Consider the following 51,914-nt stretch of genomic DNA (forward strand, 5'->3'; position numbering starts at 1 on the left):
ATTTTTATGTTTTCTGGAATTAATTACCGAATTAGCAGTCTGCTGAATTGCAGAACCGGATGTTCCCTTACTTTTCCCTATCTAATTCTTCCCTCAAATTCTTTTTATTGTAAATATTTTGTCTTTTGTTGTCAATCTTGTTTTTTATTATTTTTCTCTCAGTTAGTGTTATACGTCCCTATGTACGTCAAGTGATTATATTATTATATGCAATCTACTAAAAGGATTACATCCATTTCAAAATTTATATTTTTCATTCTGTACTTTTTTACTTTAACATAACACGTTTTTCCTATAATACAAAAACAGCAACGCCTATTCTCCTTAGAACAGGTGCTGCTGTTTTCTAAATTTCTCGATATTGTCTCTGATATACACGCTTCTTGCTTTCCTGCCAATTGCCTCCATATACGAAAGTATACATCACAATTGCAGTTGCACATGCGGTAAGTACATCGAATACAGAATGTTGTTTCAAAAACATGGTAGATGCAATAATGGAACACATCAAAATAAAGGAGCCCCATTGAATCCACTTTTTATTTTTCAATTGCTCGCTGTGGCTGATTGCAATATGTACCCCAAGGGAATTATATACATGAATACTTGGGAATAAATTCGTCGGTGTATCTGTTGCATACAGCCATTGTACCATACTTACAAAAATATTATCTCTTTCAAATACTCTTGGTCTTAAATAATGTCCATTGGGATATATAGTAGATGCCACTAGGAATATTGTCATTCCCACAAATAAAAAGCAACATAACTTATAATAATCCGAAACATTCTTAAAGAAGAAATAAATAATTGCTACTGCTACATAACCAAACCATAATAAATACGGAATAATGAATACTTCTATAAAAGGAATGTAATCATCTACTGCCATATGTATTACATGAAAACGTCTGGTTACTGTATTTTCCAAATATGCAAACCATATCAGATATATTATCAAATAAGATAAAATCCATCCATGTCGGTACCGATATAGGAAGTCTTTTAACTTTTCTCTCATAAAATCACCCTTTAAACTATTTTATCAACAGAATTATAGCACAGCCCTTTTCCGGAAACAATGAATTTTTTATAAATTAAGAAAATATTATGAAATATATTGTTTCTTATTTTTTCTTATTTCTTTGTGCATTTTATACAAAACATGTTTTGTTTTTATTTGACTTTTATTTGTTTTGATGATAGGATTTTATTATAACTTAACGATTTTTCTTTAATAGGAGGGTTTTTTATGGCAAGATTTACATTACCACGAGATTTGTACCACGGAAAAGGTTGTTTGGAAGAACTGAAGAATTTAACCGGCAAAAAAGCCATTTTAGTCGTTGGAGGCGGTTCTATGCGTCGTTTTGGCTTTCTTGACCGAGCTGTTTCTTATTTAGAGGAAGCCGGAATGGAAGTCACTCTTTTTGAAAACGTAGAGCCTGACCCAAGTGTAGATACGGTTATGAAAGGTGCTGCAAAAATGCAGGAATTCCAACCGGACTGGATTGTCGCTATGGGTGGCGGTTCTCCAATTGATGCTGCAAAGGCTATGTGGGCATTTTATGAATACCCAGATACTACATTCGAAGATTTAATTACTCCTTTTAGTTTTCCGACTTTAAGAACAAAAGCTAAATTCTGTGCAATTCCTTCTACTTCCGGAACTGCTACCGAAGTAACTGCTTTTTCTGTTATCACCGATTATAAAAAAGGTATTAAGTATCCTTTGGCTGATTTTAACATCACACCGGATGTTGCTATTGTTGATCCGGAGCTTGCTGAAAAAATGCCAAAGAAGCTGACTGCTCATACCGGAATGGACGCTATGACACATGCCATCGAAGCATATGTTTCTACGCTTCATTGTGATTATACAGACCCATTAGCACTTCATGCTATTAAAATGATTCACAATGACTTAAAAGCATCTTTTGACGGAGATATGGATGCCCGTGACCGTATGCACAACGCACAATGTCTTGCAGGAATGGCATTTTCTAATGCTTTGCTTGGTATTGTTCACTCCATGGCACACAAAACCGGAGCTGCTTATAGTGGTGGTCACATTGTACATGGATGTGCAAATGCGATGTATCTGCCAAAAGTTATCAAATATAACGCAAAAAATCCGGAAGCACAGAAACGTTACGCTGAAATTGCACGATTTATCGACTTGAAAGGTTCTTCTGATGCTGAATTAGTAGATGCTTTGATTGCAGAGTTAAAATCCATGAATGTATCTTTGGAAATTCCTTCTTGTATCAAAGATTATGAAGGCGGTATTATTGACGAAAAAGAATTTATGGAAAAATTACCGGAAGTGGCAAAACTGGCTATCTCTGACGCATGTACCGGCTCTAATCCAAGAATTCCTACTCCGGAAGAAATGGAAAAATTATTAAAAGCCTGCTACTATGACGAAGAAATTGACTTTTAAATAATTATACCATATAGAACAAAGAGTCCACTTCCTATTGCATAAAAATAGTCCCTCATAAGTTATATACAAAACATGAACTTATGAAGGACTATTTTCTTTGATTTTCTACTATTTTGCCTTAAAAGGACTACTTTAAAATTCTCCTTAATACATCATCTTCATGCAACACCTGCTTTGCCAAAGCACGATACTTTTCTTCATGCAAATAGGTGTGACGATATGGTTTTATGGTCGGTGCCAAATCAATGGCTTTCTCATAATCTTCTCGTTTTAACTCCAATGTCTCTACATAATCCCAAAATCCTGTATCGGTAAAGATGGTATTTACACGTTTATAACGGTGGTCTTGTACCACACTCATCAAATAAGTGGCAATTCCTACCTGTATTCCATGAAGTTGCGGTGTTTCTAACATTTTATCTAATGCATGGGATATCAGATGTTCACTTCCACTGGTTGGTGCGCTACTGCCTGCAATTTCATTTGCAATTCCACTCATTGCCAGCGAATCCAGTAATTCCCGCAAAAATAAGTCATCCTTTATACTTTCAAAAGGAGTTCTAACAAAACTGTTTACCGCCTTTTTTGCAATCATTACCGCAAAATCATTTACTACTGCATATCCGTTTTCATCCTCATATACCCAGTCATATAATGCTGTAATTTTCGATACTAAATCGCCAATTCCAGAATACAAGAACTTTTCCGGTGCACTTTTAATAATATCTGTATCTGCGATAATTCCATATGCCATTCTTGCCGGTACGGAATTTCTCTTTCTGTCTACCAATAAAGATGCACTGGCACTGGAAAATCCATCACTGGATGCAGAAGTAGGCACGCTGACAAACGGAAGTTTTCGCAAATAAGCTGCGTATTTTGCGGCATCGATTACTTTTCCTCCACCAATTCCAACAATGACCTGTGTTTTTACATCAATGGAAAATGCCAGTTCAATAATATCCTCTATTCGTATGGAATCTAACTCCCGATACTCTACTACGGTAACTCCTTGTTCTTTCAAGGACTGCATTACCATGTTTCCAAACATCTCAATCAGACCGTTTCCAAAATAAATGACTGCATGTTTCATTTGGTTCGCCTGAAGATACATTCCTAAGTTTCCTAATGTTCCTTTTCCTACTTTCAGAATCGTAGGAATTGCAATATGACTTCCTGCCATTTTTACATCCCCTATTTTTTTCATTCATTTCAAAATCACTAAATCAACGGGAGCATATGCTCTACTAATGCTGCGGAGTGGGCTGCTGCCGCCTTTTCAAAGGTTGGATAATCCATTTCTGCACTATCATCTGCCTTATCTGAAATTGCACGAATAATTACAAATGGCACATGATTTAAATATGCTGCATGAGCAATGGAGGCTCCTTCCATCTCTACACAAAATCCTCCGAAGTTTGTGATAATATGCTCTTTTACCTTTTTATCACTGACAAACTGATCTCCACTTACGATTCTTCCGTTGTATACAGAAATATCCGGGTTTACTTCCTTACAACATTCCACTGCCAAAGCACTCAGCTTTTCATCTGCCGGAAATGCAAGACATCCCATCTGTGGTACTTCTCCTAACGGATATCCAAATACTCTTACATCCACATCATGGTGTAAGGCATCCGTAGATACTACAATATCACCAATATTGATTTCATTTTTTAAAGAACCTGCAACTCCTGTATTAATAATATGTGTTACCTCAAAAACATCACACAGAATCTGAGTACAAAGTGCTGCATTTACCTTACCAATTCCACTTCGTACAATTACCACATCTGTTCCATTTAACATTCCCTCTAGGAACTCCATAGAAGCTCTTTCTTCCTTACGAGTAATCTCCATCTTACTCTTCAGTTCTTCTACTTCCAGTTCCATGGCACCGATAATTCCGATTTTTTTCATTTTCTTTTCTCCTGCTTTTCTAAAATATCTTCTGTTCCTTATCATTATTGTGGATATACCAGATGCTTTTCATCAATTCCATACAATGTATTTTCCAGATAACGTTTTGCAAGATAATTTGCCATGCCAAGATTCATATCCAAATAGTTGCCGCAATCTTTTGCACTTGCTCCCGGCACCTCACCTTTGAAATCTCTCATAAATTCATACATTCTTGTTACTAACTCTACGATATCTTTCGATTCATAATCTCCTGCCAATAACAAATAAAATCCGGTACGGCATCCCATAGGTCCAAAATAAATAACTTTTTCCTTATACTCTTTATCATTTCGTAAGAATGTAGCTCCCAAATGCTCTAATGTATGCACTTCTGCTGTATTCATCACCGGTTCATCGTTAGGGCTTGTCATGCGAAGGTCAAAGGTGGTAATCACTTCTGCTCCCACATGATCCTTTCTTGACACATACACCCCCGGTTCTAACTTAATATGGTCTATTGTAAAACTTGCAATCTTTTCCATTTTATCCTCCTGCTTATCCTTATTCTGATTATCTTCGTTTTAATTGCCTTATTTCCAATTACTTTTTATTCTAATTATCTTGCTCTAATTATCTTGTTCTAACTACTCTGTTTATCATTATCCTATCTATCCAAAAATTCTTTTACCTTATCCGGCAATTCTGAAAGTTCCCGAATAAATGGCACTTCTACATTAATCGTTCCATATCCGGTTCTTGCATGGATAAATGGGAGTCCTGCCTGCATGGTTGCCTCATAATCTCCCTGCGTGTCTCCAAGGTAAACCGCTTTGTCCAAATGATTGCGTTCTACCACCAAACGGATATTATCTCCCTTCGGCTTTCCGGTTCCGCCATAGCTCTCAAAGTCATCAAAATAACTCCCCAGCTTATGATATTCTAAAAATGCTTCAATATATCCCACCTGACAATTGCTTACAATATAGAGATGATATCCTGCCTGTTTTAACTTTTGTAAGGTTTCCTCTAATCCTTTTAAAAGCTTTCCTCCATGCGTGCGAATATATTCATTTTCTATCTCACAGCAATATTTTAATAGCTCCATTCTCTTTTCCACATCATACTCAGCAAAAAGAATATTTGCGATATCCTCCATGGTTTTTCCCATTACACTCTGAATATCCTCCATGGTAATATCTTTTTCCACATCTTTGCGCTGTTCTAATGCCATTTTCCACGAATAGGCTACTTCTTCTGAAGAATCCCACAATGTTCCGTCTAAATCAAATAATATTCCCTTTTTCATTTTCTCTCCTTTGCCAAACTGCTGAACACTTCTCATTATTTTATCATTTTTTTCTAAAAAAGTCCATGTTGTGTAAACAACAAATCAGCCACAGTTTCTTATATACAAAGTCCCTGTGGCTAATCTCTTATTTTAAAGTTCGTGTTCTTTTAATATATCCTTCAAAATATCTGCCGATTCTTTTAATTTCTTAATTTCATCCTGATCTAAAGAAATCGGTACTCGATTCTCCATACCATGTTTTCCTACGATAGCAGGCATGGACAATACAATGTCTTCAATTCCATATTCTCCGTGCATCATACTGGAAATTGGCATGATTGACTTCTCATCCCTTAAAATTGCCTCACAAATTCTTCGTACTGCCATAGCAATTCCATAATAAGTTGCATGTTTCTTAGAAATAATCTCATAGGCACTGTTTTTTACATTTTCTGCAATTCGTTCTGTTGCTTCATCATGCTGATAGTGTCCACGCATTTCACAGAAATCATCCACTGCAATTCCCGATACATTTGCACTACTCCATGCTGCAATTTCACTATCTCCATGTTCTCCGATAATAAATGCATGTACACTTCGGCTGTCTACCTGCAAATGTTCTCCTAACATATATTTCAAACGTGCAGTATCCAAAACAGTACCGGAACCGATAACTCTGTTTTCTTCAAATCCGCTTAATTTTAATGCGGTATAGGTGAGAATATCTACCGGGTTCGATACAACCAGTAAAATTCCCTGACAATTACGTTTTGCAATCTCCGGAATAATAGATTTAAAAATACCGATGTTCTTGCGCACCAAATCCAATCTGGTCTCACCCGGCTTTTGATTAGCTCCTGCAGTAATTACAATAATAGCTGCATCTACAATATCATCATAGTCTCCCGCATAAATCTTCATCGGTCTTGCAAATGGTACACCGTGGCTGATATCCAATGCTTCTCCTTCTGCCTTTTCTTTGTCTGCATCAATCAGCACCATTTCAGAAAACATTCCACTCTGCATTAAACTAAATGCGGAAGCAGAACCTACAAAACCACAGCCAATCATTGCAACTTTTCTCAAATTTACACATCCACAATCTTTTTCTAATTGAATTTTTTCCATATGGACTCCTTTCTTTAATTGAAATTGTTATTTGGTATCGTATTTTATAGTGTTTCTAAAATCCTGCTGTTTCATTCTCGGATTTCTTGTATACAGTATACTATATACAGTATGCTTTGTGTGTTTTTTCTTTCATACATGAATTATTTTATCATATACCAAAAAGAAGCACTACGAAACGTAATGCTCCTAACTCTATGCGTAAATACTCGCCCTAATTTTCTTGTTGCCTGATATCCCCCTCACCGATATCAGGTAACCCCTCTTCACAAAGTTCTCTTGTATTATACACAATAACTCCATATTTTTCTATTATGGAACTCCATATATTTTTACAGAAAATTAGGTATGGAGCTTACAATACTTTTTCTAATTTTTTTACTGCCTCAGTTCTTCCTTTTACATTTAACTTTCGATATATATTGGATAATGCTTTTTCTACCGTAACAGTAGCTATATTTAAAGTTTTTCCAATTTCACCGTTTTTATAACCGGTTTTGACAAGCTGAAGAATCTCTAATTCTCGCTCTGTCAACAAACTTGCTTCTTTTTGACCTTCTCCCTTATTTAAAATAAGGTTTTGCCCTGTTTGATACTGTTGACAATGGAAAATCACCTTTTTAAGGTACTCGTGGTCTATTTCGTCATCTTCCACCAATTTTAAAATTGGTAAAAGTTCTCCGGCGTTCTCCATAAACAATGCAACCAATTATCTTTTTGCGCCACTTTTAGTACTTTTTCCAATTCTTCTCTGGCAGCTTCTTCTCCAAAAAGATGATATTTAGCAATCGTCAGATAGACTCCACCCTTTATCCGTAAATAGCAGCTAGAGCTCCATTCCTGATACTCCATCATATCTTCTGCAATAGCTGTCAATTGTGCATATTTTCCCTCTTCCATTAAAATTCTACCGTAGGTAACACTTCCTGCACAGGTGATTTTAAAGTAATTATTATAGGAAATAAGCTCATAATTCTTAAGCCATTCTGCAATTCCCGGTTCTCCCATACACTGTCGGATATATCCATTTACCAAATCATACAGCACCGTAATGTTTTCTCTTTTATTGATGGCACTTCCTGCCTCTTCTAATACATTGAGGCATTCCACCAATTCTGTATATTTTCCAAGATATATGTAACATTTCATTTTTAAGAATGCGGTACTGATAATCGCCGCCGCTTCCTTGCGGAAACAAGCCTTCTGAAAAGCAATTTCGCTAATTTCCACGGCTCTTTGCACATCGCCCATTAAATAACAGTACTCACCTTCTGCCATCCATTCCCAACCGGAATCCTTTGCATTCACCAGTGCCAGATAATATCTGCTGAACTCTTTTATCTTTTCAATGGAACCCAGAAGTTTTCCTGCCTCGCTATAATAAATTCCATATAGCTCCGGTACCATAAACATAGCAATAAACCGCTCATTAAATATCTCAGATGGTCTTCCCTCTAACACTTCATAAGCTTGTTGGATTGTCTCTGCCATTTTGCCCACATCATCAATACTCATAATGCTGCGCATAATCAGCATTTCACCTAACATTCGCTTATTTTGAGGACTTTTATCCATTCCTTTTTCATAAAAGTATTTCTCAGTCTCTTGAAAATCTCTACGGGCATTTTCCATCACACCGTATACTTCCCAGTAATAAATATATATTAAATATGCCTTTAAATGCGTCAACTTTTCTTCTACTGATACACCTCTGAAAAAGTTCTCAAATACCTTGGGTATGGTTCGATAAAGTTCTAATGCATTTTCACTTTCTAATACACGGAAAACTTCCTGTTCTTCACCTATTTTAATATAATTTTGAATTGCAGCCGTCATTTTTCCCTGACGCTCTTCCCACATAGCAGAACGTTTCCAAACTTCATTTACAGAATTTCCTCGATCTGTATATTCTTTTTCTGCAATTAATCGCAATAAATGGTGAAGTCGAAATGTTCGAGTCACCATATCGTATTCCATAAAATTAGTCTCTAATGCACAATTCTGTAATTCTATTCGGCACTCCGGCATCTGTGTCACATAAATTGCTTCCTGCATGGTAAAATTTTCAAGAGGAGATAATTTCATAATAATTTCACGTTCCGTCTCAGACAATTCATCAAATACCAATTCCTTCATAAAATTCCATGCACTGAAAAAACTGTTTAATTCTCCGGTTCGCATATAATCAATTAAAATCAGACATATGACAGAAGTCCAGCCTTCTGTATATTGATAGATTGCCTTTCTTTCCTTAAAGGGTAAATCTATCCCATTATTTTTAAAATAGGTGCCAATCTCTTCTTCTGTAAAACTTAGTATATTCTTACGAATTACAGTACATTTTCTATCTAAAATCAGCTTACCACAACGGAACCCAGACAATCGCTGACAGATTAAAACAATATGCAGATGATCTAACTCTGCCTCAGCAATGTCTTCCAGCAAAAAATCAAATTCTTCGCTGTAGGTGTCCTGATATTCATTTTCAATTACTATGATTGTTTCTTTTTGTACGCTTCGATTTAGCTGATGTATAAAATTCTGTCTTTCCTGTGGGGTCTTTGGGAAACAAGTTCCCAGAAATTCTCGCACTTCTTCCTTTACTTCCTGTGCGAGAACTTCTGTGATTCGTTTCCATATCCATTCATCATCACATTGGTCTTCTTTTAAAGAATACCAAAAATATCGTACTCCTGCTTCTTCTAAAAAATCTCGTACGGCAGTCTTCTTCCCCATTCCTGCGGATGCCTGCACAATGCACAGTGGCAACTTGACTGCCTCTGCAAGGCACTCATTAATCCGCTGTCTTTTCAGTTCTCTCGGCTGGAATAGTTCTTCTCTCACGTTTCTCTTCTCCCAAATACTTAATTACCCTATTTAAGCATAATATTTCTTAAATTTTATCATTTATTTGGAAGTTCGTCAAATTATTTCAATTGGCTCTACTGTTACATTTTTCTCCTCGTCAATCCGAAAAGCCTTCAAAACCGGATTGTTTTCCTCCATTAAAGAAAGAATTAAATAATTTGCCTTTGAATCATACGCAAGTCTCTTATCTTCTTCAGATGGACGAGAAGGAGATTCCGGATGAGAATGGAAATTTCCTAAAGGTTCATAACCATTGGTGCGCATATCCTTTACGGCTGCTAACTGTTCCTTTGGATCCATAGAAAAATGTTCACGACTCGCATCCACATTTGTCAGCAGATATACTTTTTCTACATACTGATTTTCTTCTTCTTTTCTGCCACCAATTAGCCCACAAGACTCATTTGGTAATCCTTTTTTGCAATGTTCCAGTATTTTTTCATAATCCTGCTGTTTTAAATATAACATCTCGCTCCTCCTTAATGATTTTATTTTCCGTCACACTCTATCTGCTCATAATCAATCAACTGTGTGATTGTTGGATGTTCTCCACAAATTGGACAATCTTTTACTTTCTTTGGTAATTTTACGGTACGGAATTCCATTTTCAATGCATCGTAAGTTAAAAGTTTTCCTGTTAAAAGTTCTCCTACACCTACGATATATTTAATTGCTTCCATTGCCTGAAGGCTTCCGATAACTCCACCCATAGCTCCGATAACACCTGCCTGCTTACAGGTTGGTACTGCGTCCTTTGGTGGTGGATTCTTAAATACACAACGATAGCATGGTCCTTCTCCCGGAACATAAGTCATTAACTGTCCCTGGAAACGAATGATTCCGGCATGGGAAAATGGCTTTTTCGCCATAACACAAGCATCGTTTATTAAGAATTTTGCCGGGAAATTATCTGTTCCATCAATAATAAAGTCATAGTCTTTGATTAAGTCCATAATATTTTCTGACGTAACAAAGGTACGATATGTATTTACAGTTACATCCGGGTTCATCTCATTGATGGTTTCTTTTGCTGATTTTACCTTTGCCTTACCAACATCTTTGGTTGCATGGATAATCTGTCTTTGAAGATTGGATAAATCCACTTCATCTGCATCGGCAATTCCGATGGTTCCTACACCTGCTGCTGCAAGATACATTGCTGCCGGTGCTCCTAATCCGCCGGCACCGATAATCAGAACTTTACTATTTAACAGTTTCTTCTGTCCTTTTACACCGACTTCCTGTAAAATAATGTGTCTGGAGTAGCGCTCCATTTGTTCACTTGTAAATGCCATTAAAAAGCTCCTCCTCCCATGAAGTATAAGAATTCGATATTATCTCCTTCTTTGATGACTGTAGTTTCAAATGCTTCCTTGTCTAAGAAGTCATCGTTCAAGGTAACAGTTACATATTCTGCGTTTTCTACCTTTTCATCCACGATTAATTTTGCAATTGTTGTTCCTTCTGCGATTTCTTTGTTTACTCCTGCGATTGTTGCTTTCATTTTCTTCCTCCATGATTTTATATTAATGTTTTAATAATTGTTTCCAATTCTTCTTTTTTTACCAAACCGCGTGTCCGTTTTACTTCTGCACCATCCTTGAAAAATAAAATTGTGGGAGATGCCATTACCTCATATTGTGCTGCAAGATCACTATCAAAGTTTACATTGATTTTTACTACTTTTACCTTATCTTCATAGTCATCTTCGATATCTCCTAAAATGGGAGATAATTGTTTGCACGGAATACAAGAATCTGAATAAAACTCGGCTAATACCGGGATTGCACTTTTTAACACTTCTGTCTCAAACTGCTCCTGATTTACTCTTGCTGCCATTTTTTCACCTCTAGTCTTCTAACTTTTTCACTATCAAATCATAAGTTCCGTTTTCATTATCAATCAGTTTTAAAATCTGCTGACCTTCTTCTTTAAAACTTCTTGGTACGTTCTGTACCGGCTCACCATCATTCATGGTAACTGCAAGTACCTGACCAATTTCCAATTCTTCCATTGCCACTTTTGCCTTTACAAAGGTCATTGGGCAAACCACATCGGTAATATCTACTCTTTCATCAATTACATAATCAGCCATTATATGCCTCCTTCAATACTTTTTCTAATTTGTCAACGCCTACTCTGTCAATGGTAAACTTAAATCTTTCTCCCTGATTTGCATAGTCATCAAAGAACTGAATTGCTGCATCTGTTACACGATACAACTGTTCTTCACTTGTAATAACAGGAAGTAAAGACTTTCCTTCACTGATATGATTTCCGAAAGTTCCTCCGAAGGATACCATAAATCCCGGAGTTCCTTCCCATGCATCGGTTGGACATGACTTTACACATCTTCCGCAGTTATTACATTTTTGCTCATCCAGGGTGATATTGCCGTCCTGAATGGTAATGGCACCTTCACGACAGGCCTTCTCACAGACACCGCACATAATGCAGTCTTCTTTTTTCCAGTTTACGATTTGTGCTCCTTTGATTCCTACGTCATTTTCTTCTGCCTTTAAGCAGTTGTTCTGACATCCTGTTACACCAAACTTAAACTTATGAGGCAATTCTCTTGCAAAATACCGTTTATCCAGTTCCAATGCAATTTTGTAAGAATCAATATTTCCGCTTGGACAGATTTCAGACCCCTGACAGGCGGTAACGGTACGAACACGAGGGCCACATACACCCGGATGACAGTCTCCCTTTGCCAGTTCTTCCTTTACTTCATCAATATCATCAAGTTTGATAAATGGAATTTCCACTCCCTGACGAGAGGTAAGATGAACATGACCATCACCATATTTTTCTGCTACCTCTGCAATGATTTTAAGGTTTTCTGCGGTAAGAGTTCCTCCTACCACCTGTAACCTTAAAGAAAAATTATTTTTTTGTTTCTGACGCATGAAGCCGCCTTTTTTTAATGCTCCATAATCAACTGCCATCTTATTTCTCCTTTCGTATCGCCTACCTTATTGGTTGCTGTTTTCGATTGCTTGTTTAAAATCTTCAATTAAATCTTCGATATCTTCAATTCCCACACTAATTCGGATTAAATCATCAAATACTCCGGCACTTTCTTTTTCTTCCTCTGTACTGTGTACATTCAATGTTGATTCCGGATGGATAACCAATGACTTGGTATCTCCTATATTTGAAACAATCATTGGAATCTTTAATTGATCCATTATAGAAAATGCACGTTCCTTACTTCCTACACGAATGGTAAGAATCGCTCCAAATCCTCTTACCAATTCTTCTTTTGCAATTGTATGATATGGACTTTTTGCAAGTCCCGGATAATTTACTTCAATACCGTCTAAACTATCTAAATACTCTGCCAGTTTATAAGCATTTTCACACTCTCGCTCCATACGAAGTCCTAAGGTCTCTATACCAAGAAGATTATAATAAGCTGTCTGTGGTGCCATACATGCTCCGGTGTTTCGGAACAATCCGTTACGAAGCTTTGCTGTATAGGCAAATTTACCAAACTTCTTAAATTCTTTCATTCCCGGATATTTTTCTGCATCCCATTTAAAACTTCCACCATCAGTAATTACTCCGCTAATGGCATCGCTGTGACCGTTGATGTACTTAGAGGTGGAATTGATTACGATATCCGCTCCCAGCTCTAATGGTTTTACCAGATATGCAGTAGCAACGGTATTATCCATAATCAGTGGAAGTCCATGCTTATGTGCCAATTCGCTTAAGGAACGAATATCTGTTACATCTAATCTTGGATTTCCAATGGTTTCTGCAAAAATAACTCTGGTTTTTTCTGTAATGCTTTCCTCAATCTGTTTCCAATCGTTATTTCGCACATAAATGGTGTGTATTCCAAATGCCTCTAAATCCCGAAACAAATCAATACTGCCGCCATACAGGCTGGCACTGGAGACAATTTCATCTCCAGCCTGTAAAATATTCAACAGTGCATTGGTCAATGCTGCCATACCGGAGGCACATGCGATAGAAGCCACACCGCCTTCTAACTTTGTCATTCTTTCTTCAAAGGCTGTAATAGTTGGATTTCCTAATCTTGTATAAGAATATCCCGGTGCCTGATTGTGAAATAACTTTTCATGCTGGCTGGCAGAAGGCTGATAGAACGCACTGGACTGAAAAATCGGTGTCAGTGTTGCTCCTGTACTTTTATCGCCTTCTTGACAGCTATGTAATAATGAGGTATTAAATCCTGCTGATTCTACCATCTGTTGTTACCTCCTTAAATAATCCAGAAATTATCATGGAATGTAATGCTACGATATGTTTCAAACTTCATCCACTTATCCATAAGTTCCGCATCCGGATTTTCTCCTGTCTTCTTCACATCTGCAAGGAATTCTTCATACTGCTCTTTGGATTCTACGCCGATTGCAAATCCTCTTCCGTTTACTAATGGATAACCACTATAATTGTATTCGGAAATCAATTTAATTGCTGCTACTTTCTCTTCTCTGATTTCTACTACTACTTTATCACGAAGTACTAAAATATCAAAGTTATCCGGGTAATGATAGCTTTCACCCTTAACCGGAATGGTATCACCTACGGTATAAATATCTTTTACCGGTTTTGCCTTGGCGATATTTAAGCTCTCCATATTGTAATAGAACTCTTCGAAAACATCACCTCTTGCCTTAATATCTCCGGCTACGAAGGAGTAGGTTCCATCTTCCTGTCCCTGTTTTACTTCTTCTACTACACCGCAGGCAGAGGTCATATTGGTGATTCTGTCAATTAAAATCAATTCTCCTAATGTCTTGTGACGAGAGAATACATCCACTACGATGTTTTCCTGTAAGGAAATCTCACATAATGCAATTTCATTTTTTACTAAATGGTCTGCTTCGATGAATTCACCGGAATTTACATCAATTTTATGTCTAATTGCAGTTAATACACCCGGAATTTGTCTCGTTCCTAATTTTACTAGATAATCTTTTCCGATAACAAGTTCTTCGTCGTCCATCCACAAAAGAGTTACCACAATGTGATTGCTTACCGGAAGGTCACTTCCATTTACCAATACACATCCTCTGGAAACATCCACTTCTTTATCTAACTGAATGGTAACCGGATTGCCTTTTACAGCACTCTGACTTTCCTTGTTCCCTACTAAAATACTCTTTACTTTTGCTTCTTCACGGCTTGGCAAGGTTGTAATCACGTCACCTACCTGAATGTTTCCCGATTCCACCTGTCCCTGGAAACCACGGAAGGTATGATTTGGTCGGCATACACGCTGTACCGGAAGATAAAATCCTTCTTCTTTGGACTTTTCGGAAACATCTACCTGCTCCAAGTACGGAAGCAACGCTTCCCCTTCATACCATGGCATATTTGGAGACTTTTCTGTAACGTTATCACCCTCGGTTGCTGATACCGGAATGATTTTTACACTTGCAAGTTTTAATTCTTTGGTAAGTTCTGCAATCTGTGCTTCGATTTCTTTGAATCGTTTTTCATCATATCTTACCAAATCCATTTTGTTTACTGCAAATACAAAATAACGAATTCCCATTAAGGAACAGATTCTTGCATGTCTTCTGGTCTGTACCAATACACCTTGCTTTGCATCTACCAAGATAACCGCTAAGTCTGCAAAGGAAGCTCCTACTGCCATATTTCTGGTGTACTCTTCATGTCCCGGAGTATCGGCTACAATAAAGCTACGATTGTCTGTGGTAAAATAACGATATGCCACATCAATGGTAATTCCCTGTTCTCTTTCTGCCATAAGTCCATCCAGTAATAAAGAATAGTCAATAGCTCCTCCACGACTTCCTACCTTACTGTCTAATTCCAATGCTTTTTCCTGATCTGCATATAACAATTTTGCATCATACAAAATATGTCCGATTAAGGTGGACTTTCCATCGTCTACGCTTCCGCAAGTAATAAATTTTAATAATCCGCTCATCTTAGAAATATCCCTCCCTTTTTCTTCTTTCCATGCTTCCAGCCTCTTCATTATCAATTACTCGGCTGGTTCGCTCTGAGGATACTGCACTCAAGGTTTCTTCTATAATCTCATCCAAAGTAGTTGCTGTGGACTCTACCCCTCCGGTTAGTGGGTAGCAACCCAAGGTACGGAATCGAATACTCTTATGTTCGATTTTTTCTCCCGGACGAAGTCTCATTCTGTCATCATCTACCATAATGATGTTTCCATCTCGGTATACTACCGGACGTTCTTTTGCAAAATACAATGGTACGATATCGATATTTTCTCGTTTAATATACTGCCAGATATCCTTTTCTGTCCAGTTGGAAATCGGGAATACTCGAATACTTTCCCCTTTATGAATCTTGGTGTTATATAACTTCCACATTTCCGGTCTTTGATTTTTCGGGTCCCATGCCTGTGCTTCGTTTCGGAAGGAAAAGATTCTTTCTTTTGCTCTGGACTTTTCTTCGTCACGTCTTCCGCCACCAAATGCTGCGGTAAATCCGTATTTATTTAATGCCTGTTTCAATGCCTGTGTTTTCATAATATCGGTATAAGCAGAACCATGATCAAATGGGTTGATTCCCTGCTTTACACCATCCTGGTTAATGTACTCTAACATTTCGATTCCGTATTTTTGTGCTACCTTGTCACGGAACTCAATCATTTCTTTAAACTTCCAGGTAGTGTTTACATGTAAAAACGGAAAAGGTGGCTTCTCCGGATAGAAAGCTTTCAGTGCCAGATGAAGCATAACGGAACTGTCCTTTCCAATAGAATATAACATTACCGGCTTTTCGCATTCTGCTGCCACCTCACGGATGATGTAGATGGCTTCTGCTTCTAATTCATCAAGATGTGATAATTCGCTCATATTTTTCTCCTTTTTTCTAGTATTGGTTTGATTTTGTTCTATCAATTTCTATGGTTTGTTTTTTTCCACAAGACTTGGTAATATTCCAGTAAATCATATCCCCTTTACTTGTTACATTCATCTTGCTTCCCATTCCTCCAATGTCGGCACCAAGATAAAAATCAATGGCATCAAACTGACATTCTTTTACACAGGAGACACAGCCCCAGCAGTCTTTTGGGTATTTGATGTATGCCTTGCCATTCTCATTCGCCTTAATTAAGGTTCCCGGACATACCTGCATACATTTTCTGCATCCCACACATTTCTTTTGGTTAATGACTATGCTCATACTGTTCTCCTCTCTCTACCAAATCTCGGTATATGATCTGAATCTTTCCATCCTCCATACGGGAGTTTACATATTTTAACCATTCATCACTTTTTTCCGGATAATCCAGATTCTCGGCAAAACTATGCCATCTGGTCTCTTTTCTGGCTCTTAAGTGTGCAATCAATACCTTACATACGGTAAGTCGTTCTTTTAATTCATATACGAACATCAGCTCGTGCATATCTTCTGCACTTAAACCTTCTGCCAACTGCTCAATCTGGTTGATTTTCTCTTCTGCCAGAGAAAGCTGTTTTTCATTGAACTGATAGTGACTGCCAATTCCGCCTGCATAGGTGTCCATTACCTTTTGCATTGCTTCTTCTAACTGCTCTACTGTAAATATCGGCTGCTTTTCATTTAAAATCTTATCATATTCCTGCACTTTTTCTGTAAGAAGTTGTTCTTCTTCCTGTTCCGTAAGCTTGTGTTCTTCGTATTTCTTTGTAAGTTCGTTATTGCTATGTATAATAGCTTCTGCTGCAATCTCACCTTCCACAAGAGCACCGGTTACATATTTTTGTGGACATCCTCCTGCCACATCTCCTGCTGCATACAATCCCTGAATCGTACTTTGACGATTGGTATCTACCCAGTAACCACTGGCTGTATGACCGCCTACTACATAAGGTTCTGTTCCTTCGATTTCCACATTTTGCTGACTTGGATTTTTTCCTGCTTCTATCCACTTTAAGGTCTGGCTAGGTGCCATATTTAAATATGCCTTTAACAGCTCCTCATCCTGCTTCGGTGTAATTCCTTCTGTACGAAGGTAACACGGTCCGCGTCCTTCTAAGTTTTCTTTTACTGTTCCGTATACACGTTGTGAAGTGGTAAGTCCGTATTTGTTCTCATATACTTCGCCTAACGCATTTACCTGTTTTGCTCCTACACCCTGTGCGATAGTTCCGGTTGGTGCAATGGTATCTTTGCATCGCAGTGCGATGAAACGCATCTCAAAGGTTGTCATTTCTGCACCTGCTCGAATTCCCATGGCATATCCGGCTCCTGTATTAAATGGTGGATACCACATCTTATGTCTGGAAAATCCCGGATTATTGGGTTTATATAATCCGGAAGCTCCTCCGGTAGCACAAATCACTGATTTTGCTCTTATTTCATAAGCAGTTCCATCTTCAATACTAAATCCAAATGCTCCTAAAATCTGATTGTCTTTTACTATGTAATCTGTGATATTTAAGTGATTGATTACGGTTACATCTTCTAATTTTTTTACTGCATCTGCTAAAATCGGCTTAATGTTTTCTCCATTAATTTTGATATTTCGATTTCCTCTTGCAACGTATTCTCCGTTTTCATCCTTTAAAATCACAAGTCCTAATTGTTCTAATTTTGCTGTAACACGGTTTAATCCTTCTGACATGGTAAGAAGCAAATCTTCTCTTACAATATCATCTGCATCTTTTTTTGCATAATCCACATAATCTTCCGGTTTACGTCCCTTTACGATATAAGCATTGATGGCATTTACTCCTGCTGCCAGACAACCGCTTCGTTTGATGTTTGCCTTTTCTGCAATTACAACCGACAGATTAGACTGTTCTCGAATGGTAAGTGCTGCATAACATCCAGCGGTTCCACTACCTATAATCAAAACATCCGTATGGATTATTTTCTTGTTCTGAATCTTCATAACTGCCTCCTAGATATAGAATACATCATTCTCCTGCATTGCGCTGTTTTCCATCAGATAAGTTCTGTTCTCATCAAAAATGTACAATCGATAAATCAATACCTGTACTTTTTCTCCTACACTTACCGGATCTTTTTCTAAGGAACGCTCTGCCTTAATGGAAATTCCTTTAATGTTAATGGTAAGCTCTAAATGATTTCCCCGGAATACCACTTCTTCCACGGTGCCTTCTTCTGCCGCACTCATATACTGTTCTAGTCTTCCGCTCTTAGAAACTCTCACAAACTCCGGTCGAATTACTGCCTGAGCTGCTCCTGCCACAGAATCAAATCCATTTAATTGTTCATAGTGACTTACTACGGTAGATTTTCCAATAAACTGTGCTACAAACGGGGTTTCCGGTGTCTTATATATTTCCATTGGAGTTCCGGTCTGTTCAATTCTTCCATGATTGGTAATGATAATCTCATCTGCTACTTCTACTGCTTCATCCTGATCATGGGTGACGAAAATACTGGTAATTCCAACTTTATGTATCATATCTTTCAACCAGTTACGAAGTTCTGTTCTTACCTTCGCATCTATGGCTGCAAACGGTTCATCCAAAAGAAGTACCTGTGGATTGGGAGCAAGGGCTCTTGCAAAAGCAACTCTTTGTCTCTGTCCTCCTGACAACTGACTTGGATAACGCTTTTCCATTCCGGAAAGTCCTGTTAGTTGAATCAGTTCCATTACTCGCTCTTTAATCTGAGCTTTGGGTACCTTTTGCACTTCAAGGCCGAAGGCAATGTTATCAAATACTGTCATATATCGAAACAATGCATAATTTTGAAATACAAACCCAATATCTCGTTTTGCTGCCGGAATGTCATTGATTCTTTTTCCGTTAATGAGAATGTCTCCGGAGTCCGGATTTTCTAATCCTGCCAGCATACGAAGTATGGTTGTTTTTCCACTTCCGCTCGGTCCCAGTAATGCTACCAGCTTTCCTTTTTCGATTCCAAAGTTTACATGATCCGATGCTTTGAAATCTCCATAATGTTTTTCAATATCTTTCATTTCAACGTACATGCCTTCACCTCCTATACCTTTCCTTTTTTCTTTGACTTATATTCTACAAAATTTCGTAATACCAATACCAACACTGCTATGATAACCAGTACGGATGATACTGCAAATGCAGCTGTAATTGAATCAGCCGACCCAGATAAGTACAATGCATCGATTTCCAGTGGTAAAGTAAAAGTTTCGCCGCGGGTCTTAGATAATGCATTTACCGCTCCAAATTCTCCCAGTGCTCGGGCTGTACAAAGGATAATTCCATAGAGTAATGCCCATTTCATATGAGGTAATGTAATTTTTCGGAAAATTCGAAATCCGCTGGCTCCCATCAGGGTTGCCGCTTCTTCCTCTTCTTTTCCCTGCGCATTCAATACCGGAATGATTTCTCTTGATACAAATGGAAAGGTAACAAATATGGTGGCAAGTATTACACCGGGAATTGCAAATACAATTTTAATATCTGTTCCAAGTGCTTCATTGATTTTTTCAATGTATTTTCCTGCCCACCCAAGTCTTCCAAATGTCATCAAAAATGCAAGTCCTGCAATAACCGGTGAAATAGAAAACGGAATATCTATTAAAGTTGCTAAAATATGTTTTCCCCGGAAGGAAAATTTTGTTAACAACCACGCTGCCATAATTCCAAAAAATGTATTTACTACTACGGCTATGACAGTTGCAAGTAATGTTACTCCCAAAGCAGACACTACATATTCGGATGCTAAGGACTGAAAGTAAAATTGAATTCCTTCTTTTAATGAATTAGTTACTACCGATATCAATGGCAACACCAGCATACAGACAATAAAAAGTACGCCCACGGTAATCAGTATAATTTCTGTTTTACTCCGTTTTTTCTGTTCTTTTTTCTCCATGTCTTCCTCCTTATGCTGTTCGTTTTGCCTGATGTACCTGCACCATATTTACCAAAAATAAAATCAAAAAGGATAAAATCAACATTACCAGTGCAATGGCTGTTGCAGCAGCATAATCTACATAATTGAGCTTTTGCATAATTACATAGGAAACTACCTGTGTATGCTTTCTTGCACTATTTCCTGATATGTAAATGACACTTCCGTATTCTCCAACACCTCTTGCAAAGGCTAATCCAAATCCGGTTAGCAATGCCGGGCGAAGCTCCGGTAAAATTATTTTTCGAAAAATTCTTGCCTTGCTTGCTCCCAACATATTTCCTGCTTCTTCATAGGAGGGATCCAGCTTTTCTAATATAGGCTGGATTGCTCTTACTACAAATGGGATTCCCACAAATATCAATGCTATGGTAAGACCTATCTTAGTATAGGACACCTGTATTCCAAGCTTTGCTAAATATTTTCCCGGAAAACCGGTATCTGCATACATCTTAGATAAGGTGATTCCGGCAACCGCTGTTGGTAATGCAAACGGAAGTTCTATCAAGCCATCTAATAATCGTTTTCCCGGAAATTCATACCGAACTAATATCCATGCCAAAATCACTCCAAATACACAATTTACCACAGCTGCGATGAAGGAACACATGATACTGGTGGAAAATGCACTTCTTACTTCTTTTCTTCCAATCAGCTGAAAAAATTCTTCCGGTGATAACTTCATGGAATAAATTAAAACTGATGCCAGTGGAATCAATACCAGCAGTGACAACATGGTAACTGTCACTCCCATACTAAGTCCAAATCCCGGTATGACCCTACAGGTTTTTGCCTGTTTTTGCCTCCTTAACCCTTTCATGGTTCCTCCTCTTTCTCCTAGTCATTCTACTTAATTATCATATATTTCATCAAAAATTGCGCCATCGGTGAAAAACTTTTCGTAGGCTTCATCCCAGCCGCCAAAATCATCTATGGTACATAACTTAACATTCAAATCAAACTTATCGGAAAATTCCTGTAAAATATCCGGATTCGTTGGTCGATATCCATTTTCTCCAATAATTCTTTGTGCTTCATCTGAATATAAGTATTGCAAATATTCCTTTGCCGCTTCCTGTGTGTTATCTTTTTTTGCATTGGCATCTACAATCGCAACATTAGGTTCTGCCAGAATACTAACACTTGGAGTTACAATTTCATATTTTCCCGGATATTCCTTCATTGCTGTAATTGCTTCATTTTCCCATGCAATCAGCACATCTCCCTGTCCGTTTTCTACAAAAGTCGTTGTAGCTCCTCTCGCTCCGGAATCCATAACAGATACATTCTGATATAAATCTGTTACAAATTTCTTTACTTTCTTTTCTGAAGCATATTTTTCACTGGCATATTCCCATGCAGCCAGAAAGTTCCAACAAGCTCCGCCACTACTCTTTGGGTCCGGTGTTATGACATCTACACCTTTTTTCACCAAGTCATCCCAATCTTTGATTCCTTTTTCATTTCCCTTGCGTACCAAAAACACAATGGTAGATGTATAAGGTGCTGAGTTTCCGTCAAATTCTTCTATCCATCCCGGTTCGATGAGCCCGGACTTTTCTATCAGGCTAATATCATGAGCAAGTGCCAATGTTACCACATCTGCATCACTGCCTTCCACTACGGATCTCGCCTGACTACCAGAGCCTCCATGAGATTGAATAATCTTAATATCTTTTCCATGTTCTTCCTTGTAATGCTTCTCAAAGGCTTGATTGTATTCCTCATACAGTTCTCGGGTCGGATCATAAGAAACATTGGTTAGCGTCAGTGTTCCATCACTATTTTTCTTTTTTCCGCAAGCTGTCAGAGATGTCATCGTCAACACCGCTGCAAGAATCGTAACGGTTATCCTTGTTGCCTTCTTTCTCATAAATGCTCCTCCTGATTCTATTCAAACAATGCAGTGGATAAATAACGTTCTCCTGTATCCGGTAATAAAACTACAATGTTTTTTCCTTTATTTTCCGGTCTTCTTGCTAATACATCTGCTGCATAAAGTGCTGCTCCTGATGAAATTCCAACCAACAAACCATCTGTTTTTGCTACTTTTCTTGCCGTCCGGAATGCTGCTTCATTTTCTACCGGTATAATCTCATCAATTAATTGGGTATCCAATACTTTTGGTACAAATCCTGCTCCGATTCCCTGAATCTTATGTGGTCCCGGCTTTCCTCCGGAAAGTACTGCGGAATCCTTTGGCTCTACTGCAATAATTTTTACATCCGGATTCTTTTCTCTTAATCCTGCTCCGGTTCCGGTCAATGTTCCTCCGGTTCCTACTGCGGAAACAAAGATATCTACCTTTCCATCAGTGTCTTCCCAGATTTCTTTTGCAGTTGTTTCTTTATGAATTGCCGGATTTGCTGCATTTTCAAACTGCTGTGGGATAATGGCATTTCCGTATTCTTCTTTTAACTGTTCTGCCTTTGCAATCGCACCCTTCATTCCTTCCTTTCCCGGTGTCAGAACAATTTCAGCTCCTAATGCGGAAACGATTTTTCTACGTTCTACACTCATGGTATCCGGCATGGTAAGAATTAAGTGTAAGCCCTTAGATGCTGCTACAAACGCAAGCCCGATTCCTGTGTTTCCACTGGTTGGTTCGATAATGACTGTTTCATTATTAATCTTGCCTTTTTTTATTCCGTCCTCAATCATGGCATAAGCAACACGATCCTTGACACTTCCTAATGGATTGAAATATTCCAATTTTCCGATTATTTTTGCTTCCAGTTCATTTTCTTTTTCATAATTGGTCAGCTCTAATAATGGAGTCTTTCCTATCAGTTCTGTTAAATGTTCTGCTATTTTACTCATCACTGTCTTCCTTTCTATATTCTTCTCATTCCTTATATTGAATAATTATATGCATTTTCATTCTGCCAGGTAAGCAAATCCTCTAGCGTTACCGTATCTATTACACTGCTTACCGCATCATCGATACGATTCCACAAAATCATGCTTGCGTCTTCCTCTCCGTCTCCGTCCTTAGCAAAACAACTTTCTGTCATTCGTAAAATCTCGCCAACCTTATAATCATATGGTTTTCGCACTAATCGGTAACCTCCCTGGGGTCCTCGGATACTGCGTACCAATCCTGCTTTATTTAACAAGGACACAACCTGCTCCAAGTATTTTTCTGAAATCTCCTGTCGCACTGCTATATCCTTCAGACTTACCGGTTCACCAAAATCATGTTCTGCCAAGTCCAGCATCAACCTTACTGCGTACTTTCCTTTCATCGATATTTTCATTTGCGTCCTATCACCTCCGTTTTTTCATTTCCTACTTTATCCGTAGGTTATATATGCTATTATACGCAAACAGCATCTTTTGTCAACACTTTTTTCAAAAAAATGTATGATTGATTTGCAAGTTCTGTTGGATTATAATTGATTAGGTGTGCAGTCAAATCACTGCATACAATTATTAAGGAAACGAGGTATGATTATGTCTGAACGAAATAAAGGTATTTTATACATTATTCTTGCAGCATTATGCTTTTCTCTGATGAGTTTATTTGTACGCTTATCGGGAGATATTCCTGCCATACAGAAAAGTTTTTTCCGTAACCTGGTGGCACTTGCCTTTGCTGCAATTATTTTACGAAAAGAAAAAATCCCCTTCCGTGCCGGAAAGGGTAATACCATCTATCTGCTTTTACGAGCCGGTTTTGGTACACTGGGTATTTTTTGTAATTTTTATGCTATCGACCATCTGGCTTTGTCTGATGCCAATATGCTAAATAAGTTGTCTCCGTTTTTTGCCATTATTTTTTCTTATTTCTTATTAAAAGAACGAGCTGCTTTTTATCAGATTATGTGTGTCATCGTTGCCTTTATAGGAACGCTCTTTATCTTGCGTCCCGGATTTGACAGTCTTGTAACTTTTCCTGCCTTTATCGGACTTCTGGGCGGATTAGGTGCAGGTATCGCCTATACTATGGTGCGCATTTTAAGTGGACGTGGTGTAAAGGGACCTTTTATCGTGTTCTTCTTCTCCACTTTTTCCTGCCTTGCCGCACTTCCTTACTGTATATTCCATTACACACCGATGAAACCCTGGCAGCTTGGTTGTTTACTGTTAGCAGGACTGGCAGCCTCCGGCGGACAATTTTCTATCACAGCAGCTTACTCCCATGCACCTGCAAAGGAAATCTCTGTCTATGACTATACACAGATTATTTTTTCTTCCCTTTGGGGCATTTTGTTCTTAGGTGAATTTCCGGATTGGATTAGCATTACCGGTTATCTTATTATTTTCGCCGCATCCCTTAGTATGTTTTTGATACGCCGTAAAAATGAAAGGGTGAGCTAGATTCTTTTTTCTCGTAACTTATCAAAAAGGTGTATCTTTTCCATATCAAATGTGAATCGAATCGTATCTCCTCTTCGGACAGTCGTATCTGAAGGAACTCTTACTGATATTTTCTGTCCGGCGTATGTGAGATACAAGTATACATAATCTCCCAGCATCTCATATACTTCCACAATACCTTCTAATTCTCCCTTGGGTGTCAGTAAAATATCTTCGGAACGAACTCCTGCCATAATATTTTGATTGATATAGTCTTTTTTTCTGAGTCTTTCTGCCGTTTCTTCCTTGAATGGCAACAATGCATCTCCTATTCGAATATGCAATACCCCATTTACCGGTTCACAGACACTTTCAAAAATATTCATAGGCGGTGTTCCTATAAATCCTGACACAAACAGATTCGCCGGATGGTCATAAAGTTCCTTCGGTGTTGCTACCTGCTGAATCTCCCCATCTTTTAACACTACGATTTTGGTCCCAAGTGTCATAGCTTCCACCTGATCATGTGTCACATAGATAAAGGTACTGTCCAGCTCCTGATAAAGTTTTGAAATTTCTCCGCGCATTTGATTTCTCAATTTTGCATCCAGATTGGATAATGGTTCATCCATTAAAAATACTTTTGGTTTTCGCACCATGGCACGTCCCATTGCTACACGTTGCTTCTGTCCACCGGAAAGTTCTTTCGGCTTTCTGTCTAATACCTGCTCTAAACCTAACTTTTCTGCTACCTCTTCTACTTTTTTACGAATCTCTGCCTTTGGAACTTTTTTCAATTTCATACTGTAAGCAATATTATCATATACTGACATATGTGGATAGAGCGCGTAATTTTGAAATACCATTGCCATATCACGATCACAGGAAGGTGTCTCATTCATCCGCTTTCCATCTATCAGAAGTTCTCCATCCGAAATACTTTCCAATCCTGCAATCATTCGCAAAGTGGTAGACTTTCCACACCCGGAAGGTCCTACAAAGATAACAAATTCCTTGTCTTTGATATCCAAATCAAAATCCTTTATTGCCATTACTCCATCTTCAAATGTTTTGTACATATGTTTTAACTGAATCTCTGCCACAGTATTTCCTCCTTAAATCAAATTCTATCCAGCAATTCCGGTAACTCATGAATAGAATTAATCACATAATCTGCTTTATCTTCAAAATCTTTCTTTTCACTCACGCCACTTAAAACTCCTATGGCAACTCCACCATTTTTCTTGGCAAACATCATATCATTATAAGTGTCACCTACTACTGCAATTTCTTCCGGTAACAAAGAAAATTGTTCTGCAAATTCTAAAAACATTTCCTTATCCGGTTTGGGTTTTCTTCTGCCATCATCTGCACCGATATAATCAAAAAAATGTTTCACTCCTATGGAATCCAGACAGCTTTCGGCAGAAAGCTCTGTATCCGCCGTCGCAAGTCCTATCACAATTTTTCTGGATTTTAAATTTTCCATAAGTACATTCATATCTGTAAACAACTGAAACTTTGTACTCTGACTGGTGACATTTTCATTAAAAAGTTCTTCTAACTGCTTTCTTGCCAGAGGAACCGAAACTTCAATTCCCCTTTTTGCAAGAGCACTGCAAATATCCTCTGCAATTTCTCCGTAGGATTTGTAAGCTAATGCCCCTTTCGGGTCGACTTCTCCCTGATTTACTCCCATCGTCTGAAGCAAGTGTTCCACCATCTCTTTGGAATCTTCCATTCCGTTTTTTCTTAAAAATACCGGAACAACTGCGGTTGCCGCCTGAAGCCAAAGAGAAAAAAAATCCACCAGTGTTCCATCTTTATCAAATAATATTCCTTTTATCATGTCAGTGTTCTCCCATTGCCTTCCATATTTCTTCTACTCTGCTGTAATTAGAACGCATGCTTCCTGACCATACCGGATTTGTATATGCTAAAAATTCTCCCTGCTTTCCTCTTACCTCCAGTCGCACCCAGTTCCAGATACTACTGTCCATTTCAATTTCTGCTTTTATACAGTAATTTCCGGTGGAACTTTCCTGTACTTTTATCTGTTGTTTTTCTCCGTTTTTTATAATAAACACCGTTGGCTCTTCCGATATTCCCAGCAACTGGGCTTCATAAGTAAGAACTGTTTTTTCCTTGTCTGTTTTGATTTCATCTCCCGGAAGATACTCTTTTCCTTCTGCATAAATTTTCGGTTTCACTTGACAATATCTTGTGACACACATGTGTCCTTTTTTCACTTGTTCCATAAGGTTTTCAGGAGATAATTCTTCACAAAATACATAGGTAGCTGGATCTCCCGGAATAGATGGAAGATTTGCTCCTTCGTACCGTTCTTCTTCTAAATTATGAGAATCACTTCCTCCTACGCCCCAGATTTTATGTCCATCCATCCAAAGAGCATCTAAAAAACGAATCGCCTCATCATTGGAAGGTGGTGCATCCTGATAGGTAGGATCATTGATAATTTCCACACACTGAAAATCTTCCAGACTTGTCTTTCCATACTGCCATTTCCATATGGTAAGAAATGGATGATTCAAGCTGACAATCCAGTTCTTTTTCTTAGCTTCTTTCATGGTTGCTTCTACATATTGTTCCATCTGAGGAGTTCCATTGGTTCTTACAATATCTAATACATGTTCCGGCATCTCGGTAATTCCAAACAAGTTAAAATGTCCCCTGTCTGTGGTTATTTCAATTCCCGGCAGCACACAAATATCGGTATCACACCATCCTGTATGTATCAGGTTATGCTCTGTTGGTACATAAAAATCCATTTCCATTTTTTTTGCCTTTTCCATGGCGTGTACCGTGGTTTCTTTTCCATCGGATAATCGTGTATGGGTATGCAAATCTCCCTTATACCATCGTGCTTCTTTCTGATATTTTTCTTTCCAGTTATAATTTTCAAAAGACATCTTGGGAGTGCCTTCTTCTACCCATACCTGTGCTCCGATAGGGTCTGCTATTGGAATTTCCCTGTCTGTAAGTACCACCTCTAACACCTCTGTTTTATCTCCAAGGCGTTGTTGTACATATTCTGTAAAAATGCCAATTCCAAGTTTCCATTCTCCCTTGGAAACTTTTCCCGGTACGCCACCAATGGTAGTATGTTCTCCATCGATACCTACAGCTAATTTCTGTTCTCCATATCCTAATAACTTTTGCAAACGTATGACACCTGTTTCGTCCCACAAAATCACAAATCCCATATAGCGACATTCTTCCGGCATTTTGATTTCTAAATATAATGTTTCTAATTCATAAGGAACCCCAAAGGATTCCTTATGAAAATTGTCTGCCTCACGGCTAATTGTAAAATTAATATTTTCTCTCATAATTTTGTTTACTGCATACTATCTAATGCTTCCTGTGCTGTTTTCTGTGCTTCATCCAATGCTTCTTTTGCCGGTACATTTTCTAACTCTACTTTATCTGCTGCAATCTTTAATGCATCAAAAATCTTTCCTCCGGTTGGGTCTGTCAATGCAGGTGTTCCATGGGATGCCTGAGAAATCGGTACCAATGCCTGTGGATTTTCCTCGGTATATGCTTTAAAGTCTGCTACTTCCAGTGTAGACTGACGAACTGCTACATATCCGGTTGCCATTGACCATTTTGCCTGATTCTCCGGTGTGGTAAAATACTTCATAAATTCATACACTCCCTGTTTTGTCTCATCACTGGAGCCTTCTAACATAACAAGCTGTAATGCATCTGCTGTTGGTGCAGAAGGATTATTGTTAAATCCCGGCTGTTCCATTGCTGCTACTAAATTAAAATCAAGGTCTGCCTGATCTCCGGAAGAACCTGTATATCCGCCTGCCTTATTTTGAAGCACATCATCGATAGTGGTATACCAGTATTCCCAGCCTTGTCCACCGGAATTAACTTTCATAATCTTATCATCATGAATCCACTGACGGAAGGACTCCCATACTTCTACCCACTCATCAGAGTTAATCATTACTGTTTTTCCATCTTCGCTTAACAGAGAAGCTCCATTACTCAATGCTGCATCTACCAGGTTGGCACTTCCCCACATTGGTTCCCATCCTACAAAAGAACCATCTGCACTTGTCATTGTCTTAGCTGCTTCTGCTAAATCCTGCCATGTTTTCATAGAGCTTGGATCAATTCCTGCCTGTTCAAATGCTGCCTTGTTGTAATACAATACTTGTGTGGTTCCATATGCCGGCAATGCAAAAACTTTTCCATTTTCATCCACACCCTGATCATAGAATACACTTAAGTAATCATCCTTTTGAAAATCAGAATCTTTTTCTATGTATTTTCCAATGTCTGCTACCAGATTTTTCTCAGAAAGATTTCTTGACTTATCCACATCCAACAATGCCATATCCGGTGCTTTCTTTCCGGCAATTCCAGCCTGAAGCTTTTCGTATGTTTCTGTATAATCTGCCTGTGTGGTAGTCTTAACTTCATATTTATCCTGAGATGCATTAAACTCATCTACGATATCCTGAAATACATTTACCGCTGTCTTTCCACCAGAATACCAAAAGTTAATCTGAATCTTTCCATCTGCTGTTTTTGTTGTTTCCTTAGCGCCATTGCTTCCACATCCGGTAAGCAATCCTGCAACCATTGTCATTCCAAGCAATGCTGCTAACAATCTTTTTTTCATGTTTTTCTCTCCTTATTTTTGCTGTTTGCTATTTCTATATATAAAAGGGTTCTTACCCCTTCATACCGGTATCTCCGCCGATTCCGTTGATAAACCACTTCTGGGTAAATGCAAAAAGAATCAGCAACGGTAATACAATTAAAGCACTTCCCGCCATAACCAGAGGCCACTCTGTTCCATAAGCTCCTCCTTCAATAAAGAACTTTCTCAGTCCCTGGGAAACTAAAAGTTTCTCATCGGAATCTGTAATTAAAGACGGCCACATATAACTGTTATAACAAGTAATAAAGTTCATAAGTCCAAAAGTGATAAAGGAGGACTTTGTCATGGGACATACTACCTGCCATAAAATTTTCCATCGGGATGCTCCATCAATCCTTGCTGCCTCAATCACTCCCATAGGCACCTGCATAAATGCCTGACGTAACAGGAAAATTCCGAAAATGCTGACACAATTGGATATAATCAATCCGGTAAATGTATTTAACAAATTCCAGTCAGCCAAAATAATGTAACTTGGTATATAGGTTGCTGCTGTAGGAAGCATATAAGTTCCCATGATAATGGCAAACAACACCTTTCTTCCCTTAAACTTCATAAACACAAGGGCATAGGCAATCATAGCTGCTGTTACAATCTGGATTGCCAGTGTAATTGCTGATACAAATAAACTATTCCATACATACTTTAACAAGGGTGAATGAAAAATAACTTCATAAAAATTATTCCATTGAAACTCTGCCGGAAAAAATTTTGATACATCCATAATTTCTGCTTTTGTTTTTAAGGCACTTAATACCATCCACACAAAGGGAAATGCTGTAAATATACTGAACAGAAACAATAAGCATACTTTTCCTGTTTTTTGTAAACCTGTTTTTATTTTCATATTCCTTTTGCCTCCTTAGTAATGTACCCACTTCTTTGAACCTGTGAACTGCACTACCGATAATAAAACGGTTATCAATATCAATACAATTGCTACTGCGGTTGCCTGTCCCATATTGAACTCTTCAAATCCAAGCTGATAATACATATAAAGTAATGTTCGGGTACTACCGGAAGGACCTCCCTGTGTCAATATCTGAATCTGATCATATGCCTGTAGGGAATTTACCATGGTAATAATCATCAAGAAAAAAGTGGTTGGAGAAATGCATGGTATGGTCACATCACGAAATCTCTGCCAGCTTTTCGCTCCATCCATTCCACTTGCCTCGTATAACTCTTTTGGTACCTTTTCCAACGCTGATAAATAAAATATCATGGCATATCCAAGACTTTTCCAAACGGTTACGACAATAACTGCCAGCATAGCGGTCTGAGAACTTTTAATCCACTGAAGTCCCGGTAAACCGAAAAATTTCAAAATTGCATTGGCAATTCCATTATTCGGTTCATAAATCCATGTCCATACAATAGAAACTGCAACTGTTGGCGTAATCCATGGGGAAAACAAAATAAATTTAATCAATCCACTTCCCTTAAAGGACTTTTGCAAGAGCAATGCCAATAATAACCCCAGTACAATGGTGGGAATCAACGTTCCTAAGGTAAATACCACGGTATTCCACAGTGCATCGTAGAATTGTTGATCTTTGAATAATGCCTTAAAATTATCCAAAAACACAAATTGATAGGTAGGTGACATATAATCCCAATCCGTAAAACTAATATAAATAGATCTTAAAATCGGATAAATCCAAAATACAATGAGGGGTATTAAAGCCGGTATCACAAAAAGCCATACGCTACCTATTTTTCTAAATGTCAGTTTCTTTTTCATTTTTTATCCTTCCTTCGCTTTTCTAACAACATCATCCATCTATAGATAAGAAGCATGCATACCGCTGTAAGCGGAAATGAAAACCATACTCCTTTTATTCCTGCAAATGCGGGCAACAGATATAAAAGAACGGGAGCAATCACTATACTTTCGATATAAGTAAGAAATATTGCTTTTTTCGTCTGCATTGTGGCATTTAGATATGCTGTATTGAATTTCACAAATCCAATGAGCAAAAATGCTACTGCACTCACATTCATTCCCCATCCAAAATATCCTAACGCCTCTCCGGACAATCCAAACCACCTGCCGATATGGGGCACTAATAAAATCGTTGCAAACGTTGCTGATACTCCAATTACTGCTGCCAGTCCATACGCTGTTTTTTGAATCTGCCTTACTTCGGTTGGCTTATCTGCTCCGTGATAGTAACTCAACAACGGCTGTGTCCCATCACCGATTCCTGATAGCATATACTGTACCGGGAATGTAATATAGGAGATTACCGCATAACACGCTACCGCCTGTTCTCCACCATACTTTAAACACTGCCAATTGGTAAAAATCAATGTAACAGATGGGGCAAGTGACATTCCAAAAGCGGTGATTCCGGTTTTTACGGTGTGATAAAACAATTTCTTTTCTAAATATGGTTTTATCCTTTGCCGCTTACATAAAAGAAGGACGCTGATACAGACAACCACCCCCTGAGCGGTTACTGTTCCATAAGCAACACCTTGAATCCCTAAATTTTTCTCAAATAACAGATAATAATCCATTCCGATATTGGTAAACAATCCGGTAATCATACTTATCATAGCTCCAATTGCCATATCCATATTTCGTAAAATAGGAAGTAGTCCTGTACCTAGTACCTGAAGAACACTTCCTGCTACAATAATTCCACTGTACCTTTGTGCTTCTTCATACACCCTGCCTTGTGCGCCCAATATTTTCAAAAGAGAGGGATAACACAGCAAAAACAACATCGTTACTAACATTCCCACTACTACTAACAAAGTAACCGTATGATTTCCCGCCTCTTTGCTTTCTTTCTGTTTGCCTTGTCCCCGATAATTGGAAACCAATACACTTCCACCAGCACCGATTCCAATACCGGTTGCGGTAATCACTGCTGTAATGGGCCATGCAATATTGATAGCCGCAAGTCCAATATCTCCTGTTGCTCTTCCAATAAACAATCCATCTATCACACTGTACATTCCTGACAATGTCAACGAAGCAATGGTGGGCAAGGAATCTTTTAAGATTTTTTTCAGCATGATGATTCCTTTCTGTCGCTTTTCTTCACGTCCTGCATCATAGCACATCTTTTTTCTGTCAATCATCAAATCTATGTAAAATTTTGGTAAACGAATTTTACTCTAAAATGCAAAAAATCGGAGCAATGCTCCGACTTTTTGATGCAATAGAAAATTGCGTTCTATTTCTTTTTTTTACTCTATTTTGCACGTTCTGAAATGTCTTCTTCAAATTCTCTGGTGGATTTACTCAACTGTTCACTAAACCGCTCCATATCACTTTCCATAATTGCTGCACAAAGGGTATCTACAAAGGCAATTTGTGAAATTCGGGATGCAATCCACTTACTAACCTGATGGGCATAAATCGTAGGTGTTACAAACACATAATCTGCTGTTTCTGCCAGAGTAGAATGTTCATCTCCTGTAACTGCTACGGTAACTGCCCCACATTGCTTCGCCGCCTGTAATGCTTCAATAACTGCTATGGTCTCTCCGGAAATGGAAAAACTCACTGCTACATCTTTTTCTCCTAAATGACCTGCACTGATTTTCTGGAAAAACAAATCCGAATAATTTCTGCTGGTAAGTCCTAAATGTAAAAGTCTTCCGGAAAGTTCTGCTGCTGCATTGGCAGAATTATCCGTTCCATAAACATCAATGATTTTTGCCCTTTTCATTACCTTTACTAATTGGTTTAACTGATTCATATCCAGTTTTTCTGCCATATCGGCAATCATTTGGATATCATCTCGAATAATCTGAAGCACCCCGCTTTCCTTGAATCCGCTTTCCTTGAATCCGTTTTCCCGCTCCCCGGTATTTCCTGTAGATTCAAGGGGTATCATATCCTTATCTCCCCCTGCACTCTTCCACACCTGATGTTGAAAGTCTGCCCACCCCTCGTATCCACATTTTTTTAACATTCTTAATACGGTAGGCTGCCCCACCTGTGCTCCACTGGCACATTCCCGAATTGTCATAGTTCCGGCTTGCTGTTCTTCTTCTAATAAGTAATCTGCCACTTGCTGTTGCTGTTTACTGAAACTTGGATAGTGCATCTTCAATTCTATTTTCCACATACTTTTTCTCCTGTTTTGCGTAGCATTGCTCCGATTTTTCTTTTTTCATTATAGCACAGCAGATTTTACAAAGTATGGGATTTTACGAAGATTTTACACAAAAACTTAAAAAAACAACCTGAGGTCTGCACTCCTCAGGTTGTCCTGCTTATATCAAATTTTGTCGATAGCTTTTATTGGCTTGTGTTTCTAACACAATTGTATTATACTTTTTTATTGTCGATATGTAAAAAGTATTTTTGATATTGTCACCATATCATTTTGGTATAGTACTAGGAGGTTTTTATGGTAAATTATGATTATTACCGCATTTTTTACTTTGTTGCACAATACAAAAGTTTTACCAAGGCTGCTGAACTGTTAGATAATAGCCAGCCCAATATTACCCGATGTATGAACAATTTAGAGCATGAATTAAACTGTAAGCTCTTTGTTCGTTCCAATCGTGGTATCACCCTTACTCCAGAGGGACTACGTTTATATGAACATGTCTCCATTGCCTACGAACAGCTTTTAATCGGAGAACAGGAGCTGCAAAGAGACAAAAGTCTTGAAAGCGGTTTGATTCACATCGGAGCAAGCGAAACAGCCCTGCACCTTATGCTTTTGCATAAACTGGAGCTTTTCCACGAGAAATATCCACATGTTCGTTTAAAAATCTCTAACCATTCCACGCCACAGGCAATCACTGCTCTGCGAAATGGTCTGGTGGATTTTGCCATAGTAACTACTCCTTTAAACATAAAAAAACCTCTTCAAAAGATTTCCCTTTCTACTTTTCGTGAAATCTTAATCGGAGGCTTAAAATATGCTGATTTTGCTTCGCAGGTTCACAATTTAAAGGACTTAAATGACATTCCTTTTGTCTCTCTTAGTACAGAAACCAGTACCCGAGAGCTCTATATTGAATACTTTTTGCGCTACAATCTTCCTTTCCAGGCGGATATGGAAGCTGCTACCACAGACCAGATTCTTCCTATGATTCAGCATAACCTTGGAATCGGATTCTATCCAGAGGCACTTGCTCAGGAATCTATTGCAAGAGGGGAAGTAGTTCCTATCCAATTGGTAGAACCTATCCCGGAACGAGAAGTCTGTCTGCTGTGGGACACTACTCATTCACAAAGTATTGCTGCGCAAAAATTAAAGGCTTCTCTGCTCACCTAATGTTTTTCTCCTATATAATATGTAATAAAATCATGTAGCAGGCAGTCCCCAGGATAATACTGAAAAATGTATTCTTTTTCCATAGATAGGTTCCTGCTACCACACCTACTGCAATTAGTTTTTGCACTCCGCTTTCTAAAAAAGAAACCGGCACATCCTTTAAACAATACACTATTAATACTGCCATAATTGCAGGTGGCAGTATTTTCCCTAAATATTGTATTTTATCCGGTATTTCTTTTTTGCCGAGCAGGGTAAATGGCAATGCCCGCAAAAAAATCGTACACACTGCTCCCACACATATATACAAAAGGATTTTCTCATTACTCACATTCTGTCTCCTCCTTTTGTATTTTCTTTTCTAATAACAATAGTAATCCTGAAACCAGAATCAATGCAGGTAGTATGAAGTTACCCGCTCCAAATATCAAAAGGCTCAAAATTCCCGTTCCAAGTCCCAATAATGCCGGAACATGATGTTTGGCTGCCTTCCACTGGTCTATAAAAATCACCACAAACAACGCTGTCATACAAAAATCGATTCCCTCTAATTCCATGGGTAGCACTTGTCCCAACACACCGCCTAACACAGCACCAAACATCCAGGAAATTCGACTGAACAACGCTACATAAAGCATTACATTTCTACGTTCCTCTTCACTTTCAAACAGTTCTTTTTTTTCTGTCAGAGCACAGTTTACCGCATAAGTTTCATCCGTCATAGTATGAATCATGTAGGGATATTTTTTTCCCATATTTCGGAAATCTTCAATAAAACTCAATCCGTAAAACACCTGTCTGCTATTCATAAACAGTGCCGTTAATGCTACTGTTACAATAGAAGCTCCGCTACTTAAAAAAGTAACCAGAACAAATTGAAAGGTCCCTGTATACACCGTAAGACTGGTAAACAGCGACCAAAACCATGCAAATCCGGCTTCTTCCATTACAATCCCATATGCCATACTGACAAAGAGATAACTGCATGTAATAGGCAAAGACTGCCGGGCTGCAATTTGTATTACTTTCTTTTTCATTCGTAATTCTCCAGGAAATGATGCTTTTCACCATTTTGCTTATACGCAATTATCGTACTTAAATTTACATTTTCTACGCTTTTAAAGATATTGCTTTCTACAAATGGATTTGTCTTTTTCATTTCAGCAATAAGATTCTTCACTTCCATACGCTTCGATACACTGCTTCCGTCCGGACGGCATGTGGTACAGGTATCGGTAAAGCGACAGGCACACTGAATAAAATGAAGGTCGTTATAATCTCTCCAATGCTTAATATCATCTTCACGAATATAATACATTGGTCGAATCAGTTCCATTCCTTCAAAGTTGGTACTGTGAAGCTTTGGCATCATAGTCTGTACCTGTGCTCCATATAACATTCCCATTAAAATAGTCTCTATCACATCATCATAATGATGTCCCAATGCTATCTTATTGCATCCTAATTCTTTTGCCTTGTTATATAAATGTCCTCTACGCATTCTGGCACACAGGTAACAAGGAGACTTTTCTATTTCATATACTGCCTCAAAAATATCAGACTCAAATACGGTAATTGGAATATTCATGCGCTTTGCATTGTTTTCGATTACCTGACGATTGGCTTCACTATATCCCGGGTCCATCACCAAAAAAACCAAATCAAACTTTACTTTATTATGTCTGTGCAGCTCCTGAAACAGCTTTGCCATAAGCATGGAATCCTTCCCTCCGGAGATACAGACTGCTATCTTATCTCCTTCCTGTACCAGCTCATAATCACGAACTGCCTTTGCAAATTTAGAAAACAATTGCTTATGGAATTTCTTTCGAATGCTCTTTTCAATCTCCTCTGCAGAATGTTCTTCCGACTTCTCTGTCTCTTTCATGCGAGACAATAACCATCCCATATAGCCGCCTTGCAAACTATATGCCTGTATGCCGTCTTTTTGAAACTCTTCTGCCTTTTCTTTGCTGAAGATTCCCTTGGTGCAATAAAAAATGACTTTTTTTTCTTTAGAAATCTTATCATTTTCCGTAGTTAATTGTTCTTCCGGAATATGAATTGCTCCCGGAATCATTCCATAATTTACTGCTGATTCATCCCGAATATCAATTAACACATAACTATCTTTTTCAAGGCTATTTACTTCCTGCCATGTTATTTCTATATTTTCCATCATATCTCGTCTTTCTTGTAAAGCATATTTCCCATAATTTTAATAGGTATTATCTTCTCTATTATATAGACTTGTCCCGAAAAACTCAACACGTTTTAGAAAATATGTACACTTCTTCTATCGTTCAATCTTTAAAACTTCAAATCCCGCATTTTCTACCGCTTCGATTAGTGCTTCGTCCGGAATTTCACGATCCATTTCTACCACTGCTTGTTTTTTCTTTAAATGAACTCTCGCACTTGCACCTTCGATTTCATTGATATTTCTCTCTACACTATTTTTACAGTTATCGCAGTGCATTCCTTCAATGGTAATAATCTTGGTATATAATGCCTCTACTTTCTTCTTTTTTTGCTTTGGAACAGAATCTCCGCCACCTCCGCAGCATCCACCTTCTCCTTTAAAATGTTTTACGCCGGAACGCAAACTCAGATACCCTATTATAATTAAAACTCCTACTACAATTGCAGTTGCCATTTTCATTCACTCCTTCTGTGATATATCGTTCGTTCACACTAACTACTATATCACAAAAATAAATTTTTGCATCCCCTTGCTTTTTGTTGATAAAAATTATCATTTACCTATTCCGACTTATTTTTCTTGTTATTTAAAATCAATGTGACAATTCCGCAGATAAGACCGGCCACCGCATATGCCACCCAGTTAATATACCACAAATTAAAGCAAAATCCGGTAATCATATAAATAATGGTTGCTACCAGCATAATGCATCCACACCATACTCCGATTCCTTTATCTGATTCTTTGTCTTTTCTATTTTCCTTATTATAAGCTGCAATATCATACTTTTCTTTTTCCAGACCAGCATAGGTTAAAACGCCAACTCCAATTGCCACAAACACCATAAATATTCCATAATAAAAGTCTTCTGTCATTCCTTTTGCGGTTGGTAAACTGTCTCCGTTCATTCCAATTAAGAACCCAATTAAAATCACGCCGATTCCAACAGCAATGTGAATTGGAAACTTTTCTTCAAAATGCTCTTTTTCCTTTTTGGAATAAAACTCCGGTATTACCGGATGATTCTTTCTATATTGGTCATGTTGTATACCTGCTACTACAAATACTAATATTGCTACAATAGCTGTTGCCCAAAATATTGTATTTACCACTGCTTCCATGACTCCTATGCCTATCAGCAATTCATAAGATGCTACTGCCAGGATAATAAGTATTACCCCAGCTGTAATACGCTTTCTTCTTTTTTCCATATGAATATCATAACTTTGAGTATCTTCCACTTCCTGCTCACTGACATTTTCCCGCATAAGGGTGTCCATGCTGCAAGAAAACAAATCACATAGTTGCAATATCTTTTCCATCTCCGGATAAGAAGCTCCTGCTTCCCACTTGGATACGGTCTGTCTGGATACCTCTAACTGATCTGCTAACTGCTCCTGGGTCATATTTTTTCTCTTTCTATAAAATTGTAAATTTTCTCCGAATAAACTCATATTTTCTCCACCTTTTCGTTTTTGACTTTTTCCTTCTGCGTTTCCGGTAGCCTTATCTTAGATTAGCATGAGTGTAAAGTCTATAAATTTTCTGTTGCTTTTGCGTATTTTCATGTAAACTTGCGGTTGCATTGCCCTAAAATAAGGGGTTTTCGCTTATTCATTATACAACAAAACCTTACTGCTTTAAAACTAAATTTTAGAAATACAAAAAATAATACCTAACTCATTTTCCACTTTTTCATATACTATAAAGACTATAAAAAGAAAAGATATGAAACAATATGGAAAATTATGTGATTTTATCAATAGAAACCCACTTATTTTTTGCCCGCATTATGAAAGAGCATGCTCTTTTTCTAGAAACAGGATTTCCCTGTAAGGAGGAAGAATGGATAAAAAGAGCCGACTGGTTTCGGGAGCAGTTTGAAAATCTCCTTCGTGATACCTTAAGTATCGGTGATGGACGTATCAATCATTGTGTCACCAAATCTGATGAATTAGTAACGAAGTTTACCATACCAGCCGAAAAAAGAACTTCTGATTTGAGCGGTGTTCCTATCGACAGTGAACTTTCTGCTGCTGCGCAAAACCTCCGCTCTCTATCCGGCAGGCAAGACTTTCGCCGAATGGTTCCATTGGTTCACAGACTAAATGAGCGAGCTTTTCGCCTATTAAATGGTTTCATTGATTTTAAAGAAAACATTTTAAAAGAAGTAGGAAATTGCAAACTTTTCACTACAAATTATCCACTATTAATTAAACATATATTGCGAGAAGCAAAGTTATATCGTGCTACCATAGAAGAATTAATGCAAAACAATCGTCCTTCCTACAAAAACTTACGAAAAACCGAGGACTTCTGGAATCAGATTATGATGGAACACGCCTTATTTATTCGAGGCTTATTAGACCCTTGTGAAGAACAGCTGATTGATACTGCCGATAACTTCTCCAAAGAATACTGTGAACTCTTAGAACAGGCACGATGTCAGGATACGGCTGCTACCGAATTAGCAGAACGTTCTCTGAAAGAAACTTTAAAATACCGTGAATTTAAAGAAGCCGGTACAGAAGGTATTTTAAACTGTAAAATTGATTCTATTATTTTGCCTCTTCTTGCTGACCATGTACTTCGAGAAGCGAACCACTATATCCGTCTTTTGGAGTGTGACAAACCTGTTTCCCATTCTTGTTAAATCTTCCTTCCCCTTTATGATAATACAATCATCATTTAATTTTATCCAATTGCTTGACTTTAGTATATTAGATTGATAGTATGGTAGCGTAGCATTTTATTACACTATTACTATTTTGGAAGGAAATTTAAATTATGAAAAAGATAATCGCACTTATGATGACATTATTCATGGCTTTTTCCATGACCGCCTGTGGAAATTCCGACAGCAAGGACGCTTCTTCTAATACTGCTGGCAAAAGCGACTTGGAATATGTAAAAGACAAAGGAACTTTAGTTGTAGGTATTACTGACTTTGAACCAATGGATTACAAAGACGACAATGGAAACTGGATTGGTTTTGATGCTGATATGGCAACTGCTTTTGCAAAAAGTCTTGGTGTTAACGTTGAATTTGTAGAGATCGATTGGGATAACAAAATTCTGGAACTTGATGGAAAGACCATCGACTGTGTATGGAATGGAATGACTCTTACAGATGAGGTAAAAAGTTCTATGGAATGCTCTAAAGCATACTGCAACAATGCTCAGATTGTTGTTCTTCCAGCCGACAAAGCAGACCTGTACACAGATACCGATAGTCTTTCTGCACTTTCCTTCGCAGTAGAAGCTGGAAGTGCCGGAGAAGAACAGGCTAATTCACTTGGTTTAAATTATACTTCTGTAAAAGCTCAGTCTGATGCTGTTATGGAAGTAGCTGCCGGTACTTCCGATGCTGCTATCATTGATTCTCTCATGGCTGCCGCTATGGTTGGAGAGGGAACAAGCTACGCTGATTTAACCTATACACTTCAATTAAACAGTGAAGAGTATGGAGTTGGATTCCGTAAAGGTTCTGACCTTGCCGCTGCTCTTAATGACTTCTTTGCCTCCAGTTATGCAGACGGAAGCATGGAAAAATGTGCAGAAACTTATGGTGTTCAGGCTGCTATCGCAAAGCAGTAACTTATAACTATATTGTAATAGAAAGTAGGAAAACACATGGAACAGATTCTGAATCAGCTACCAATTGTTATAAAATCATTAAATATTGGTTTTCTACAAACACTAAAACTTTTCTTCGTAACACTAATCGGAGCCTTTCCCCTTGGGTTAATTATTGCTTTTGGCTCTATGTCCCGCTTCAAGCCTCTAAGTTACATTACAAAAATTATTGTCTGGATTGTCAGAGGAACTCCTCTGATGATTCAGCTTCTGATTATTTACTATTTTCCAGGTCTTGTATTACATAATCCAATCTGGGGTGGTGGTGAAACAGGACGTTTTCTTGCTGCATCTGTGTCCTTTATACTTAACTATGCCTGCTATTTTTCTGAGATTTACCGCGGTGGAATTCAGGGAGTCCCTGTAGGTCAGGAAGAAGCAGGACTTGTTCTTGGTATGACAAAGCGTCAGATTTTCTTTAAGGTCACACTGCTTCAAATGATTAAACGTATTGTTCCACCAATGTCTAACGAAATTATTACTTTGGTAAAAGATACTTCCCTCGCCCGCATCATTGCTTTGCAGGAAATTATCTGGGCAGGTCAGGCATTTATGAAAGGCTCTCAGGGAATTTCCGGTGCTATCTGGCCTCTATTCTTTACCGCTATTTATTACCTTATCTTTAATGGTATTCTAACAGTTCTTCTTGGACGTTTAGAGAAAAAACTGAGTTATTTTGAATAGGAGGCACAAACCATGGCAATTTTAGAAGTAGAACATATTCGTAAATCATTTGAACATACAGAAATATTAAAGGATATCAGCTTTTCTTTAGAAAAGGGACAAGTTGTTTCAATTATCGGCTCCTCTGGAAGCGGAAAAACAACATTGCTTCGCTGTTTAAACTTTTTGGAGCGACCGGATACCGGTATTATCCGTGTAAACGGTGAGACCTTATTTGACTCTGATAATCCTACTACACAGCAGGAATCGGAAATTCGCAAAAAACGTCTCCATTTTGGCTTAGTTTTCCAATCTTTTCACCTGTTTCCCCAATATACAGCATTAGAAAATATCATGTTGGCAAAACAACTTTTGGCAAAAGAACAACCGGATTACCGTGCAAGGAAAACAGAAATACTTGCTGAAATCAAGGAACAGGCAGAATCCTTATTGATTCAGATGGGATTGTCCCAGCGTATGAATAACTATCCACATCAACTTTCCGGCGGTCAATGTCAACGTGTAGCAATCGCGCGTGCCCTTGCTCTTCAACCGGATATTCTCTGCTTTGACGAACCTACTTCGGCTCTGGATCCGGAGTTGACAGGAGAAGTTCTGAAAGTAATAAGGGAACTTGCGAACCAGAATACTACTATGATTATTGTAACTCATGAAATGGCATTCGCCCGTGATGTAGCAAATCATGTTATTTTTATGGATGATGGTTATATTTTAGAACAAGGTACTCCCACACAGATATTTGAACATCCGTCTGAGGAACGTACTCGGCAGTTCTTGTCACGCTTTACCCAAGGGTAATCTTTCATGACACCTCTGAGTCACGAAAGAGTCCAATAAGCGGGCGAACAACTTCCCTTAAAATAAGGTAAGTTGTTCGCCCGCTTGTTTATCTTCAAACTCTGCCATATATTGAAATAACGTATCTGCATCATAAATAATATGATGTTTTCTACATTCTTCCCTTAGGATTTGCAATAATTGTGCCTGTTTTGGCACCGGCAACTCATACGCATTTCCATATGTGTGTATATATCTTTCCTTCATTCTCGGAAAGTATTGATCCAACTTACGATAAAAATACTGCCTGTCTCCATCCCGCAATGTTACACCGATACCAAACTGCATGATACCGTATACCTTTGCTTCTATACAATATTTTAGGATTCCGCAGATATTTTCCTCTGTATCATTAATAAATGGCAAAATGGGAGTCATCCAACATATTGTAGGTATTCCCTCATCTCTTAAAATATTTAGTACTTCAGCTCGCCTCTTCGTAGTGCAAACATTGGGCTCTAATATTTTACACAAGTTCTCATCATATGTAGTAAGTGTCATCTGAACAACACATTTCGTCTTTTGATTAATCCGTTTTAACAAATCTAAATCTCGTAAAATCAAATCTGATTTTGTCTGAATTGCCAATCCAAATCCATATTCGTCTATCAATTCCAAACATCTTCTGGTCAGTTGCAATTTCTTTTCGGCGTGTAGATATGGGTCGCTCATAGCTCCCGTTCCTATCATACACTTATTTCTTTTTCTGCGAAGCGCCACTTCCAACAGCTCCGGAGCATTTTCCTTTACTGCAATATCCTCAAAGGCATGCTCCATCTGATAACAAGTACTTCTAGCATCACAATAAATGCAGCCGTGCGTACAGCCACGATAGAGATTCATTCCATTTTTAGGGGATAAAATTGATTTTGCCTGTATGGTATGCATGTGTTAGTGCTCCTTGTGATTTATTTTTTTAATTGTCACTATAAAATACACCTCAAAATGTTAAAATATTTTTTCCAACATTTGAGGTGTACTTCATTTCAACAACTCACTAGATTGCCTAAAAAATCATATTTCTAATTTGTAAAAATAGTCGGAGTATTTACTGCAAAACAATATGTTCTTGTGTCTGCAAGTCTTCCGTCTGGCGTATAGGACTCATAATGCACCCAATAGTTTCCCTGTTCAGGGGACCATGTTATCCAATTGGATGTATTTTTAGAATCTGTCAAATATACCCACTGTTTCGTATCTAAATTGTATATTTTGAACTGTAATGTTGCATCTGAATTGCCCGCTGTTACACCTAATAAAATTTTATCGGCATCCCAGCCTGCATAAGTTCCTGTGATTTGTGAATTTCCAGCTACATAATGAAAAGCCATTGTTTGAGAAGTAGTTGCCAACTTGTCTTCTGATCTCATACTGCAATGTAACCAATAATCACCATTTTCACCTTTCCAATCCACCCAGTTACTAGATGACCAATCCTGAATGGTTGTCCATTCATTCTTGGCAATATCATATACTTCCCACTTGAACTGTGGATTTGAATCCTGTGTATAATATGCAGATCCTACTGCTATTGAATCTCCCCTATACTCCCAGGTAAATCCCTTTAACTGTACATAATATCCATCTGGAAAATCAGATGCAATTCCCGCTCCCAAAGTATGATTTCCTACTGTTCCTGCTGGAAATGTATATTCCATAGTATTACCACTTTTATTTGTTCCTTCAACTAACTTTCCATCTACCTCAAATCCAACCACATCTTCTCCACCATATGCATTAGTCAAAGTATAGGTTGCCGACTGCTCAGACGGATATGTATATACACCAATTGGTGTAACCGTCGCAGCATTACAAATAAGTGTAGTGTCTACTGTATAGGTACTCTCTTCCTTTGATGTATCTTCTGCAAATACAAAACTACTCTGCCCTACCATTAACATTGTAGAAATAATAATAGCTAATCCTTTTTTCATAATATTTCTCCCTTCTAATATCTTCCATAAATGACAAAATTACTATTTTCCGGATAAACAACCTCGTGACTTCCTTTTACCTCTGTCAAAATTCTTGGATATGCATACTTATGAAGTTCGTCTAATGTAACTTTTCCATCATTATTGGCATCTGCTTCCATATTTATTGCTACACTTCTCGAATAATCCCAACCAAATGCTCTAGTCCAATATTGCGTTGATATATTTATCATTGGATAACCATATGATTGCTCATATTTATTTGCAGCACATACAACTTTATATTTAGGTGTAGCTAACTCTCCGCTATTTACTGAAATATCTTGAAAAGCATTTACAAAAGCACCCATGGATACATTTATATCATCATCGCTTATATCCTGTACACCTAACTCAATATCATTACTTTGAATCAAATTACCAGAGTAGCAACTTGTAACCATAATTACAACTGTTCCTTTAATGTATTCATCAAACAAATTTCTCAGTTCTTTCGGTGTATATCCTATGTTCTCTGAGTCCATATATATTCTTCCATCGCTTCCTCCATGACATGTAATATATATATAGCTTACATCATTATCACTAGTTTCTTGAAATGCTGTCTTTACCTTTTGAGCAATTTGAGATTTTGTTCCGTTTCTTATATAATCTATACTACTATATTGCATTCCTCCAAAATTGGCCCATGCCAAAGTATTATACATATTATCAACATCTTTAAAAAATCTTGTGCCTGGATTCTGAGCTGTTGCACTTTGATTTCCTATCAAAAGAGCTCTTCGTACAATCGGAGAACAAGATATCGCAATTGTACGCGTATCTGCCAGTCTTCCATCTCTCGTATATAATTCATAATGTATCCAATATGTCCCAGTTTTTGCATACCATGTTACCCACTGGCTTCCTCTATTCGAAACAGTTGACCACTGTTCTAAGTTCACATCATATATTCTAAATGTATACGTTAATCCTACTGTACTTTCTGTCGAATCGCATCCTAATAAAATAGATTGATCTCCATTACCTATATCTCCTGCATAGGTTCCAGAAATTTGTGTATTTCCTGCTACATAATGAAATGCAATTGTACTACTACGTTCTATTGCTCCATCACTAGTTCTTGCTGTACAATGTAACCAGTAGTCTCCACAATCGGTCTTCCAACTTGCCCAATTCCCATAATTCCAATCAGCAATAGTAAACCATTGTCCTGTATTAACATTATACATTTCCCATTTGAACTGAACATATGGATCGTTTGTTGAATAAGCAGTTCCCACATCGATATAGTCAGATTGATAAATCCATGTCAAACCATCTAATGTAAGATAATAGCCGGAACTTTCCTGTTCCAAGTTTTCCACTGGATTTTCTTCTTGTTCATCCACTGTTTCAACTATTTTCGCTTGCTCTGCTGGCATTTCTATCTGTTTTTGTGTTTCTTCTGCCACAGTGTCATCTACGCTATCCTTATCTGTTTCCGTCTGCTCTAACTCAACTTGTGTTGACGATACTGTTGTATCTTCTGCAAATACAAAACTACTCTGTCCTGCTAACATCGTCATGGAAATAATAACCGCTATCCACTTCTTCCAAAAATTTTTCACAACTTTCTTTCCTCCCTTTTCATTTGAATTATTTCTACGATTATTATTGTAACATAACCTCTTTTTTTCTTCTACAAATCACACTATCTTTTTGAACAAAATCTTGATATTTCATGCAAACTTTTTACTAAATATTTTTCAGGAAATATCATGTTTTTTTCTTTTTATATATGATATAATATATTATTTTAGCACTTTTCATCGCTACTCGTGTAAAAAAGAAAGTGTTATGCTTTGTAACACTACATTGCATAACACTTTCTTTTTTTGGTTGTACTCTATTCGACTTCTTTTGGCACATCTACTTTAATGCATAGCTCTTCTAACTGCTTTTCATCTACTACGTTTGGTGCATCTGTCATCAGACATGATGCATCTTTTACTTTCGGGAATGCAATTACATCACGAATGGAATCACACTGTAACATTAACATTACCATACGGTCTAAACCATATGCAAGTCCTGCATGAGGTGGTACTCCATATTTAAATGCGTCTAATAAGAACCCAAACTGCTCATGCGCACGTTCCTTTGTAAAACCAAGTACCTCAAACATTTTTTCCTGAATATCATCCTGATGAATACGGACAGAACCGCCACCCATTTCTGTACCATTCAGTACAATATCATATGCCTTAGCACGAACTGCGCCTGGGTCAGAATCAATCTTATCCCAATCTTCTTCCATTGGCATAGTAAATGGATGATGCATTGCCATAAAACGATTTTCTTCATCGGACCACTCTAATAATGGGAACTCTGTTACCCAAAGGAAGTTATACTTGTTCTTATCCATTAAGCCAAGTTCACGACCAATTTCCAAACGAAGGGCACCTAATACATCCCAAACTACTTTGTTTTTATCTGCTGCAAATAACAATAAGTCTCCAGGCTGTCCTTCCATTTTCTCTACTAATGCTTTTAATTCTTCTTCGGTCATGAATTTTGCAAAAGAAGACTTATAAGTTCCATCTTCATTTACTGCAAGATATGCTAAGCCTTTTGCACCATAACCTTTTGCAAACTCTACCAGCTTGTCAATTTTCTTTCGTGGCATACTTCCCTGTCCTTTGGCATTGATACCACGAACAGAACCGCCATTTTCCAAAGCTCCGGTAAATACACCGAATCCGCATCCTTTTACTACGTCAGATACATTTACCAATTCCATACCAAAACGTGTATCCGGCTTATCAGAACCAAAACGATCCATTGCTTCCTGCCAGGTCATTCTCTGAATTGGAAGCTGTACATCGATTCCGATTGCTTCTTTAAATACATATTGTAATAAACGTTCATTTACTTCAATCACGTCATCTACATCTACAAAAGAAAGCTCCATATCTGCCTGCGTAAATTCCGGCTGACGGTCTGCTCTTAAATCCTCATCACGGAAACATCTTGCAATCTGGAAGTAACGGTCATAACCTGAACACATTAACAACTGCTTAAACAACTGTGGTGACTGTGGTAATGCATAAAAACTTCCCGGATGTACACGGCTTGGTACTAAATAATCTCTTGCACCTTCCGGGGTAGATTTTGTCAGCATAGGTGTTTCAATCTCTAAAAATCCTTCTTTTTCCATAAACTTACGAAGTAACATGGAAACCTTGCTCTTCATTATAATATTCTTCTGAATATCCGGTCTTCTAAGGTCTAAATAACGATAACGTAATCTCAATTCTTCCTTGGTCTGAGAATTTTCTTCGATTGGGAAAGGAGGAGTCTCAGACTCTGACAATACACGAATATCTTCTGCAATTACTTCGATATCTCCTGTCTTTAAACTTTCATTGACAGCAGCTGCTCGTTTTTGTACGGTACCGGTTACTGCAATTACGAATTCACTTCTTAAAGTTCCTGCTTTTGCAAATCCTTCACTTCCTACTTTTGGTTCATCAAATACCAACTGTAAAATTCCGGAACGATCTCTTAAATCTATAAAAATCAGACTTCCTAAATTTCTTCTTTTCTGTACCCATCCCATAACGGTTACTTTTTCACCGATATTTGCATTGGATACTTCGGTACATCTGTGGGTTCTATGTAACCCTTTCATGGATTCTGCCATGACAAATTCCTCCTATATCACTCTAGCTTTTATTTTTTCACTTAATTATTCATTTTACCACACAGGTTCCATTCCGTCAAAATTAATTCGAAACTGATTCTAGTACAATTGTATAAGTAGTAGTTCTATTCGCATTTGCACTTTGGGTACATGGAATAAATAGTAATCCCTCTCCCTTCCATACACTACAATCCTCTTCCCCTACGGCAGTATACGGATATTCTTTATAAACATCTGCCTCTCCATTATCTGATTCTTCCTTTACATAATAATTATTTTCTTCTATTCCTAACTTATCCATATCGAGAATTAACATATATCTAGGAGAGTTCATGCTACAACACGTAATAGAGATTTCTTTTCCATTATATTCTACACTTCCATGAATTGGTGTTTTTACATCATCTGTTGTATCAAACAAATAAATTCCCTCTTCTAGCATTTGTGCTTCAATGCTATGTAACTCGCTTGCTTTTGTCTCCTCGGATTTCCCTTGTGATACTTCACCTTGTACTTCCGCTATATTCTGATACATATTCTGTTGTTGCTTTATTACTTCAGTGGCGTTAAAATCTTTTGATGTGTACCATGTGGTAACAAAAGGTATATTTCTCGGTGCCTCACTCTCGACTTGATATCCGGTTCTGGTCAAATACCACTTTTCCATATGTTCATTCGTTACCACCGCCTGTTCCATACTCTCATAATAACTTTGCGGTAATGCCGCTGCTAGAATTTTTATTCCATACGTCTCTTCTATATTTTTAACAGCTTGACAGAATTCTTCTCCATAACTGTTCTGTGGATTTTCCAATCTCTGTCTTACATCTGCCACGCCCTTGTCCGGAAACCAGAACGCACAACGTCCGTTAATGTGTTCTCCCACTGAATCTAACATTTTATACGAAGCATGCTTATCCATTTGTATCCACTTTTCTCGCACCGATTTTTCCTGTTCAAAAAATGTTTTTATATCTCCATTGTATTTTGTACTATAAACACTCTCTGTTCCATTAAATCGTTCCGAAAAATACTTTGGGTCTGATGCAGATAAAAAAATCATCCCTTTCTCTGTTCCTAAAGTGTTCACTAGCTCCTGCTGTAATCCTGCTGTAATCTCTTCCTGCTGAAAATTATCAAGCTGTAGCACAGTTCGCTCAGATACATTTTTATAACTTAAATAATAAACTACCTTACTAGTATCCGTTTTTAATTGTGCCTTATAAATTTTCAGTTCTCCCTTGTAACCGTAGATATCACTGATACTCAGCTTTTCTACCTGAAAATCTTCTTTCGAATAGCGATTTTCTCCATACTTTTCATTTAAATTTGCTACAATTTCCTTTGTTGTTTTTTCCATTCCTGTCATGAAATACCTTCCAATACAAAGCCCTAATAAAATAAGCGCAAACACAACCGCAATTCGTTTTTTTCTTATTTTTATCTTTCCTCTGGCAATCTCAAGATACTGTTCTTTTTCCCTACAAATTGTTTTCGCTCTTCGTACCCTGGATACCTTATCCAGCTTCATAGCACTTGCCAACTGTTCTTCTAACATCTCCATTTGTTTCACAACATAATGGATTGTTTTCTTATCCATTTCACATTCTATCAGTACATCAAAAAATTTCTTCCAAAATTCTTCTATCTGACAGTAATGCACAAAATCCGGGTCTTCTAAAAATTTCTTCCACTGTGCAAATGATTGCTTTTTCAGGCATTTCGCCAATTCATCTAATTTTTTCTCATATGCCAGCTTCAATTGTTGCTTTTTTTGTTCCCCTTGCGCTTCTAATTCTCCGAAAATCTTATTTAACTCATCTTCTTTATTCACATTTTCTTTTGTGGATTCCTTTGATTTTGAGATTTTCTCTGCGTCCTCTTGCTTGTCTAGTGTTTCCTCACTTTTCGGCAATTCTGCTTTCATATTCGATTGTTGTATTGGTTCCACGGAAAATCTATAATAATCATAGCTTTCCGTTCCCTTTGCATACCTGATTGCCTCATCATATGCATCATGCAACTTTTTCCACAACTCCGGTTCTTCTTCCGGATGACAACTTTTCACTTTAACCGCATAAGCCTTTTTAATTGCTCTTATGTCTTTTGTTGGTTCAATTCCTAGTATTTCAAAAACGCTCTCTATTCTTCCCACTTATTTTCTCCCTTAACTTGTATAATAAGTTCCTTTCCAATCTTCATATTCTTGCCATGTTTCTTTTTCTTCCTGTGTAGCTTGTGTACTGCTTTCCTCGTACCACTGCACAAAATCATTGACTTTTTCCCACGGTTCTTGTACTGACTGAAGATATTGCTCTATACTATCTAAATATGTTGTTAACTGTTTTGCCCAACGTTGGATTTGAATTTCATCCTGTTTTCCCAATAGGAACGTAAAATATTTCATTTTCCCTTCAATATCTTCTCGCATATATCCTACCGTTTCGGTATAGAGTTTTGCTCCTCTTGCTAACAACAACTGATTTTCTTCCTTATCCCGTGGATGTATCTTCAACTTTTCCAATGCCTTCATTCTCTTTTGAAGTTCTCCTTCAGACATATTATTTTCTTTATTTAAAATAACAAGCTGTTTCTTCTCTTTCGTGGAATTTACCTTTACATCTACTATAAGAATTCCATTAATGTCGTATGTATAACGTACTGTAATACTTTCTTCTCCCTTTGGTGCCTTTGGAACATTTACTTTAAGTTTTCCTAACAAAATATTATTCTTTGCATACATTTCTTCCCCTTGGTACACCTCAACCTCCACTCTTTCCTGATTATCATATACCGTGCAAAGAATTGCTTCCCTACTTGCCGGAAGTGCTGTATTGCGTTCAATTATAATTTTATTTAAAGGATTTTCCTCATCTCCCACATTATGTACACCTGTTCCTAAGGAAAATGGACAAATATCCGTCAACAACATGTCTCTTACATCTTCATTTCGTTCTTTGATTCCTGCATAAGTTCCAACTCCCAATGCAATCATGTAACCTGGATTTATGGTATATATCTGTCTACCTTCCATCAAATGTTCCATATATTTTTGTACAATTGGCATTTTGCAAGAGCCACCAACTAACACCACTTTTTGTATTTCGTCAATACTGGTTTTTCCATCCATCAAAACATGCTGAACCGGTTCTGACATTCGATAAAATAATTCCTGGGAAATTTGTATTAATTTCTTTCTGGACAACTCCATGCTTCCACTAATATTTTCCATATTTACAAGCATATGGCAGTTTTCCTGCCCTGTTAACGCAATTTTGGCATTAATAGCACTTTCTAATATAACTGCCTGTTTTTCTCCATCTAAGTTTTCCCAATTCAATTGGTTTTCTTTACAATATTCCTTAGCAATTACAAGATCAAAGTCACTGCCTCCCAAGTGATTATCACCACTAACTGCTAATATTTCTATTATATTATCAAAACAATCTACTAAAGAAACATCTAATGTTCCTCCACCAAAATCAAACACCAGCATCAACGCATCTTCTTCCTGATTCTGCTTTTGACATGCTAATGCTGCTGCAGATGGTTCATTAATAATACGCTCTACCTTAAAACCCGCTAACTCCCCTGCATTTTTTGTGGCACTTCTCGCCATATCGTTAAAATATGCAGGTACACTAATAACAGCCTCTTCTACCGGCTCTCCCAGATACGCTTCCGCATCTTCTTTTAATTTTCTCAATACTAATGCTGACAATTCCTCCGGGCGATATTCCTTTCCTGCCAGTTTATAACGTTTACTGGTTCCCATAAATCTTTTAAATACAGAGGCTGTATCCTTGGGATGAGTCACCATTCTTTCCTTTGCAACTTTTCCAACATAAAAAGTTCCATCTGCTTCCATGCTTACAATACTTGGTGTCAAATACTCACCAAATGAATTGGGAATTAATTGTGCATGCCCATCCTCCCACACTGCTGCAAGACTATTCGTTGTTCCTAAATCAATACCGATGATTCTGCTCATAGTATTACCCCTTTCTAATTTATTCTTTCCTATTGCATAAAAAGTGGCATCAATCTATCCTGCTTATGGCAAGCCTAAATTGACACCACAATTTTTCTATTATTTAAGTTAGCAACCACCAGTTCAACTGGTGGTTTAATATTAGCCCTAAAAAGGGCTGATTGCATACACGCCTGAAAGGCGGGTATCACAAGCTTTGTTACTGGTCCTCTATAAAGAGGTA

At 37.8% G+C, this 51,914-nt stretch carries 51 protein-coding genes; 7 read left to right on the forward strand and 44 right to left on the reverse strand.

From position 1 onward, the window contains the following. Positions 1 to 346 precede the first annotated feature (346 nt). Positions 347 to 1,021 carry a phosphatase PAP2 family protein gene (locus KQI83_RS13275; protein ID WP_216558966.1) on the reverse strand — a complete coding sequence of 225 codons (675 nt, stop codon included), beginning with the start codon at positions 1,019 to 1,021 and terminating at the stop codon, positions 347 to 349. Between the two features lie 231 nt (positions 1,022 to 1,252). On the opposite strand from KQI83_RS13275, the gene KQI83_RS13280 reads away from it, so the two are divergent. Further along, a complete protein-coding gene (locus KQI83_RS13280; protein ID WP_216558968.1) occupies positions 1,253 to 2,443 on the forward strand; it encodes an iron-containing alcohol dehydrogenase in 1,191 nt (396 codons plus the stop codon). 130 nt (positions 2,444 to 2,573) lie between these two features. Here KQI83_RS13280 and KQI83_RS13285 read toward each other — a convergent pair whose 3' ends face one another. The 24 genes from KQI83_RS13285 to KQI83_RS13400 form a co-directional block, all read right to left on the reverse strand. Next, positions 2,574 to 3,629 (reverse strand): iron-containing alcohol dehydrogenase family protein, encoded by a 1,056-nt coding sequence (locus KQI83_RS13285; protein ID WP_216558971.1) that lies wholly within the window; start codon positions 3,627 to 3,629, stop codon positions 2,574 to 2,576. A gap of 38 nt (positions 3,630 to 3,667) precedes the next feature. Then, positions 3,668 to 4,366: a 5'-methylthioadenosine/adenosylhomocysteine nucleosidase gene (locus tag KQI83_RS13290; RefSeq protein WP_216558974.1), complete on the reverse strand. Its 699-nt coding sequence runs from the start codon at positions 4,364 to 4,366 to the stop codon at positions 3,668 to 3,670. 44 nt (positions 4,367 to 4,410) lie between these two features. Next, positions 4,411 to 4,890, reverse strand: a complete 480-nt coding sequence (locus KQI83_RS13295; protein WP_216558977.1) for an S-ribosylhomocysteine lyase — start codon at positions 4,888 to 4,890, stop codon at positions 4,411 to 4,413. 122 nt (positions 4,891 to 5,012) lie between these two features. Beyond that, positions 5,013 to 5,654: an HAD family hydrolase gene (locus KQI83_RS13300; RefSeq protein ID WP_216558980.1), complete on the reverse strand. Its 642-nt coding sequence runs from the start codon at positions 5,652 to 5,654 to the stop codon at positions 5,013 to 5,015. 132 nt (positions 5,655 to 5,786) lie between these two features. After that, positions 5,787 to 6,764, reverse strand: coding sequence for an L-lactate dehydrogenase (locus KQI83_RS13305; RefSeq protein ID WP_216558983.1), 978 nt, complete (start codon positions 6,762 to 6,764; stop codon positions 5,787 to 5,789). 355 nt (positions 6,765 to 7,119) lie between these two features. Further along, entirely contained in the window at positions 7,120 to 7,458 is a 339-nt protein-coding gene (locus tag KQI83_RS13310) for a response regulator transcription factor (RefSeq protein WP_216558986.1), read from the reverse strand. Beyond that, entirely contained in the window at positions 7,425 to 9,608 is a 2,184-nt protein-coding gene (locus KQI83_RS13315) for a hypothetical protein (protein ID WP_216558989.1), read from the reverse strand. Before KQI83_RS13315 ends, KQI83_RS13310 begins: the two co-directional genes overlap by 34 nt. 78 nt (positions 9,609 to 9,686) lie before the next feature. Then, entirely contained in the window at positions 9,687 to 10,100 is a 414-nt protein-coding gene (locus KQI83_RS13320; RefSeq protein ID WP_216558992.1) for a M67 family metallopeptidase, read from the reverse strand. 20 nt (positions 10,101 to 10,120) lie between these two features. Beyond that, positions 10,121 to 10,927 carry a thiazole biosynthesis adenylyltransferase ThiF gene (gene thiF, locus KQI83_RS13325; protein ID WP_216558994.1) on the reverse strand — a complete coding sequence of 269 codons (807 nt, stop codon included), beginning with the start codon at positions 10,925 to 10,927 and terminating at the stop codon, positions 10,121 to 10,123. Beyond that, entirely contained in the window at positions 10,927 to 11,136 is a 210-nt protein-coding gene (gene thiS / locus KQI83_RS13330) for a sulfur carrier protein ThiS (protein WP_216558997.1), read from the reverse strand. The genes thiF and thiS overlap by 1 nt, the downstream gene beginning before the upstream one ends. A gap of 17 nt (positions 11,137 to 11,153) precedes the next feature. Then, complete coding sequence (gene trxA, locus KQI83_RS13335; protein ID WP_216558999.1) at positions 11,154 to 11,471, reverse strand: thioredoxin; 318 nt, start codon at positions 11,469 to 11,471, stop codon at positions 11,154 to 11,156. 10 nt (positions 11,472 to 11,481) lie between these two features. Next, positions 11,482 to 11,727, reverse strand: coding sequence for a sulfurtransferase TusA family protein (locus KQI83_RS13340; protein WP_216559002.1), 246 nt, complete (start codon positions 11,725 to 11,727; stop codon positions 11,482 to 11,484). Continuing rightward, the gene (locus KQI83_RS13345) at positions 11,720 to 12,580 is read right to left on the reverse strand and encodes a 4Fe-4S binding protein (RefSeq protein WP_216559004.1); all 861 of its coding nucleotides are present in this window, start codon (positions 12,578 to 12,580) and stop codon (positions 11,720 to 11,722) included. The genes KQI83_RS13340 and KQI83_RS13345 overlap by 8 nt, the downstream gene beginning before the upstream one ends. Before the next feature lie 27 nt (positions 12,581 to 12,607). Next, on the reverse strand, positions 12,608 to 13,852 hold the full coding sequence (locus KQI83_RS13350) for an O-acetylhomoserine aminocarboxypropyltransferase/cysteine synthase family protein (RefSeq protein ID WP_216559013.1): 1,245 nt from the start codon (positions 13,850 to 13,852) through the stop codon (positions 12,608 to 12,610). 14 nt (positions 13,853 to 13,866) lie between these two features. Next, the gene (locus KQI83_RS13355; protein WP_216559016.1) at positions 13,867 to 15,564 is read right to left on the reverse strand and encodes a sulfate adenylyltransferase subunit 1; all 1,698 of its coding nucleotides are present in this window, start codon (positions 15,562 to 15,564) and stop codon (positions 13,867 to 13,869) included. A 1-nt stretch (position 15,565) separates the two neighbouring features. Beyond that, positions 15,566 to 16,465: a sulfate adenylyltransferase subunit CysD gene (gene cysD, locus KQI83_RS13360; RefSeq protein ID WP_216559019.1), complete on the reverse strand. Its 900-nt coding sequence runs from the start codon at positions 16,463 to 16,465 to the stop codon at positions 15,566 to 15,568. Positions 16,466 to 16,481: 16 nt separating this feature from the next. After that, on the reverse strand, positions 16,482 to 16,796 hold the full coding sequence (locus KQI83_RS13365; RefSeq protein ID WP_216559022.1) for a 4Fe-4S dicluster domain-containing protein: 315 nt from the start codon (positions 16,794 to 16,796) through the stop codon (positions 16,482 to 16,484). Further along, complete coding sequence (locus tag KQI83_RS13370; RefSeq protein ID WP_216559025.1) at positions 16,780 to 18,489, reverse strand: adenylyl-sulfate reductase subunit alpha; 1,710 nt, start codon at positions 18,487 to 18,489, stop codon at positions 16,780 to 16,782. Before KQI83_RS13370 ends, KQI83_RS13365 begins: the two co-directional genes overlap by 17 nt. Positions 18,490 to 18,498: 9 nt before the next feature. Then, positions 18,499 to 19,560, reverse strand: coding sequence for an ABC transporter ATP-binding protein (locus KQI83_RS13375; protein WP_216559027.1), 1,062 nt, complete (start codon positions 19,558 to 19,560; stop codon positions 18,499 to 18,501). Between the two features lie 11 nt (positions 19,561 to 19,571). After that, positions 19,572 to 20,426: a sulfate ABC transporter permease gene (locus KQI83_RS13380; protein ID WP_216559030.1), complete on the reverse strand. Its 855-nt coding sequence runs from the start codon at positions 20,424 to 20,426 to the stop codon at positions 19,572 to 19,574. A 10-nt stretch (positions 20,427 to 20,436) separates the two neighbouring features. Continuing rightward, the gene (gene cysT, locus KQI83_RS13385) at positions 20,437 to 21,285 is read right to left on the reverse strand and encodes a sulfate ABC transporter permease subunit CysT (protein ID WP_216559033.1); all 849 of its coding nucleotides are present in this window, start codon (positions 21,283 to 21,285) and stop codon (positions 20,437 to 20,439) included. 30 nt (positions 21,286 to 21,315) lie between these two features. Beyond that, the gene (locus KQI83_RS13390; RefSeq protein ID WP_216559036.1) at positions 21,316 to 22,338 is read right to left on the reverse strand and encodes a sulfate ABC transporter substrate-binding protein; all 1,023 of its coding nucleotides are present in this window, start codon (positions 22,336 to 22,338) and stop codon (positions 21,316 to 21,318) included. Between the two features lie 17 nt (positions 22,339 to 22,355). Next, the gene (cysK, locus tag KQI83_RS13395) at positions 22,356 to 23,285 is read right to left on the reverse strand and encodes a cysteine synthase A (RefSeq protein ID WP_216559039.1); all 930 of its coding nucleotides are present in this window, start codon (positions 23,283 to 23,285) and stop codon (positions 22,356 to 22,358) included. A 32-nt stretch (positions 23,286 to 23,317) separates the two neighbouring features. Further along, complete coding sequence (locus KQI83_RS13400; protein ID WP_216559042.1) at positions 23,318 to 23,722, reverse strand: RrF2 family transcriptional regulator; 405 nt, start codon at positions 23,720 to 23,722, stop codon at positions 23,318 to 23,320. 196 nt (positions 23,723 to 23,918) lie between these two features. On the opposite strand from KQI83_RS13400, the gene KQI83_RS13405 reads away from it, so the two are divergent. Further along, positions 23,919 to 24,785: a DMT family transporter gene (locus tag KQI83_RS13405; RefSeq protein WP_216559045.1), complete on the forward strand. Its 867-nt coding sequence runs from the start codon at positions 23,919 to 23,921 to the stop codon at positions 24,783 to 24,785. On the opposite strand, the gene KQI83_RS13410 is transcribed toward KQI83_RS13405, so the two are convergent. From KQI83_RS13410 to KQI83_RS13445, 8 genes are all read right to left on the reverse strand, one after another. Beyond that, entirely contained in the window at positions 24,782 to 25,867 is a 1,086-nt protein-coding gene (locus KQI83_RS13410) for an ABC transporter ATP-binding protein (RefSeq protein ID WP_216559047.1), read from the reverse strand. The genes KQI83_RS13405 and KQI83_RS13410 overlap by 4 nt on opposite strands. Before the next feature lie 17 nt (positions 25,868 to 25,884). Continuing rightward, on the reverse strand, positions 25,885 to 26,613 hold the full coding sequence (locus tag KQI83_RS13415; protein ID WP_216559050.1) for an HAD family hydrolase: 729 nt from the start codon (positions 26,611 to 26,613) through the stop codon (positions 25,885 to 25,887). A gap of 1 nt (position 26,614) precedes the next feature. Further along, positions 26,615 to 28,114 (reverse strand): CehA/McbA family metallohydrolase, encoded by a 1,500-nt coding sequence (locus KQI83_RS13420; protein WP_216559053.1) that lies wholly within the window; start codon positions 28,112 to 28,114, stop codon positions 26,615 to 26,617. Between the two features lie 8 nt (positions 28,115 to 28,122). Next, a complete protein-coding gene (locus KQI83_RS13425; RefSeq protein WP_216559056.1) occupies positions 28,123 to 29,424 on the reverse strand; it encodes an ABC transporter substrate-binding protein in 1,302 nt (433 codons plus the stop codon). Between the two features lie 52 nt (positions 29,425 to 29,476). After that, positions 29,477 to 30,313, reverse strand: coding sequence for a carbohydrate ABC transporter permease (locus KQI83_RS13430; protein WP_216559059.1), 837 nt, complete (start codon positions 30,311 to 30,313; stop codon positions 29,477 to 29,479). A gap of 15 nt (positions 30,314 to 30,328) precedes the next feature. Then, complete coding sequence (locus KQI83_RS13435; RefSeq protein ID WP_216559064.1) at positions 30,329 to 31,210, reverse strand: carbohydrate ABC transporter permease; 882 nt, start codon at positions 31,208 to 31,210, stop codon at positions 30,329 to 30,331. Continuing rightward, positions 31,207 to 32,559: an MATE family efflux transporter gene (locus tag KQI83_RS13440; protein WP_253295634.1), complete on the reverse strand. Its 1,353-nt coding sequence runs from the start codon at positions 32,557 to 32,559 to the stop codon at positions 31,207 to 31,209. Before KQI83_RS13440 ends, KQI83_RS13435 begins: the two co-directional genes overlap by 4 nt. Before the next feature lie 113 nt (positions 32,560 to 32,672). Then, positions 32,673 to 33,554, reverse strand: a complete 882-nt coding sequence (locus tag KQI83_RS13445) for a MurR/RpiR family transcriptional regulator (protein ID WP_216559067.1) — start codon at positions 33,552 to 33,554, stop codon at positions 32,673 to 32,675. Between the two features lie 285 nt (positions 33,555 to 33,839). On the opposite strand from KQI83_RS13445, the gene KQI83_RS13450 reads away from it, so the two are divergent. Then, positions 33,840 to 34,721 (forward strand): LysR family transcriptional regulator, encoded by an 882-nt coding sequence (locus KQI83_RS13450; RefSeq protein ID WP_216559070.1) that lies wholly within the window; start codon positions 33,840 to 33,842, stop codon positions 34,719 to 34,721. A 10-nt stretch (positions 34,722 to 34,731) separates the two neighbouring features. On the opposite strand, the gene KQI83_RS13455 is transcribed toward KQI83_RS13450, so the two are convergent. The 5 genes from KQI83_RS13455 to KQI83_RS13475 form a co-directional block, all read right to left on the reverse strand. Further along, positions 34,732 to 35,052 carry a branched-chain amino acid transporter permease gene (locus tag KQI83_RS13455; RefSeq protein WP_216559074.1) on the reverse strand — a complete coding sequence of 107 codons (321 nt, stop codon included), beginning with the start codon at positions 35,050 to 35,052 and terminating at the stop codon, positions 34,732 to 34,734. Then, positions 35,045 to 35,758, reverse strand: a complete 714-nt coding sequence (locus KQI83_RS13460; protein ID WP_216559077.1) for an AzlC family ABC transporter permease — start codon at positions 35,756 to 35,758, stop codon at positions 35,045 to 35,047. Before KQI83_RS13460 ends, KQI83_RS13455 begins: the two co-directional genes overlap by 8 nt. Continuing rightward, positions 35,755 to 36,903 (reverse strand): ATP-binding protein, encoded by a 1,149-nt coding sequence (locus KQI83_RS13465; RefSeq protein ID WP_216559080.1) that lies wholly within the window; start codon positions 36,901 to 36,903, stop codon positions 35,755 to 35,757. The genes KQI83_RS13460 and KQI83_RS13465 overlap by 4 nt, the downstream gene beginning before the upstream one ends. 114 nt (positions 36,904 to 37,017) lie before the next feature. Beyond that, positions 37,018 to 37,377 carry a heavy-metal-associated domain-containing protein gene (locus KQI83_RS13470; RefSeq protein ID WP_216559083.1) on the reverse strand — a complete coding sequence of 120 codons (360 nt, stop codon included), beginning with the start codon at positions 37,375 to 37,377 and terminating at the stop codon, positions 37,018 to 37,020. A 107-nt stretch (positions 37,378 to 37,484) separates the two neighbouring features. Further along, positions 37,485 to 38,378, reverse strand: coding sequence for a helix-turn-helix domain-containing protein (locus tag KQI83_RS13475; RefSeq protein ID WP_216559086.1), 894 nt, complete (start codon positions 38,376 to 38,378; stop codon positions 37,485 to 37,487). Between the two features lie 296 nt (positions 38,379 to 38,674). On the opposite strand from KQI83_RS13475, the gene KQI83_RS13480 reads away from it, so the two are divergent. From KQI83_RS13480 to KQI83_RS13495, 4 genes are all read left to right on the forward strand, one after another. After that, entirely contained in the window at positions 38,675 to 39,577 is a 903-nt protein-coding gene (locus KQI83_RS13480; RefSeq protein WP_330622430.1) for a DUF2935 domain-containing protein, read from the forward strand. Positions 39,578 to 39,711: 134 nt separating this feature from the next. Continuing rightward, entirely contained in the window at positions 39,712 to 40,521 is an 810-nt protein-coding gene (locus KQI83_RS13485; RefSeq protein ID WP_216559092.1) for a transporter substrate-binding domain-containing protein, read from the forward strand. Between the two features lie 36 nt (positions 40,522 to 40,557). Beyond that, the gene (locus KQI83_RS13490) at positions 40,558 to 41,244 is read left to right on the forward strand and encodes an amino acid ABC transporter permease (RefSeq protein ID WP_216559095.1); all 687 of its coding nucleotides are present in this window, start codon (positions 40,558 to 40,560) and stop codon (positions 41,242 to 41,244) included. Between the two features lie 12 nt (positions 41,245 to 41,256). Then, complete coding sequence (locus tag KQI83_RS13495) at positions 41,257 to 42,042, forward strand: amino acid ABC transporter ATP-binding protein (protein ID WP_253295635.1); 786 nt, start codon at positions 41,257 to 41,259, stop codon at positions 42,040 to 42,042. A 57-nt stretch (positions 42,043 to 42,099) separates the two neighbouring features. Here KQI83_RS13495 and KQI83_RS13500 read toward each other — a convergent pair whose 3' ends face one another. The 6 genes from KQI83_RS13500 to KQI83_RS13525 form a co-directional block, all read right to left on the reverse strand. Continuing rightward, a complete protein-coding gene (locus tag KQI83_RS13500; RefSeq protein WP_216559098.1) occupies positions 42,100 to 42,969 on the reverse strand; it encodes an SPL family radical SAM protein in 870 nt (289 codons plus the stop codon). 134 nt (positions 42,970 to 43,103) lie between these two features. After that, a complete protein-coding gene (locus KQI83_RS13505; RefSeq protein WP_216559101.1) occupies positions 43,104 to 44,015 on the reverse strand; it encodes a hypothetical protein in 912 nt (303 codons plus the stop codon). 14 nt (positions 44,016 to 44,029) lie between these two features. Next, a complete protein-coding gene (locus KQI83_RS13510; RefSeq protein ID WP_216559104.1) occupies positions 44,030 to 45,625 on the reverse strand; it encodes a C13 family peptidase in 1,596 nt (531 codons plus the stop codon). 278 nt (positions 45,626 to 45,903) lie between these two features. Beyond that, positions 45,904 to 47,700, reverse strand: a complete 1,797-nt coding sequence (gene aspS / locus KQI83_RS13515; protein WP_216559107.1) for an aspartate--tRNA ligase — start codon at positions 47,698 to 47,700, stop codon at positions 45,904 to 45,906. A gap of 82 nt (positions 47,701 to 47,782) precedes the next feature. Then, entirely contained in the window at positions 47,783 to 49,855 is a 2,073-nt protein-coding gene (locus KQI83_RS13520; protein WP_216559109.1) for a J domain-containing protein, read from the reverse strand. 12 nt (positions 49,856 to 49,867) lie between these two features. Next, entirely contained in the window at positions 49,868 to 51,691 is a 1,824-nt protein-coding gene (locus KQI83_RS13525) for an Hsp70 family protein (protein ID WP_216559112.1), read from the reverse strand. Between the last annotated feature and the right edge of the window lie 223 nt (positions 51,692 to 51,914).

This window comes from Roseburia sp. MSJ-14 (assembly GCF_018918225.1).
Taxonomy (GTDB): domain Bacteria; phylum Bacillota; class Clostridia; order Lachnospirales; family Lachnospiraceae; genus Petralouisia.

Excerpts from the sequence above, each read along its gene's own strand:
- KQI83_RS13490 (WP_216559095.1), top strand. The coding sequence starts at position 40,558 with ATGGAACAGATTCTGAATCAGCTACCAATTGTTATAAAATCATTAAAT.
- KQI83_RS13415 (WP_216559050.1), bottom strand. The coding sequence starts at position 26,613 with ATGATAAAAGGAATATTATTTGATAAAGATGGAACACTGGTGGATTTT.
- KQI83_RS13475 (WP_216559086.1), bottom strand. The coding sequence starts at position 38,378 with ATGAGTTTATTCGGAGAAAATTTACAATTTTATAGAAAGAGAAAAAAT.
- KQI83_RS13440 (WP_253295634.1), bottom strand. The coding sequence starts at position 32,559 with ATGATTGACAGAAAAAAGATGTGCTATGATGCAGGACGTGAAGAAAAG.
- KQI83_RS13340 (WP_216559002.1), bottom strand. The coding sequence starts at position 11,727 with ATGGCTGATTATGTAATTGATGAAAGAGTAGATATTACCGATGTGGTT.
- cysT (WP_216559033.1), bottom strand. The coding sequence starts at position 21,285 with ATGAAAGGGTTAAGGAGGCAAAAACAGGCAAAAACCTGTAGGGTCATA.
- KQI83_RS13495 (WP_253295635.1), top strand. The coding sequence starts at position 41,257 with ATGGCAATTTTAGAAGTAGAACATATTCGTAAATCATTTGAACATACA.
- KQI83_RS13285 (WP_216558971.1), bottom strand. The coding sequence starts at position 3,629 with ATGGCAGGAAGTCATATTGCAATTCCTACGATTCTGAAAGTAGGAAAA.
- cysK (WP_216559039.1), bottom strand. The coding sequence starts at position 23,285 with ATGAGTAAAATAGCAGAACATTTAACAGAACTGATAGGAAAGACTCCA.
- KQI83_RS13355 (WP_216559016.1), bottom strand. The coding sequence starts at position 15,564 with ATGAGCGGATTATTAAAATTTATTACTTGCGGAAGCGTAGACGATGGA.
- KQI83_RS13400 (WP_216559042.1), bottom strand. The coding sequence starts at position 23,722 with ATGAAAATATCGATGAAAGGAAAGTACGCAGTAAGGTTGATGCTGGAC.
- KQI83_RS13405 (WP_216559045.1), top strand. The coding sequence starts at position 23,919 with ATGTCTGAACGAAATAAAGGTATTTTATACATTATTCTTGCAGCATTA.
- KQI83_RS13445 (WP_216559067.1), bottom strand. The coding sequence starts at position 33,554 with ATGTGGAAAATAGAATTGAAGATGCACTATCCAAGTTTCAGTAAACAG.
- KQI83_RS13370 (WP_216559025.1), bottom strand. The coding sequence starts at position 18,489 with ATGAAGATTCAGAACAAGAAAATAATCCATACGGATGTTTTGATTATA.
- thiF (WP_216558994.1), bottom strand. The coding sequence starts at position 10,927 with ATGGCATTTACAAGTGAACAAATGGAGCGCTACTCCAGACACATTATT.
- KQI83_RS13435 (WP_216559064.1), bottom strand. The coding sequence starts at position 31,210 with ATGAAAAAGAAACTGACATTTAGAAAAATAGGTAGCGTATGGCTTTTT.
- KQI83_RS13365 (WP_216559022.1), bottom strand. The coding sequence starts at position 16,796 with ATGAGCATAGTCATTAACCAAAAGAAATGTGTGGGATGCAGAAAATGT.
- KQI83_RS13350 (WP_216559013.1), bottom strand. The coding sequence starts at position 13,852 with ATGGTAGAATCAGCAGGATTTAATACCTCATTATTACATAGCTGTCAA.
- KQI83_RS13500 (WP_216559098.1), bottom strand. The coding sequence starts at position 42,969 with ATGCATACCATACAGGCAAAATCAATTTTATCCCCTAAAAATGGAATG.
- KQI83_RS13465 (WP_216559080.1), bottom strand. The coding sequence starts at position 36,903 with ATGATGGAAAATATAGAAATAACATGGCAGGAAGTAAATAGCCTTGAA.
- KQI83_RS13295 (WP_216558977.1), bottom strand. The coding sequence starts at position 4,890 with ATGGAAAAGATTGCAAGTTTTACAATAGACCATATTAAGTTAGAACCG.
- KQI83_RS13470 (WP_216559083.1), bottom strand. The coding sequence starts at position 37,377 with ATGGCAACTGCAATTGTAGTAGGAGTTTTAATTATAATAGGGTATCTG.
- KQI83_RS13485 (WP_216559092.1), top strand. The coding sequence starts at position 39,712 with ATGAAAAAGATAATCGCACTTATGATGACATTATTCATGGCTTTTTCC.
- KQI83_RS13505 (WP_216559101.1), bottom strand. The coding sequence starts at position 44,015 with ATGAAAAAAGGATTAGCTATTATTATTTCTACAATGTTAATGGTAGGG.
- KQI83_RS13320 (WP_216558992.1), bottom strand. The coding sequence starts at position 10,100 with ATGTTATATTTAAAACAGCAGGATTATGAAAAAATACTGGAACATTGC.
- KQI83_RS13300 (WP_216558980.1), bottom strand. The coding sequence starts at position 5,654 with ATGAAAAAGGGAATATTATTTGATTTAGACGGAACATTGTGGGATTCT.
- KQI83_RS13390 (WP_216559036.1), bottom strand. The coding sequence starts at position 22,338 with ATGAGAAAGAAGGCAACAAGGATAACCGTTACGATTCTTGCAGCGGTG.
- cysD (WP_216559019.1), bottom strand. The coding sequence starts at position 16,465 with ATGAGCGAATTATCACATCTTGATGAATTAGAAGCAGAAGCCATCTAC.
- KQI83_RS13425 (WP_216559056.1), bottom strand. The coding sequence starts at position 29,424 with ATGAAAAAAAGATTGTTAGCAGCATTGCTTGGAATGACAATGGTTGCA.
- KQI83_RS13450 (WP_216559070.1), top strand. The coding sequence starts at position 33,840 with ATGGTAAATTATGATTATTACCGCATTTTTTACTTTGTTGCACAATAC.
- KQI83_RS13430 (WP_216559059.1), bottom strand. The coding sequence starts at position 30,313 with ATGAAAATAAAAACAGGTTTACAAAAAACAGGAAAAGTATGCTTATTG.
- KQI83_RS13460 (WP_216559077.1), bottom strand. The coding sequence starts at position 35,758 with ATGAAAAAGAAAGTAATACAAATTGCAGCCCGGCAGTCTTTGCCTATT.
- KQI83_RS13305 (WP_216558983.1), bottom strand. The coding sequence starts at position 6,764 with ATGGAAAAAATTCAATTAGAAAAAGATTGTGGATGTGTAAATTTGAGA.
- KQI83_RS13290 (WP_216558974.1), bottom strand. The coding sequence starts at position 4,366 with ATGAAAAAAATCGGAATTATCGGTGCCATGGAACTGGAAGTAGAAGAA.
- aspS (WP_216559107.1), bottom strand. The coding sequence starts at position 47,700 with ATGGCAGAATCCATGAAAGGGTTACATAGAACCCACAGATGTACCGAA.
- KQI83_RS13310 (WP_216558986.1), bottom strand. The coding sequence starts at position 7,458 with ATGGAGAACGCCGGAGAACTTTTACCAATTTTAAAATTGGTGGAAGAT.
- KQI83_RS13280 (WP_216558968.1), top strand. The coding sequence starts at position 1,253 with ATGGCAAGATTTACATTACCACGAGATTTGTACCACGGAAAAGGTTGT.
- KQI83_RS13375 (WP_216559027.1), bottom strand. The coding sequence starts at position 19,560 with ATGTACGTTGAAATGAAAGATATTGAAAAACATTATGGAGATTTCAAA.
- KQI83_RS13380 (WP_216559030.1), bottom strand. The coding sequence starts at position 20,426 with ATGGAGAAAAAAGAACAGAAAAAACGGAGTAAAACAGAAATTATACTG.
- trxA (WP_216558999.1), bottom strand. The coding sequence starts at position 11,471 with ATGGCAGCAAGAGTAAATCAGGAGCAGTTTGAGACAGAAGTGTTAAAA.
- thiS (WP_216558997.1), bottom strand. The coding sequence starts at position 11,136 with ATGAAAGCAACAATCGCAGGAGTAAACAAAGAAATCGCAGAAGGAACA.
- KQI83_RS13275 (WP_216558966.1), bottom strand. The coding sequence starts at position 1,021 with ATGAGAGAAAAGTTAAAAGACTTCCTATATCGGTACCGACATGGATGG.
- KQI83_RS13525 (WP_216559112.1), bottom strand. The coding sequence starts at position 51,691 with ATGAGCAGAATCATCGGTATTGATTTAGGAACAACGAATAGTCTTGCA.
- KQI83_RS13345 (WP_216559004.1), bottom strand. The coding sequence starts at position 12,580 with ATGGCAGTTGATTATGGAGCATTAAAAAAAGGCGGCTTCATGCGTCAG.
- KQI83_RS13420 (WP_216559053.1), bottom strand. The coding sequence starts at position 28,114 with ATGAGAGAAAATATTAATTTTACAATTAGCCGTGAGGCAGACAATTTT.